This window comes from Pseudomonas sp. S3_A09 (genome assembly GCF_054668065.1).
In genome coordinates this window covers 4,846,236-4,903,669 of the sequence record NZ_CP162752.1, presented here as the reverse complement: position 1 = coordinate 4,903,669, position 57,434 = coordinate 4,846,236, and the positions used below count along the sequence as shown (strand labels likewise).

Annotated in this window: 47 protein-coding genes, 1 tRNA gene and 3 pseudogenes (2 of these 51 cut by a window edge); 29 read left to right on the top strand and 22 right to left on the bottom strand. The window is 61.6% G+C overall.

Features of this window, described 5'->3' with window-relative positions:
• The 3 genes in view from AB4N92_RS23070 to AB4N92_RS23060 are tightly spaced (at most 15 nt apart) and all read right to left on the bottom strand, a layout consistent with a single transcriptional unit that may run on beyond the window.
• Positions 1-876: the 5' portion of an aldehyde dehydrogenase (NADP(+)) gene (locus AB4N92_RS23070; RefSeq protein ID WP_236266786.1), read on the bottom strand. The gene continues 705 nt to the left of window position 1, outside the view; 876 of the gene's 1,581 nt are visible here — the first part of the coding sequence; its start codon is at positions 874-876; its stop codon lies beyond the left edge, outside the window.
• 10 nt (positions 877-886) lie between these two features.
• On the bottom strand, positions 887-1,876 hold the full coding sequence (gene araD1, locus AB4N92_RS23065; protein ID WP_047542728.1) for an AraD1 family protein: 990 nt from the start codon (positions 1,874-1,876) through the stop codon (positions 887-889).
• Between the two features lie 15 nt (positions 1,877-1,891).
• A complete protein-coding gene (locus AB4N92_RS23060) occupies positions 1,892-3,214 on the bottom strand; it encodes an MFS transporter (protein ID WP_021493343.1) in 1,323 nt (440 codons plus the stop codon).
• A 192-nt stretch (positions 3,215-3,406) separates the two neighbouring features.
• On the opposite strand from AB4N92_RS23060, the gene AB4N92_RS23055 reads away from it, so the two are divergent.
• Both AB4N92_RS23055 and AB4N92_RS23050 read left to right on the top strand, forming a co-directional pair.
• Positions 3,407-5,143, top strand: a complete 1,737-nt coding sequence (locus AB4N92_RS23055; RefSeq protein WP_010211220.1) for an IlvD/Edd family dehydratase — start codon at positions 3,407-3,409, stop codon at positions 5,141-5,143.
• A gap of 48 nt (positions 5,144-5,191) precedes the next feature.
• Positions 5,192-5,914: a FadR/GntR family transcriptional regulator gene (locus AB4N92_RS23050; RefSeq protein ID WP_010211221.1), complete on the top strand. Its 723-nt coding sequence runs from the start codon at positions 5,192-5,194 to the stop codon at positions 5,912-5,914.
• 155 nt (positions 5,915-6,069) lie between these two features.
• Here AB4N92_RS23050 and AB4N92_RS23045 read toward each other — a convergent pair whose 3' ends face one another.
• Positions 6,070-8,187 (bottom strand): TonB-dependent siderophore receptor, encoded by a 2,118-nt coding sequence (locus AB4N92_RS23045; RefSeq protein WP_042571518.1) that lies wholly within the window; start codon positions 8,185-8,187, stop codon positions 6,070-6,072.
• Between the two features lie 174 nt (positions 8,188-8,361).
• Positions 8,362-9,453 carry an NADH:flavin oxidoreductase/NADH oxidase gene (locus tag AB4N92_RS23040; RefSeq protein WP_010211224.1) on the bottom strand — a complete coding sequence of 364 codons (1,092 nt, stop codon included), beginning with the start codon at positions 9,451-9,453 and terminating at the stop codon, positions 8,362-8,364.
• 90 nt (positions 9,454-9,543) lie between these two features.
• Here AB4N92_RS23040 and AB4N92_RS23035 point away from each other — a divergent pair, with 90 nt between their 5' ends.
• Positions 9,544-9,843, top strand: a complete 300-nt coding sequence (locus tag AB4N92_RS23035) for an ArsR/SmtB family transcription factor (RefSeq protein WP_032882858.1) — start codon at positions 9,544-9,546, stop codon at positions 9,841-9,843.
• Here the strand turns inward: AB4N92_RS23035 and AB4N92_RS23030 are convergent.
• On the bottom strand, positions 9,814-9,966 hold the full coding sequence (locus AB4N92_RS23030) for a hypothetical protein (RefSeq protein ID WP_021493346.1): 153 nt from the start codon (positions 9,964-9,966) through the stop codon (positions 9,814-9,816). The two genes, AB4N92_RS23035 and AB4N92_RS23030, sit on opposite strands and share 30 nt — an antisense overlap.
• Before the next feature lie 300 nt (positions 9,967-10,266).
• Between AB4N92_RS23030 and AB4N92_RS23025 the strand changes: the two genes are divergently transcribed.
• From AB4N92_RS23025 to AB4N92_RS23005, 5 genes and pseudogenes are all read left to right on the top strand, one after another.
• On the top strand, positions 10,267-11,157 hold the full coding sequence (locus tag AB4N92_RS23025) for a bestrophin family protein (protein WP_010211227.1): 891 nt from the start codon (positions 10,267-10,269) through the stop codon (positions 11,155-11,157).
• 145 nt (positions 11,158-11,302) lie between these two features.
• Positions 11,303-12,334: pseudogene (locus tag AB4N92_RS23020) on the top strand (cache domain-containing protein); the annotation flags it as partial.
• 57 nt (positions 12,335-12,391) lie between these two features.
• The gene (locus AB4N92_RS23015; RefSeq protein ID WP_373422406.1) at positions 12,392-13,246 is read left to right on the top strand and encodes a methyl-accepting chemotaxis protein; all 855 of its coding nucleotides are present in this window, start codon (positions 12,392-12,394) and stop codon (positions 13,244-13,246) included.
• Between the two features lie 210 nt (positions 13,247-13,456).
• The gene (locus tag AB4N92_RS23010) at positions 13,457-15,865 is read left to right on the top strand and encodes a glucose/quinate/shikimate family membrane-bound PQQ-dependent dehydrogenase (RefSeq protein WP_021493349.1); all 2,409 of its coding nucleotides are present in this window, start codon (positions 13,457-13,459) and stop codon (positions 15,863-15,865) included.
• A gap of 57 nt (positions 15,866-15,922) precedes the next feature.
• Positions 15,923-17,188 carry a carbohydrate porin gene (locus AB4N92_RS23005; protein ID WP_236266787.1) on the top strand — a complete coding sequence of 422 codons (1,266 nt, stop codon included), beginning with the start codon at positions 15,923-15,925 and terminating at the stop codon, positions 17,186-17,188.
• Here the strand turns inward: AB4N92_RS23005 and AB4N92_RS23000 are convergent.
• The gene (locus AB4N92_RS23000; RefSeq protein WP_010211231.1) at positions 17,185-18,360 is read right to left on the bottom strand and encodes a XylR family transcriptional regulator; all 1,176 of its coding nucleotides are present in this window, start codon (positions 18,358-18,360) and stop codon (positions 17,185-17,187) included. The genes AB4N92_RS23005 and AB4N92_RS23000 overlap by 4 nt on opposite strands.
• Before the next feature lie 139 nt (positions 18,361-18,499).
• Here AB4N92_RS23000 and xylA point away from each other — a divergent pair, with 139 nt between their 5' ends.
• The 4 genes from xylA to AB4N92_RS22980 all read left to right on the top strand — a co-directional run bounded on the left by xylA (position 18,500) and on the right by AB4N92_RS22980 (position 23,609).
• Positions 18,500-19,816: a xylose isomerase gene (xylA, locus tag AB4N92_RS22995; RefSeq protein WP_010211232.1), complete on the top strand. Its 1,317-nt coding sequence runs from the start codon at positions 18,500-18,502 to the stop codon at positions 19,814-19,816.
• Positions 19,817-19,917: 101 nt separating this feature from the next.
• Positions 19,918-20,919 carry a D-xylose ABC transporter substrate-binding protein gene (xylF, locus tag AB4N92_RS22990; RefSeq protein WP_010211233.1) on the top strand — a complete coding sequence of 334 codons (1,002 nt, stop codon included), beginning with the start codon at positions 19,918-19,920 and terminating at the stop codon, positions 20,917-20,919.
• Positions 20,920-20,924: 5 nt separating this feature from the next.
• The gene (gene xylG / locus AB4N92_RS22985; protein WP_236266788.1) at positions 20,925-22,472 is read left to right on the top strand and encodes a D-xylose ABC transporter ATP-binding protein; all 1,548 of its coding nucleotides are present in this window, start codon (positions 20,925-20,927) and stop codon (positions 22,470-22,472) included.
• Positions 22,473-23,609, top strand: a complete 1,137-nt coding sequence (locus AB4N92_RS22980) for a sugar ABC transporter permease (protein ID WP_010211235.1) — start codon at positions 22,473-22,475, stop codon at positions 23,607-23,609.
• A 232-nt stretch (positions 23,610-23,841) separates the two neighbouring features.
• On the opposite strand, the gene AB4N92_RS22975 is transcribed toward AB4N92_RS22980, so the two are convergent.
• Positions 23,842-25,341: a CoA-acylating methylmalonate-semialdehyde dehydrogenase gene (locus AB4N92_RS22975; RefSeq protein WP_010211236.1), complete on the bottom strand. Its 1,500-nt coding sequence runs from the start codon at positions 25,339-25,341 to the stop codon at positions 23,842-23,844.
• 109 nt (positions 25,342-25,450) lie between these two features.
• Between AB4N92_RS22975 and AB4N92_RS22970 the strand changes: the two genes are divergently transcribed.
• From AB4N92_RS22970 to AB4N92_RS22955, 4 genes and pseudogenes are all read left to right on the top strand, one after another.
• Positions 25,451-26,392, top strand: coding sequence for a LysR family transcriptional regulator (locus AB4N92_RS22970; RefSeq protein WP_010211237.1), 942 nt, complete (start codon positions 25,451-25,453; stop codon positions 26,390-26,392).
• Positions 26,393-26,538: 146 nt separating this feature from the next.
• Complete coding sequence (locus AB4N92_RS22965; RefSeq protein ID WP_154847296.1) at positions 26,539-27,483, top strand: ornithine cyclodeaminase family protein; 945 nt, start codon at positions 26,539-26,541, stop codon at positions 27,481-27,483.
• Positions 27,480-28,614: pseudogene (locus tag AB4N92_RS22960) on the top strand (NAD(P)/FAD-dependent oxidoreductase). The gene AB4N92_RS22965 and the pseudogene AB4N92_RS22960 overlap by 4 nt, the downstream one beginning before the upstream one ends.
• Positions 28,614-29,240, top strand: coding sequence for a helix-turn-helix transcriptional regulator (locus AB4N92_RS22955; RefSeq protein ID WP_010211240.1), 627 nt, complete (start codon positions 28,614-28,616; stop codon positions 29,238-29,240). The pseudogene AB4N92_RS22960 and the gene AB4N92_RS22955 overlap by 1 nt, the downstream one beginning before the upstream one ends.
• Before the next feature lie 47 nt (positions 29,241-29,287).
• Here the strand turns inward: AB4N92_RS22955 and AB4N92_RS22950 are convergent, their stop codons facing one another.
• The gene (locus AB4N92_RS22950) at positions 29,288-30,064 is read right to left on the bottom strand and encodes an ABC transporter substrate-binding protein (protein ID WP_010211241.1); all 777 of its coding nucleotides are present in this window, start codon (positions 30,062-30,064) and stop codon (positions 29,288-29,290) included.
• 260 nt (positions 30,065-30,324) lie between these two features.
• Here AB4N92_RS22950 and AB4N92_RS22945 point away from each other — a divergent pair, with 260 nt between their 5' ends.
• From AB4N92_RS22945 to AB4N92_RS22930, 4 genes are all read left to right on the top strand, one after another.
• On the top strand, positions 30,325-32,025 hold the full coding sequence (locus tag AB4N92_RS22945) for an AMP-binding protein (protein WP_236266789.1): 1,701 nt from the start codon (positions 30,325-30,327) through the stop codon (positions 32,023-32,025).
• A 151-nt stretch (positions 32,026-32,176) separates the two neighbouring features.
• Positions 32,177-32,632, top strand: coding sequence for a (2Fe-2S)-binding protein (locus AB4N92_RS22940; protein ID WP_010211243.1), 456 nt, complete (start codon positions 32,177-32,179; stop codon positions 32,630-32,632).
• Positions 32,632-34,851, top strand: coding sequence for a xanthine dehydrogenase family protein molybdopterin-binding subunit (locus AB4N92_RS22935; RefSeq protein WP_236266790.1), 2,220 nt, complete (start codon positions 32,632-32,634; stop codon positions 34,849-34,851). Before AB4N92_RS22940 ends, AB4N92_RS22935 begins: the two co-directional genes overlap by 1 nt.
• A 16-nt stretch (positions 34,852-34,867) precedes the next feature.
• On the top strand, positions 34,868-36,211 hold the full coding sequence (locus tag AB4N92_RS22930) for a c-type cytochrome (protein WP_010211245.1): 1,344 nt from the start codon (positions 34,868-34,870) through the stop codon (positions 36,209-36,211).
• 2 nt (positions 36,212-36,213) lie between these two features.
• On the opposite strand, the gene gbdR is transcribed toward AB4N92_RS22930, so the two are convergent.
• Together gbdR and gabP are read right to left on the bottom strand one after the other, a co-directional pair.
• A complete protein-coding gene (gene gbdR, locus AB4N92_RS22925) occupies positions 36,214-37,290 on the bottom strand; it encodes a choline metabolism transcriptional regulator GbdR (protein WP_010211246.1) in 1,077 nt (358 codons plus the stop codon).
• Positions 37,287-38,696, bottom strand: coding sequence for a GABA permease (gene gabP / locus AB4N92_RS22920; RefSeq protein WP_010211247.1), 1,410 nt, complete (start codon positions 38,694-38,696; stop codon positions 37,287-37,289). Before gabP ends, gbdR begins: the two co-directional genes overlap by 4 nt.
• A 259-nt stretch (positions 38,697-38,955) precedes the next feature.
• Between gabP and AB4N92_RS22915 the strand changes: the two genes are divergently transcribed.
• The 5 genes from AB4N92_RS22915 to AB4N92_RS22895 all read left to right on the top strand — a co-directional run bounded on the left by AB4N92_RS22915 (position 38,956) and on the right by AB4N92_RS22895 (position 42,874).
• Entirely contained in the window at positions 38,956-39,411 is a 456-nt protein-coding gene (locus AB4N92_RS22915) for a GNAT family N-acetyltransferase (protein ID WP_010211248.1), read from the top strand.
• 277 nt (positions 39,412-39,688) lie between these two features.
• On the top strand, positions 39,689-40,474 hold the full coding sequence (flgG, locus tag AB4N92_RS22910) for a flagellar basal-body rod protein FlgG (protein WP_042571506.1): 786 nt from the start codon (positions 39,689-39,691) through the stop codon (positions 40,472-40,474).
• 64 nt (positions 40,475-40,538) lie between these two features.
• Entirely contained in the window at positions 40,539-41,288 is a 750-nt protein-coding gene (locus tag AB4N92_RS22905) for a response regulator (RefSeq protein ID WP_010211250.1), read from the top strand.
• Positions 41,285-42,346 carry an ATP-binding protein gene (locus AB4N92_RS22900; RefSeq protein ID WP_021493360.1) on the top strand — a complete coding sequence of 354 codons (1,062 nt, stop codon included), beginning with the start codon at positions 41,285-41,287 and terminating at the stop codon, positions 42,344-42,346. The genes AB4N92_RS22905 and AB4N92_RS22900 overlap by 4 nt, the downstream gene beginning before the upstream one ends.
• Before the next feature lie 219 nt (positions 42,347-42,565).
• Entirely contained in the window at positions 42,566-42,874 is a 309-nt protein-coding gene (locus tag AB4N92_RS22895) for a hypothetical protein (protein WP_010211252.1), read from the top strand.
• Here AB4N92_RS22895 and AB4N92_RS22890 read toward each other — a convergent pair.
• Together AB4N92_RS22890 and AB4N92_RS22885 are read right to left on the bottom strand one after the other, a co-directional pair.
• Positions 42,863-43,636, bottom strand: coding sequence for a creatininase family protein (locus tag AB4N92_RS22890; RefSeq protein WP_010211253.1), 774 nt, complete (start codon positions 43,634-43,636; stop codon positions 42,863-42,865). The genes AB4N92_RS22895 and AB4N92_RS22890 overlap by 12 nt on opposite strands.
• A gap of 19 nt (positions 43,637-43,655) precedes the next feature.
• Positions 43,656-44,972, bottom strand: coding sequence for an MFS transporter (locus tag AB4N92_RS22885; RefSeq protein ID WP_154847300.1), 1,317 nt, complete (start codon positions 44,970-44,972; stop codon positions 43,656-43,658).
• A 136-nt stretch (positions 44,973-45,108) separates the two neighbouring features.
• Between AB4N92_RS22885 and AB4N92_RS22880 the strand changes: the two genes are divergently transcribed.
• On the top strand, positions 45,109-46,026 hold the full coding sequence (locus AB4N92_RS22880) for a LysR family transcriptional regulator (RefSeq protein WP_010211255.1): 918 nt from the start codon (positions 45,109-45,111) through the stop codon (positions 46,024-46,026).
• Between the two features lie 6 nt (positions 46,027-46,032).
• Here AB4N92_RS22880 and AB4N92_RS22875 read toward each other — a convergent pair whose 3' ends face one another.
• The gene (locus AB4N92_RS22875) at positions 46,033-46,932 is read right to left on the bottom strand and encodes a glycine betaine ABC transporter substrate-binding protein (protein WP_042571503.1); all 900 of its coding nucleotides are present in this window, start codon (positions 46,930-46,932) and stop codon (positions 46,033-46,035) included.
• A gap of 156 nt (positions 46,933-47,088) precedes the next feature.
• On the opposite strand from AB4N92_RS22875, the gene AB4N92_RS22870 reads away from it, so the two are divergent.
• Positions 47,089-49,125, top strand: coding sequence for an NADH:flavin oxidoreductase (locus tag AB4N92_RS22870; protein ID WP_010211257.1), 2,037 nt, complete (start codon positions 47,089-47,091; stop codon positions 49,123-49,125).
• On the opposite strand, the gene AB4N92_RS22865 is transcribed toward AB4N92_RS22870, so the two are convergent.
• A complete protein-coding gene (locus AB4N92_RS22865; RefSeq protein ID WP_010211258.1) occupies positions 49,122-49,793 on the bottom strand; it encodes a TetR/AcrR family transcriptional regulator in 672 nt (223 codons plus the stop codon). The genes AB4N92_RS22870 and AB4N92_RS22865 overlap by 4 nt on opposite strands.
• 298 nt (positions 49,794-50,091) lie before the next feature.
• Between AB4N92_RS22865 and AB4N92_RS22860 the strand changes: the two genes are divergently transcribed.
• Together AB4N92_RS22860 and AB4N92_RS22855 are read left to right on the top strand one after the other, a co-directional pair.
• Positions 50,092-50,361: a hypothetical protein gene (locus tag AB4N92_RS22860; protein WP_010211259.1), complete on the top strand. Its 270-nt coding sequence runs from the start codon at positions 50,092-50,094 to the stop codon at positions 50,359-50,361.
• 157 nt (positions 50,362-50,518) lie between these two features.
• Positions 50,519-52,744, top strand: coding sequence for an ATP-binding protein (locus tag AB4N92_RS22855; protein ID WP_010211260.1), 2,226 nt, complete (start codon positions 50,519-50,521; stop codon positions 52,742-52,744).
• Positions 52,745-52,948: 204 nt separating this feature from the next.
• On the opposite strand, the gene AB4N92_RS22850 is transcribed toward AB4N92_RS22855, so the two are convergent.
• The 7 genes and pseudogenes from AB4N92_RS22850 to gacA form a co-directional block, all read right to left on the bottom strand.
• Complete coding sequence (locus AB4N92_RS22850) at positions 52,949-53,260, bottom strand: YdcA family protein (protein WP_021493365.1); 312 nt, start codon at positions 53,258-53,260, stop codon at positions 52,949-52,951.
• Positions 53,261-53,312: 52 nt separating this feature from the next.
• Positions 53,313-54,227: a tetratricopeptide repeat protein gene (locus tag AB4N92_RS22845; RefSeq protein ID WP_181195576.1), complete on the bottom strand. Its 915-nt coding sequence runs from the start codon at positions 54,225-54,227 to the stop codon at positions 53,313-53,315.
• A 208-nt stretch (positions 54,228-54,435) separates the two neighbouring features.
• Positions 54,436-54,561 (bottom strand): annotated as a pseudogene (locus AB4N92_RS22840) (hypothetical protein); the annotation flags it as partial.
• Positions 54,562-54,610: 49 nt separating this feature from the next.
• Positions 54,611-54,686: transfer RNA gene (locus tag AB4N92_RS22835), tRNA-Gly, on the bottom strand.
• Positions 54,687-54,749: 63 nt separating this feature from the next.
• Entirely contained in the window at positions 54,750-55,310 is a 561-nt protein-coding gene (pgsA, locus tag AB4N92_RS22830; RefSeq protein WP_010211263.1) for a CDP-diacylglycerol--glycerol-3-phosphate 3-phosphatidyltransferase, read from the bottom strand.
• 32 nt (positions 55,311-55,342) lie between these two features.
• The gene (gene uvrC / locus AB4N92_RS22825; RefSeq protein WP_010211276.1) at positions 55,343-57,166 is read right to left on the bottom strand and encodes an excinuclease ABC subunit UvrC; all 1,824 of its coding nucleotides are present in this window, start codon (positions 57,164-57,166) and stop codon (positions 55,343-55,345) included.
• Between the two features lies 1 nt (position 57,167).
• Positions 57,168-57,434 carry the 3' end of a response regulator transcription factor GacA gene (gene gacA, locus AB4N92_RS22820; RefSeq protein ID WP_010211277.1) on the bottom strand. The gene runs 375 nt beyond the window's last position, so the window shows 267 of its 642 coding nt (coding positions 376-642); the start codon falls outside the window, past its right edge; its stop codon occupies positions 57,168-57,170.

Here is a 57,434-nt window from a genome sequence, read left to right as displayed (position 1 = left end):
CGATGCCGTCAGGTCACGCGCGACGCTTTCGGCCCGTGCTTTTAACGCCTGGGGCAGCACAATCACCGGGTTGATACTCGACATCTCGGCAAACACCGGGATCGGTTGCGGGCGCGCTGCCGCCATGTCGCACAATGCACGGCCGCCCTTGAGCGAGCCGGTAAAGCCGACCGCCTGGATGGCCGGATGCTTGACCAGTGCTTCACCGACACCGCCGCCGAAGATCATATTGAACACACCCGCCGGCATCTCGGTGGCTTCGGCCGCGCGGATGATCGCATCGGCGACGCGTTCTGCCGTCGCCATATGCCCGCTGTGGGCTTTGAACACCACCGGACAGCCTGCCGCCAGCGCGGCGGCGGTGTCACCGCCCGCCGTAGAGAAGGCCAGGGGAAAGTTGCTGGCGCCAAACACGGCCACCGGTCCCAGGCCAATGCGATATTGACGCAAATCCGGGCGCGGCATGGGTTGGCGGTCAGGCAGCGCTTTGTCGATGCGCGCGCCGTAGAAATCACCACGACGCAACACGGTGGCGAACAGACGCATCTGGCCGCTGGTACGCCCACGCTCGCCCTTGATACGCGCGGCCGGCAACGCGGTTTCGCGACAGACCAGCTCGACAAACTCATCACCCAGCGCGTCCAACTCATCGGCCACTGCGTCCAGGAACTGCGCGCGGCGTGCCGCACTCAACGCGCGGTAGGCAGGATAAGCCTGCGCGGCAGCCTTGGCGGCGGCGTCGATTTCCTGGGGCGTAGCCTGGTAGAAATGCTGCGGCAAGGCTTCACCGCTGGTGGCGTCGACGCTTTGCAAGGTGACGCTGCCGTTGGCGCTACGCTGACCGCCGATGTAGTTGTGGCCGAGGAACGAGGTCATGTTTTTCTCCTTAAAGGGTAATGACGTTGCCGGGTTCGAAAGCCGCATCACTGCTGCCAACACGGTTGACCAGCGGCGCACCGAACTCGGCCTGGCTGATTTCGAACACATCGCCCGGCTGGGTACGGATACCGTCCGCGAACGACAGCGTGGCGGTGCCGAAAAAGTGGATGTGTACGTCGCCAGGCTTGAGGAACTGACGGTATTTGAAGTGGTGGTATTCGAGGTTCTCCAGGCTGTGGCACATATTGGCCTCGCCGCTGAGGAATTCGTTCCGCCAGATTTCCTCACCGTTACGCACGATACGGCTGGTGCCCGCCAGGTGCTGGGGCAACTCACCCACGCGCAACTCCGGGCCATAACTGCAACTGCGCAGCTTGGAATGGGCCAGATACAGGTAGTTCTTACGCTCCATGACGTGGTCGGAGAATTCATTGCCCACCGCGAACCCGACACGATAGGGCTTGCTGTCCGGGCCGATGACGTAGAGGCCACCGATCTCCGGCTCTTCACCGGCATCCTCGGCAAACGGCGGTACCGGGAAAGCTGCGCCGGGGCGCACGACGATGCTGCCATCGCCCTTGTAGAACCACTCGGGCTGCACCCCCGCCTGGCCGGCCGCGGGCTTGCCGCCCTCCACGCCCCACTTGAAGATGCGCATGGTGTCGGTCAGTGCGGTGTCGTCTCCGGCCTGGTGCATCTTGTCCCGCGCAGAGGCGCTGCCCAGGTGGGTCAGGCCGGTGCCGCTGATCAGCATATGCGCCGGGTCCGGGTGGTCCAGCGGCGGCAGGATCTTCAGGTCGGCCAGCAACGTGGCGTAGTCGTGACTGTCGCCCAGGCCGAGGTTATTGACCTGTTGTGCCAGGCCGACGCCGGCTTCGATGGCGGCCAGGGCCAATTCGCGCACGCTGCGTGCCGTCTGCACTTCACGCAGGCTATCGCCCTCTACCACGCCGACCCGGCGTTCGCCGTTGCTTAACTCGAACTGAACTAAACGCATGAAACTTCTCCCAGATTAAGTACGTGTAGCGCCACGGGCACTGGCGGCGAATTGGTCGGCAGGCAGCACGTGCTTGCGCTCCAGCAAGCGGTAGACCACGAAGGTCAAGACCAACCCGAACACCATCACCCCGGACAAAAAGTACAAGCCCGACGCCAGGTTGCCGGTGTATTCCTTGAGCGCACCGATCACGAACGGGCCGATATAGCCACCGAGGTTGCCCACCGAGTTGATCAGCGCAATGCCCGCCGCCGCACTGGCGCCGGCAAAAAAGCGCCCCGGCAAGGTCCAGAACACCGCCGTGCAGGAAAACATCGCGAACGCCGCCAGGCACAGCGCCGCCATTTGCAGCAGCGGCACGCTCAACCAGGCACTGAAGAACAGGCCGATGGCACCGAGCACATAAAGCACCGCAAGATGACCGTAGCGATCATTCAACCGATCGGAACTGCGCGGGATGATCAGCAAGCCGATGATGCCGAAGATATACGGCACGGCGGAGATGAAGCCGGTGGTGAGGTCGCTGCCGCCGAATTGCTTGATCAGCGTCGGCAACCACAGGCCCAGGCCATAGATGCTCAGGGTCACCGGCAGGTAGAACAGCGCCAGCAGCAACACCCGCTTGTCTTTCAGGGCATGCAGCGGGTTGCCGTGGCGGGTCTGGCCGTAGGCTTGCAGGTCTTTGGCGAGCTCTCCGGTGAGCCAGGCCTTTTCGTCCTCGCTCATCCAGGTGACCTGCTTGGGGCCGTCCGGCAAGTAGCGCAGCACCGGCCAGGTCAGCAGGATCGCCGGCGTGCCGATCACGATGAACAGCCACTGCCAGCCATGCAGACCAAGCATGCCGTCCATGCCCAGCAAACCACCGGACACCGGGCCGGTAATCATCATCGCAATAGGCTGGGACAGGATGAATAGCCCAAGGATCTTGCCGCGATGGCGCACCGGAAACCATTGGGTGATGTAGTAGAGAACACCCGGAAAGAACCCCGCCTCTGCCGCGCCGAGCAGAAAGCGCATCACGTAAAAGCTGTGCGGCCCCTGCACGAAGGCCATGCCGATGGTGATAGCGCCCCAGGTGATCATGATGCGCGCAAACCAGCGCCGTGCGCCAAAGCGGTCGAGCATCAGGTTGCTGGGGATCTCGAACAGGAAGTAGCCAATGAAGAACAACCCCGCGCCCAGGCCATAGGCGGCGTCGCCGATGCCGACGTCGGCGCCCATGTGCAGCTTGGCAAAGCCCACAGCGGAGCGGTCCACGTAGGCGATCAGGTACAGCAGGATCAGGAAGGGAATCAGTTTCAGCGTGATGCGCCGAATAAGCCGCAGTTCCTGGCTCATGGGGTCGATCTCCGATTGTTGTTTTTATAGAAGCTCGGGGGACGCCTCTCGCGGAAATCCGCCAGGGTCATACCTCTGTTGAAGCCGACTATATAGTATGACTATTTACAAAACAACTCTTCCAAAGCAGCGTTTTTGCGCTTATGTTTAAGCACGCATAGAACATATAGTCATACAATAAGAGAATCGATCATGCCTGATAAAAAGCCCGGCCTACGCTCTGCCCAGTGGTTTGGTACCGCCGACAAGAACGGCTTCATGTACCGCAGCTGGATGAAGAATCAGGGCATTGCCGACCATCAGTTTCATGGCAAGCCAATCATCGGCATCTGCAATACCTGGTCAGAGCTGACCCCCTGCAACGCGCATTTCCGCCAGATTGCCGAGCACGTCAAACGCGGCGTGATCGAGGCCGGCGGCTTCCCGGTGGAGTTCCCGGTGTTCTCCAATGGCGAGTCGAACCTGCGCCCTACCGCGATGCTTACCCGCAACCTGGCAAGCATGGACGTAGAGGAAGCAATCCGTGGCAACCCGATTGACGGCGTGGTGCTATTGACCGGCTGCGACAAAACCACCCCCGCCCTGCTGATGGGCGCGGCCAGTTGCGACGTGCCAGCCATCGTCGTCACCGGCGGGCCGATGCTCAACGGCAAGCACAAGGGCCAGGACATTGGCTCGGGCACAGTGGTCTGGCAGCTCAGTGAACAGGTCAAGGCTGGCACGATTACGCTGGATGATTTCCTCGCGGCCGAGGGCGGCATGTCACGCTCGGCAGGCACCTGCAACACCATGGGCACCGCGTCGACCATGGCCTGCATGGCCGAGGCGTTGGGCACTTCCCTGCCCCACAACGCGGCGATTCCGGCGGTGGATGCACGGCGCTATGTGCTGGCGCATATGTCGGGCATGCGTGCGGTCGAAATGGTGCGCGAAGACTTGAAGCTGTCGAAGATCCTCACCAAAGAGGCGTTCGAAAACGCGATCCGCGTGAATGCGGCCATCGGCGGTTCGACCAACGCGGTGATCCACCTCAAAGCCATTGCCGGGCGCATCGGCGTCGAACTTGACCTGGATGACTGGACCCGCATCGGCCGTGGCATGCCGACCATTGTCGACCTGCAACCCTCGGGCCGCTTCCTGATGGAAGAGTTCTACTACGCCGGCGGCCTGCCCGCCGTGCTGCGCCGCCTCGGTGAAGCCAACCTGATCCCGCACCCGAATGCCCTGACCGTGAACGGCAAGTCCCTGGGCGAGAACACCCAGGACTCGCCGATCTACGGCCAGGACGAAGTGATCCGCACCCTCGACAACCCGATTCGCGCCGATGGCGGCATCTGCGTGTTGCGCGGCAACCTGGCGCCGCTCGGTGCGGTGCTCAAGCCGTCCGCCGCCAGCCCGGCACTGATGCAGCACCGAGGTCGTGCGGTGGTGTTCGAGAACTTCGACATGTACAAGGCGCGCATCAATGACCCGGAACTGGACGTGGATGCCAACTCGATCCTGGTCATGAAAAACTGTGGCCCCAAGGGTTACCCAGGCATGGCCGAAGTCGGCAACATGGGCCTGCCCGCCAAGCTGCTGGCCCAGGGCGTGACGGACATGGTGCGGATTTCCGATGCGCGCATGAGCGGCACCGCATATGGCACGGTGGTGTTGCACGTGGCGCCAGAGGCTGCGGCCGGCGGGCCGCTGGCCACGGTCAAGGAGGGTGACTGGATCGAACTGGACTGCGCCAACGGCCGCTTGCACCTGGACATCCCCGACGCAGAGCTGGCGGCACGCATGGCCGACCTGGCGCCGCCGCAGAAACTCATCGTCGGCGGCTATCGCCAGCTGTACATCGACCATGTGCTGCAGGCCGACCAGGGCTGTGACTTTGACTTCCTGGTGGGTTGCCGCGGGGCGGAAGTCCCAAGGCATTCCCATTAATTGGGATGCTATGATGCGGCGAATTCAAGCCAGAGCCTCCCTGTAGTCATGGATCACCAGCCGTCCAAGCCGCGCAAGAGCCAGCATGCCCAGATCGTTCAGGACTTGGGCATGCACATCGTTTCCGGTCGCTTCAAGCCTGAAGAACGGCTGCCCATGGAGGCCACGCTCTGCGAGGAGTACAAGGTCAGCCGCTCGGTGTTGCGTGAGGCTACGCGGGTGCTCAGCGCCAAGGGCCTGGTGTATTCCAAGCCACGGGTGGGCGCGGTGGTGCGGCCTCGGTTGAAATGGCACCTGCTCGACCCGGACGTATTGTCCTGGTTGATGCAGTCCACGCCCCACAGTGAGTTCTTCAACACGTTGGCCGGCGTGCGACGCATCCTCGAACCGGAAATCGCCGCCATGGCTGCGACCACCGCCACCGATGAAGACATCGCCACCATCGAACAAGCCTACCTGGGCATGGAAACCGCGCAGACCCACGAACAGCTGCTTCAGGCCGACCTGGACTTCCACCGCGCGATTGCCGACGCCACCCGCAACGACCTGCTGGCCTACATGTGCAATATGCTGTCGCTGCCGTTGCGCGAGTCGATCAACATCACCAACCGCCGCCCGGACATCCAGGGCCTGAGCCTGCCCCGGCACAAGGCGATTCTCACCGCAATCCAGAACCGCGACGCGCTGGGCGCGCGGCATGCGTCGCTGGTGCAGTTGGATGACACGCGGGTGGCGTTGGATACGGTGATGAATGTGCTGACGCCGCTCTGAAGCGGGAGCCGGCAACCGGGCTTTATCGGGTGTAACTCGATCCAAATGTGGGAGCGGGCTTGCTCGCGAATGCGGTGTATCAGCCAATACATTCAGTGACTGACACTTTGCATTCGCGGGCAAGCCCGCTCCCACATTTTTACCTGTGTACGCCGTTAGAGGGTGTAGGCGATACCGACCTGCACCGTGCGCGGCTCGCCTGGGTAGGCGTAGAAGTTCCCGAACGCGCCTTCTTCAAAGTCGCGGTTGAACAGGTTCTTCACGTCCAGGTTCAGCCGGACTTTGTCGTTGACCTTGTAGTAGCTGAGCAGGTCGACCACGGTGTAGGCGTCCATCGAGAACGGCGTATTGGAGGTCTGGCCAACGCGCTCATCGACATATTTGGCGCCGGCGCCCAACCCAAGCCCTTTAAGGCTGCCATCCTGAAATTCGTACACGTTCAGCAAGCTGAAGCTATTGCGCGGGATGTTGGCCAACCGCGAGCCGACCCGAATGGTGTTGTCTTTGGTCACTTCGGCGTCCACATACGCATAGCCACCGATGACACGCCATTCCGGGGTGAGGTTGCCGGCAACGTTCAGGTCGAACCCACGGCTGCGCACCTGTCCAGCGGCGACTTTTGAGTTCGGGTCCAAAGGATCGGTGGTGAGCACATTTTTCTTGTCGATCTGATAGATCGCGGCATCAACGCTCAACTGGCGATCCAACCCTTCCCATTTGATGCCCATCTCATACGACTTGCCCTTTTCAGGTTCAAATCCAACTCCGCCACTGCTAGCACCGGTATTGGGCTTGAACGAGCGTGCTGCGTCGGCATAGATCGCCAGGGTGTCAGTCAGGTCGTAGATCGCACCCACGCGTGGAGTGACCGAGTTGTCGCTGGCCTTCCAGTTTTTACCACCCGCTACATAGGTCTCGTACTCGTGCTCGAAGCGTTCAAAGCGCGCACCCGCCAACACTTTCAGACGTTCGGTCAGCGCGACCTGATCCTGAATGAATGCCGAGTAGGTTTTAAGGTTTTCTTTATCGTGAGTCGGGGTGCTGGTCAGCGCCGGGCGCGGTTTGCCATAGACCGGGTTGAAAATATCGCTGGTGTAGGCGGCACTGGAGCGCTGGATGATCGACTTATAGTCGTAATCCTCAAACTCAACCCCCGTCAGCAAGGTGTGATCAAAAGCCCCCGTGGAGAAATGCCCGGTCAGGTTGAGCTGGGCATCTTTATCGGTCCATTCCAGCTTGCGGTAGTTGAAGTTTCGGTTGAGCGTGTGACCGTCCGCCGCCAGGCTATTGGCTTCAATCGCGTTGCCCTGCAAGGTACCGTCCAACCACTGAAACCCACCGCCCAGGGTCCAATTGTCGTTGAGCAGGTGCTCGAAACGCAGTTGGGCCATGTTGTTGTCGTTGTGCAATTTACCGACATCTTTATCCCCCCAGAAGGTATCGCGCGACGCGGTGCCTTTCTGATTGGTAAAGCGCGTCAGGCCACGATCCAGCGGGTGATTGTTGCGCATGAAGTCGCCTTCGAAGATCACCTTGGTGTCGTCGGTGGCTTGCCAAGTGATGACCGGCGTCACGCCGTAACGCTCGGTCTCGACATGGTCACGGAAGGTCTCGCCGCCCTCGCCCACCACATTCAGGCGATAGGCCAGGCGACCTTGCTCGTCCAGCGGGCCGGAGGCGTCGAGGGTGGCGCGCTGCATGCCCTGATCATCCAGCTGGCTGCCGAGGGTCACCGTAGGCTCGGCCAGCGGTTGCTTGGAGACCACGTTGAAGGTGCCACCCGGATCGCCACGACCATAGAGCATGGTCGCCGGGCCGCGCAGCACTTCCAGGCGTTCGATGGTGTTGGCGTCCGGCATGTTCGGGTAACCACGGTTGATCGGAAAGCCGTTGCGGTAGAACTCGCCGGTGGTAAAGCCGCGCACGGTAAAGGTGGTGAGCCCCTGCCCGCCGAAGTTGTTGGCACGCCCGACACCGCCGGCGTAATCCAGCGCGTCCTGCAGGCGGGTAGCACCAATGTCCTCGACCACGTCTTTGGAGACCACACTGATGGACTGCGGGGTTTCATGAATCGACGTGTCGGTACGCGTCGCGCTCGCCGAGCGTGTGGCGTGGTAGCCCTGCACCGGCCCCTGCGCTGTTTCATAGTCGGCAGTGCCGGTGATGCTGGTGGCCTGCAACTCGATGCCGGCTTTTTCAGCCGACTCGACCTCTGCCCAACTCAACGGGGAAAACGCCTGAAGCACACACAGGGAAACCAGGGTACGACGCATGGGAATGACCTAGTAAATGAGCCAAATGGAGCGGCATATTTGCCAATTATTTTGCCGCGCATGTTATAGCAACTCATTACCGATTGACATGCGTTCTCATTCGTTACTTTTCGACAGATGAAAAAAAGCCACTCCTGAGAGTGGCTTTCGATGATGAACGCAGGCTATTTCGCCTCAGCGATAGCGTTCCAACCAATGTGCATACGGCGCAGGCAAGGTCCAGGACGACTTATCGACGCCCAGTTCTTTAGCCGCAAAGTATGCCCAATGCGGGTCTGCCAGGTGAGCACGGCCCACCGAGACCAGGTCCAGGTGACCCGCCTGCAATGCACCTTCAGCCAGCTGCGGGGTGCCAAAACCCCAGGCCGAGGTGACCGGAATACCGGCTTCGCGACGCACGCGCTCAGCGATCGGGCCCATGAACGCCGGACCCCACGGAATATTGGTGTCAGGGATGGTGAAACCGACGCTCACGCTCAGCAGGTCCAGGCCACCGGCCTTGAAACGACGGGCCAGTTCGATGGACTCGGTGAGGGTCTGCTCGTCGCGGCCGTCGTATTCGATCACGCCGAAACGTGCAGTGAGTGGCAGGTTTTCCGGCCAGACTTCACGAACGGCGGCCAGGGTTTCCAGGAGGAAACGGCTGCGGTTATCGAAGCTGCCGCCATAGGCGTCGGTGCGTTGGTTGGAGTGCTCGGAGAAGAAGCTCTGGCCCAGGTAACCGTGGGCAAAATGCAGTTCGATCCACTCAAAGCCGGCGTCACGCGCACGGCGGGCAGCGTCGACGAAGTCCTGGCGCACACGCGCAATGTCGTCCAGGGTCATGGCCCGCGGCACTTGCGGCAGGTTGGCACCAAAGGCGATGGCCGACGGGGCGATGGTTTCCCAGCTGCGGGCATCGGAGGCGGCGATATGGTCGTCACCTTCCCACGGGCGGTTGGCGCTGGCCTTACGGCCGGCGTGGCCGATCTGGATGCCCGGCACCGAGCCAGCAGCCTTGATGGCTTTGACCATTGGCACGAAGGCCTCGGCGTGGGCGTCGCTCCAAATACCAGCGCAGCCGGGGGTGATGCGGCCTTCCGGCGCGACAGCGGTGGCTTCGACCACTACCAGACCGGCACCGCCACGGGCCATGCTGGCCAGGTGCACGTGGTGCCAATCGTTGACGATGCCGTCTTCGGCCATGTACTGGCACATCGGCGGAATAGCGATGCGGTTACGCAGGGTGACGTCTTTGAGTGTGAACGGTTCGAACAAAGCGGACATGAAGAACTCCAAGAGCGAGTGAGTGATTCGATAGTTCGATGGTAATCGAACTATGGTATTCAACGATACCCCCCTGCTATGATTCATTTCATGCGAGCCTTTAAACACCCTCCCCTTGAAGACCTGACCCTCGAACGCCTGCTGTACGCGCTGAGTGACCCGGTTCGCCTCGAAATCGTGCGCTGCCTGGCCGGCGTGCCCGAGGCCACCTGTGGCGAACTGGATGGCGGGCGACCCAAGTCGAGCATGTCCCACCACTTTCGCGTGTTGCGTGACGCCGGGCTGGTGCACACCCGCAGCGCGGGCACCACGCATCTGAATTCGTTGCGTGCCGAGGTGCTTGAGGCGCGCTTTCCGGGTTTACTCGGGTGCATCCTCGCCCAGCACTGAGCCAGGATCAGCCTCCCCCTGCACAGCATCACGGCTCGGCGCACCGCCGAATTTGAGTGCGCCAATGCGCCCTTGCAGTTGGTCGACAAATCGCTGCGCCTCCAACCGTGCGTTGAACATCATGCTCAGGTCCCCCAGGCGCAGCAGGCAGTCCTTGGGTGAAACTTGGCATTGAGGTGGTCAGTGCCATCGATAAAAACAACGTACTCGCCCGAATGAGAAACCATCATGAATAGACGACCATGAAGTAATGGCGGGCAACGTCATTGGACAAGCGCATGTCGTGCTGGCAGCGCTTGAGGTGCTGCGCCAGCAAGAGATCGACATTCGCGGCACTTAAACGATTCAGGCATCAGGCGAACCTTTGCTGTGAACCCGCGTCCGAGCTTAAGCACTGTTGCTTACCGCTCGCGAGGTCCTCGTTTGAAAGCCGCCATCATCAAAAAGTACCGCCTGATCATCAAAACCATGGGCTACGTGGGCTGGGCGCTGTTCTGGCTGTTGTTGTGGGACGTCGCCGTCACTGTGGACTTCATGTTGTTCCTCACCTACAAGATCAATCTGCCGCTGATGCCCCTGACCCTGCTGGGTTCGGCGCTGGTGGTGCTGATCAGTTTTCGTAACAGCAGCGCCTACAACCGCTGGTGGGAAGCCCGTACCCTGTGGGGCGCGATGGTCAACAACTCGCGCAGTTTTGCACGCCAGGTACTGACCCTGCTGGACGATCCCGACGACGAAGTGAACCCGGTCAAGGCCACCCTGCTGCGTCGCCATGTAGCCTATGTGAATTGCCTGGCCGCGCACCTCAAGGGCCAACCGTGCCCTGAAGAAGTCCGCGCGTTTATCCCCGGCGATGAGTTTGCGCGTAACGGCGCCACCAACAACTTTGCCAACGATATCCTCACCGGTTCAGCGGCGTTGCTGGCACGGGAGTACAAGGTCGGTCACCTCGACAGCATTCGCCTGGCACGGCTGGAGTCGACCCTAGTGGATTTGTCCAACGCCCAGGGCGGCATGGAACGGATCGCCAACACACCGCTACCCTACCCTTACGTGTATTTCCCGCGCCTGTTTATCTCGCTGTTCTGCCTGATCGTACCGGTGGGCCTGGTGGAGTCCCTGGGTTGGTTCACCCCGCTGGCCTCGACGGTGGTGGGCTTCATGCTGCTGGCCATCGAGCGCATCGGCACCGACCTGCAAAGCCCGTTCAACTCCAGCGAACACCAGATCCAGATGGACACCATCTGCGAAACCATCGAGAAAAACCTGCAGTCGATGCAGCGTGATGCGCTGGGTGGCGAGCGCATCGGTTAAACCCTCCCTTCGGCCTCAAGTGCGTGCTCCCTCAGTCGATATACAGGGAGTACGCATGGGCCACACCCCCCTCATAACAACACATGCGACGCTCGACGCTACTGTTTTCTCCTTGCCAAAATTATAAATACCCGCGGGTGAAGTCATGAATATCAAGCAAAAGCTGACCTGGGCATTTGCCGCCATCGCGTGCGTGCCGGTTATCCTGGTGGCCGTGCTGGTCGTGTTGAATCTGCGCGAGGGGGCCCTAGCCAATTTCCTCGACAGCAGTGGCCGTGAGATCCGCCAGATCGACAACGGCATGAAGCAGTTCTTCGATGGCATCAGCCAGAACGTCGACTATGTGGCCAAGGACCCGCGCGTTGTCGCGGCCAAGGACCTCAAGAGCTACGCCGGCGCCGACGCCGCACAAATCCCGCTCACCCCCACGAATAAAGAGCTGCTGGAGATCTTCGACCAGTTCGCCAAGAGCCATCCCAGCACTGCCTACCTGTCCCTGGGTTTGAAAGACGGCGGCTACGCCAGTTGGCCCGACGACACCAAACTCAACAACTACGATCCGCGCGTGCGCCCCTGGTATCAAGCGGCCATCGCCGCGCCGGGTAAAACCGTGCGCACCGGTGCCTACTATTGGGCGCCGGATGATGTGACGCTGATCGGCACCGTACACACCGTCGCTGATGCCACCGGGAATATCCTCGGCGTGGTCGGCCTGGACGTGTCGCTCAAGCAGCTCACCGAACTGGTACGCAACATCAAGCTGGGCGACAGCGGCTACCTGATGCTGGTGGAAGGCAACGGCAACGTGCTGGTGGACCCCAGCAATGCCAAACACAACTTCAAGCCCCTGGCCGACCTGGGCCCGAACTATGCCGAACTGGCTAAACGCGGCGACGGCGTGACCCAGATCGAGATTGATGGCGTGGCGTACATGGCCAATATGGTCAGCTCCAAAGACTTGGGCTGGCGCTTTATCGGCCTGATCAAGCGCGACGAAGTGATGGCCGGCGCCACGCGCCTGACTTGGTTGATTGCAGCCATTGCAGCGGTATTGGCATTGGTGTTCGCAATAGTCGGTGCCAGCTTTGCCAGCGTTATCGTGCGCCCGATCCGTGGCGTAGCCGACGGCCTGCAAGAGATCGCCGAAGGTGAAGGCGACCTGACGCGCCAGCTCAAGGTGCAAGGCAAGGACGAAACCGCCAGCCTGGCCGGCTGGTTCAACCAGTTCCTGAGCATGATCGCCCAGTTGGTGCAACGCATCGGCAACGCCTCGTCCGACCTGCAGAGCGCCGCCGCCGACACCCGCGAAGTGGCCCACAACATGAACCAGGCGGCCGGTCGCCAACGCGAAGCCGTGGAACTGGTGAGCACCGCGTTCAACGAAATGGTGGCCACCGCCAACGAAGTCGCGCGTTCCTGCAGCGCCGCCGCCACCAGCGCCGACGAAGGCTACCGCGACGTGCACGACGGCCAGCAGCACATCGGCGAAGCCACCGGCAGCGTGCTCAAACTCAGTGAAGACCTGCAACGCTCAACCCAGACCATGCAGCAGTTGGAGCAGGACAGCAAAAACATCAACACCATCCTCGACACCATCCGCTCGATTGCCGAGCAGACCAACCTGCTGGCGCTCAACGCGGCGATCGAGGCGGCGCGCGCCGGCGACCAAGGCCGAGGTTTTGCGGTGGTCGCCGACGAAGTCCGCGCCCTCGCCCGTCGCACCGCCGACTCCACCGGCGAAATCGACAGCCTGCTCGGCAACCTCGCCCGCCGCACCCAGGAGGTGACGCAGCAGATGCAAGGCAGCCTGCTGGTGTCTCACACCAGCGTGGAACGTATCCAGCAGGCACGCGACAGCTTCGACAAGATCCGCGGCTCGGTGGACTCGATCCGCGACCAGAACACCCAGATCGCCACGGCCGCCGAAGAGCAACACCAAGTGGCCGAAGAGATCAACCGGCACATCGCGCAGATCCATGCCGACGCGCAACTGGTCGAAGGTTTTGCCCACTCGGCGCAGACCGGGTCAGGTCGGTTGACGGACATTTCGGGCCAGCTCAAAGGATTGGTAGGTCGCTTTAAGTTCTGATCGGGCGCGAAACCTGCTCCCATTCAGCGCATCACAGTGGTGAGCGGGCTTGCTCCGCTCACCACACTTGCATTGCGCCCTGGGCGACATTTAGCCACACGTCATCATCGCAGTACCTGTAATAGTCTATTGCAGGACTATAATGTACTAACCAGTTACTTATCTTGCTAAAATCGCGTCTTTGCCCTCTCACATTCGAGTCCTTTCGACATGAAACGAGCATCGCGCGCCGCTGGCGTCTCTAGATTATTATTGCTGGGCTTGGGCGTTATCATCGCCCTGCTCGGCCTCGCGCTGGCCATTGGCGGCGTCAAACTGGTCAGCCTGGGAGGTTCCTGGTACTTCCTGATCGGCGGCGCAATCATGGCAATCGCCGGGCTGTTGATCGCCTGCCGCAAGCCTGCCGGCGCATGGGTGTTCGCAGCCTTTCTGATCGGCACGGCCATCTGGGCGGTGGCGGATGTGGGCCTGGTGTTCTGGCCGCTGTTCTCGCGACTCTTCATGTTTGCGGCCATCGGTATGGTGGTGGCGCTGGTCTACCCGCTGCTCGTCAATAAGCCTGCGCGCGGCGCCTATGCCGTGGCGGCCGTACTGGCGGCGGGCGTTGCAGTGGCGGCAGGCAATATGTTCGTCGCCCACCCAAGCGTGGCGCCGACCGGTGCCGGCCCAGGCATCACCCCGGTGGCTGCGGCCGACGCACAGAAAGACTGGGCGCACTACGGCAATACCGAAGGGGGCAGCCGCTTCGCCGCGCTGGACCAGATCAACCGCGACACGGTCAACAAGCTCAAGGTGGCGTGGACCTATCACACCGGCGACGTGGCCATCAGCGACGGCAACGGCGCCGAAGACCAACTGACGCCCCTGCAGATCGGCAACAAAGTGTTCATCTGCACGCCGCACAACAACCTGATCGCCCTCGACGCCGACACCGGCAAAGAGCTGTGGAAGAACGAAGTCAACGCCAAATCGGCGGTGTGGCAGCGTTGCCGTGGCATGGCCTACTTCGACGCCACCGCGCCGATTGCCCAGCCGACCCAGCCCAACAGTTCGCCGATCATGCCTGCCAGCGTTCCCGCCGGTGCGCAGTGCCAGCGTCGCCTGCTGACCAACACCATCGATGCACGCCTGATCGCCGTGGATGCCGACACCGGCAAGTTCTGCGAAGACTTCGGCACCCACGGCCAGGTGGATCTGAAAGCCGGCCTGGGGAACGTACCGGACAGCTACTATCAGCTGTCCTCCGCGCCACTGATCGCCGGCACCACCGTGGTGGTGGGCGGTCGCGTGGCCGACAACGTCCAGACCGACATGCCCGGCGGTGTGATCCGTGGCTTCGACGTGATCAGCGGCCAGATGCGCTGGGCCTTCGACCCAGGCAACCCGGAAGACAAGCAGGCGCCCGCCGACGGCAGCACCTACGTGCGCAGCACCCCAAACAGCTGGGCGCCGATGTCCTATGACCCGCTGATGAACACCGTGTTCTTGCCGATGGGCAGTTCGTCCACCGACATCTACGGCGTGGAACGCACCCAGCTCAACCACAAATACGGCGCTTCGGTACTGGCGCTGGACGCCTCCACCGGTGCGGAAAAATGGGTGTACCAGACCGTCCACAATGACCTGTGGGACTTCGACCTGCCGATGCAGCCGAGCCTGATCGACTTCACCCCGCCGGGCAGCGACAAAGCGGTGCCAGCGGTAGTGATCGGCACCAAGGCCGGGCAGATCTACGTGCTCGACCGGGCCACTGGCAAGCCGTTGACCGACGTGCAGGAAGTCCCGGTCAAGGCCGCCAACATCCCTAACGAACCCTACTCGCCCACCCAGCCAAAATCGGTCGGCATGCCGCAGATCGGCGCACAGACCCTGACCGAATCGGACATGTGGGGTGCCACGCCGTTTGACCAGCTGCTGTGCCGCATCGACTTCAAAGGCATGCGCTACGAAGGCCTGTACACTGCGCCAGGCACTGATAAATCCCTGAGCTTCCCGGGTTCGCTGGGCGGCATGAACTGGGGCAGCATTTCCACCGACCCGGTGCATGGGTTTATCTTCGTCAACGACATGCGCCTGGGCCTGTGGATCCAGATGGTGCCGTCGCAAAACAAGGCCCAGGCCTCGTCCGGTGGCGAAGCGCTGAACACCGGTATGGGCGCCGTGCCACTCAAGGGTACGCCCTATGCGGTGAACAAGAACCGCTTCTTGTCGGTGGCCGGCATTCCGTGCCAGGCGCCACCGTTCGGCACCCTGACCGCGATCGACATGAAGACGCAAAAGGTCGCCTGGCAAGTACCGGTCGGTACCGTTGAAGACACCGGCCCCCTGGGCATCCGCATGCACCTGCCGATCAAGATCGGCCTGCCAACCCTCGGCGGCACCCTGTCGACCCAGGGCGGCTTGATCTTTATCGCCGGCACCCAGGACTTCTACCTGCGCGCCTTCAACAGCGGCAACGGTGATGAAGTCTGGAAAGCCCGCCTGCCCGTGGGCAGCCAGGGTGGCCCGATGACTTACGTGTCGCCGAAAACCGGCAAGCAATACATCGTGATCACTGCCGGTGGCGCACGCCAGTCCACCGACCGTGGCGACTACGTGATCGCCTACGCCCTGCCATAACCCCCTCTTCGCGCGGTGCCTCCCCCGGCACCGCGCCTTCTGTTTGGAAGAACCCGCATGACCCCCACTTCTCACATTCCCCTTGGGCGCCTGTTGCTGGGCCTTGCCCTGGGTGCCGCCCTGCCCGTGCAAGCCGATGACACCACCCTGACCGGCGACTGGGGTGGCCTGCGCCATGAGCTCGACGCGCAAGGCATCCGCTTTACCGGCGACTACAGTGGCGAAACCGCCTACAACGCCCACGGCGGCCAACACCGCTCGGCGCGCTACTCGCAGAACCTCAAGCTCGGCGTGCAGTTCGACCTGGGCAAGCTCTACGGTTTCAACAATGGCGACCGCATCCAGGTCACCCTCAACGACCGTCGTGGCAATAGCGCTTCCGAGGACCTGGTGGGCAACCGCCTGCCGATCCAGGAAAACTACGGCGGCCTGTACACTCGCCTGACCGAGCTGAGTTACGAGCGCACGCTCTTTACTCCGGCGCTGAACGTCAAGCTCGGCTACATGGCCATGGGCAACGACCTCGGCGGCCTGGACAGCGGGATTCTGTGCAACTTCATGAACGCCGGTTTCTGCGGGCATCCGCTGAACATGTCCGGCGGCAGCGGCTGGACCAACTACCCGAATGCGCACCTGGGTGCGCGGGTGAAATACGACTTTGCCCCCAACTGGCAACTGCGCGTCGCCGCGTTCAACGTCGACCCGCAAAGCAATGGCAACTCCAGCCGCGCCTGGCACCTGGGGCCCAAGCACACCACCGGCACCGTGGTGCCGATCGAGTTGGTGTACAAACACGCGGGCAGCCTGCCGGGCGAATACAAGCTGGGCTATTACTACGACAGTTCCGACGTGAAACGCATCGGCAGCAACAAGGAGGTCAGCGGTCGCGGTGGTCACTACCTGTTGATTGATCAGGCCGTATGGGCCTCGGAGTCCTCCGCCGGCCGCGTGCTGCACGCCTTCGGCCAATACTCCGCCGCCAGCGAAGCGGCCTCGCCGTTCAGCAGGTGGTATGGCGCCGGCGTGGTGTTGTACAAACCGTTCGAAGGCCGGCCGCGTGACACCCTGGCCCTGGGTTATGGTCGCGCCGTGCCCAACCCGCGCAGCCGCGAGGTTCAGGAACTGGCCGCGCTCAACGCCGGGAACGACTACCCCAACCTGAATAATGCCGAACAGCTGATCGAACTCAGCTACGGCTACCAGGCCACGCCTTGGCTGACCTTGCGCCCGGATGTGCAGTACATCATCGAGCCGGGGGCATTCTCGGGCGAAAACATCGACAACGCGCTGGTGCTGGGCTTGCAAGTCAAGGCCGTGTTCTAGGCCTCACTCTGCTGATACTCGCGTGGCGTACACCCAAACTCGCGGCGGAACACCGTGTGCAGATACTGCGCCGATTTGAAGCCGCAGGCCTGGGCAATATCGGCAATCGCCAGGGCCTGGTTCTGCAGGCCCTTGGCGGCAGCGGCGAGTTTGAAGCGCAGGATCTCGTCATGCACACTGCAGCCACGCGCCTTGCGAAAATGTGTCTCCAGCGATGAACGCGATACCCCCACATATCCCGCCACCTGAGCCGTCTTAATCCCCTGGCAGGCGTACTGCCGGATAAACAACAGCGCCTGCATCACGTACGGATTACCCAAGGGTTGATGCAAGCTTGAAGCCTGCACATTAATCGCATCCGGCGGCACCAGGATCTGCTCACCTCTGCACGGCTTGCCGTGCAACATCTGGTGTAACAGCGCGGCGGCCGTGCGGCCCATGGTTTCGGTGCCCTGGATAACCGAACTCAACGGCACCCGCGTGAGCGTCCGAGTCAGCGGATCATTGTCGATACCGATCAGCGCCACTTCCTCCGGCACGGCAATGCCGGCCGTGAGACATGCTTGCAGCAACTGCCGGGCGCGGGCGTCAGTGACCGCGATAATGCCAATAGGCTTGGGGAGGCTGTGCAACCAGGCGATTTGCTGTTCGACGGCGCTGTCCCACAGCGGTGCGCTGGTGCCCAACCCGCGATAGACCTCGACCTGCAATCCGTCCCGTTGCAGCAGGCGGCGAAAGGCTTTTTCGCGCTCCTGGGCCCAGCGATTGGCCTGGGCTTCGGGCAGGCTGAAACAGGCAAACCGCGTCAGGCCGGCCTCGATCAAATGTTCATAGGCCAGCTTGATCAAGGCGTAGTTGTCCGTGGCCACGTAGGGCATGCCTTTGGGATAGGCACGCACATCCTCGTAGGAACCCCCCACCGCCACCACGGGCAGCTTGCTCCCGGCCAGCGCCTCGCCAATCAGCGGGTCATCAAAGTCAGCAATGATGCCGTCGCCCTGCCAGCGCTCGATGCCTTTGAGGCGGCACAGGAAGTCCTCTTCGAGGAACAAGTCCCAGGACGCGCGGGTACTGCTCAGGTAATTGCCGATGCCGGCGATAATGCCACGGTCGTAGATTTTGCTGCCGTTGAACAGCAGGGCAATGCGGTGCACGGGCGGTAGGGTTTTCATTGTTTTTATCCTGAAGCCGGTCAAAACAGACTAGCCCCTGTCACGCAAAATCGCACCATCTCTTGATGATTTTCGTAATCGGCAGGCGCAGCGCCGTTGTTAGTATCGAGTCACCGCCAAGAACAATAAGGAAAACGCCATGCCGTACTTCCCCGGTGTCGAGAAGGTTCGCTTCGAAGGCCCCAGCAGCGATGCCCCCCTCGCCTTTCGCCATTACGATGCCAACAAGCTCATCCTCGGCAAGCCCATGCGCGAACATCTGCGCATGGCGGCCTGTTACTGGCACACCTTCGTCTGGCCTGGGGCGGATATGTTTGGTGTGGGCACGTTCAAGCGGCCGTGGCAGCGCAGTGGCGACCCGATGGAACTGGCCATCGGCAAGGCAGACGCCGCTTTCGAATTTTTCTCCAAGCTGGGCATCGACTACTACAGCTTTCACGACACGGACGTCGCCCCCGAAGGCAGCTCGCTCAAGGAGTATCGCCACCACTTCGCACAGATGGTCGACCACCTGGAACGCCATCAGGAACACACCGGCATCAAGCTGCTGTGGGGCACCGCCAATTGCTTCAGCAACCCGCGCTTTGCCGCCGGCGCCGCCAGCAACCCGGACCCGGAAGTGTTTGCCTACGCCGCCGCCCAGGTGTTCAGCGCAATGAACGCCACCCTGCGCCTCAAGGGTTCCAACTATGTGTTGTGGGGCGGCCGCGAGGGTTATGAAACGCTGCTCAACACCGACCTCAAGCGCGAACGCGAACAGCTCGGGCGCTTCATGCGCATGGTGGTGGAGCACAAGCACAAGATCGGCTTCAAGGGCGACCTGCTGATCGAGCCCAAGCCCCAGGAACCCACCAAGCACCAATACGATTACGACAGCGCCACGGTGTTCGGCTTCCTGCATGAGTACGGCCTGGAACATGAGATCAAGGTGAACATCGAGGCCAACCACGCAACCCTGGCCGGGCACAGCTTTCATCATGAGATTGCCACCGCCGTGTCCCTGGGGATCTTCGGCAGCATCGACGCCAACCGAGGCGACCCGCAGAACGGCTGGGACACCGACCAGTTCCCCAACAGCGTCGAGGAAATGACCCTGGCCACCTATGAAATCCTCAAGGCCGGGGGCTTCAAAAATGGCGGCTACAACTTCGACTCCAAGGTACGCCGCCAGAGCCTGGATGATGTGGACCTGTTCCACGGGCATGTGGCGGCCATGGATGTACTGGCTTTGGCACTGGAACGCGCGGCAGCGATGGTCGAGAACGATCGGTTGCAGCAATTCAAGGACCAACGGTACGCCGGTTGGCAGCAACCGCTGGGCCAGGCCGTGCTGGCCGGTGAGTTCAGCCTGGAATCACTGGCCGAACATGCATTTGCCCACGAACTGGACCCGCAGGCGGTGAGTGGTCGCCAGGAGATGCTTGAAGGCGTGGTGAATCGCTTTATCTACCGGTGACATTTGCGCGACAAATCTCTGCACAGAGCGTCGAGGGACGCTCTACAGTCTTACCCGCATCACGCTGTGTCTTTCCAACAACAATAAAAGGACGCACTACCATGAAGTCATTCAAACGCACACTTATCGCCACGGCCCTGGCCCTGCTCGCCCTGCCGGCGATGGCCGATTCCGCCCACCCGAAGATCGGTTTCTCCATCGATGACCTGCGTCTGGAGCGCTGGTCCCGCGACCGTGACTACTTCGTCGCCGCCGCGGAAAAACTCGACGCCAAGGTCTTCGTGCAATCGGCCGATGCCAACGAACAGAAACAGATCTCGCAGATTGAAAACCTGATCTCACGTGGCGTCGACGTGATTGTCATCGTGCCGTTCAACGCCACCGTGCTCACCAACGCCGTCGCCGAAGCCAAGAAGGCCGGGATCAAGGTGGTGTCCTATGATCGCCTGATTCTCAACGCGGACATCGACGCCTACATCTCCTTCGATAACGAAAAAGTCGGCGAAATGCAGGCCAGCGGCGTGTTGCAAGCGGCGCCCAAGGGTAACTACTTCCTGCTCGGCGGCGCGCCCACCGACAACAACGCCAAGGTCCTGCGCGAAGGCCAGATGAAGGTGTTGCAACCGGCCATCGACAAGGGCGACATCAAGGTTGTCGGCCAGCAGTGGGTCAAGGAATGGAACCCCACCGAAGCCCTGAGCATCGTCGAAAACGCCCTGACTCGGAACAACAACAAGATCGACGCCATCGTCGCCTCCAACGACGCCACCGCCGGCGGCGCGATCCAGGCCCTGGCCGCACAGAAACTGGCGGGCAAGGTGCCGATCTCCGGGCAAGACGCCGACCTGGCCGCGATCAAGCGCGTCATCGACGGCACCCAGACCATGACCGTGTACAAGCCGCTCAAGCTGATCGCCTCGGAAGCCGCCAAGCTTTCGGTGCAGCTGGCGCGCAATGAGAAACCCACCTACAGCTCGCAATACGACAACGGCAGCAAAAAGGTCGACACCATCCTGCTCACCCCTACCCCGCTGACCAAGGCCAATATCGACCTGTTGGAGAAAGACGGGTTCTACACCAAAGAGCAGATTGCCGGGCAGTGACCGCCATGTCCGACTACCTGCTGCAAATGAACGGCATCGTCAAAAGCTTTGGCGGTGTCAACGCGCTGAACGGCATCGATATCAGGGTGCGGCCAGGGGAATGCGTTGGCCTGTGCGGCGAGAACGGTGCCGGCAAGTCCACCTTGATGAAGGTGCTGTCGGCGGTCTACCCGTACGGCACCTGGGAAGGTGAAATCCTTTGGGACGGGCAGCCGCTCAAGGCCCAGTCCATCAGCGAAACCGAGGCCGCCGGCATCGTGATCATCCACCAGGAACTGACCCTGGTGCCCGACCTGTCGGTGGCTGAAAACATCTTCATGGGCCACGAACTGACCTTGCCGGGTGGGCGCATGAACTACCCGGCGATGTTCCACCGCGCCGAAGCGCTGATGCGCGAGCTCAAGGTGCCGGACATGAACGTGGCGCTGCCCGTGTCGCAGTACGGCGGCGGCTACCAGCAACTGGTGGAAATCGCCAAGGCCCTGAACAAGCAGGCGCGACTGTTGATTCTCGACGAGCCGTCCTCGGCCCTGACCCGTTCGGAAATCGAGGTGCTGCTCGATATCATCCGTGGCCTCAAGGCCAAGGGCGTGGCCTGCGTGTACATCTCCCACAAGCTCGATGAAGTGGCGGCAGTGTGCGACACCATTGCGGTGATCCGCGACGGCAAGCACATCGCGACCACCGCCATGGCCGATATGGACATCGCGAAGATCATCACCCAGATGGTCGGCCGCGAGATGAGCAACCTCTACCCCACCGAGCCCCATGCGGTGGGCGAGGTGATTTTCGAGGCGCGCAACGTCACCTGCCATGATGTCGACAACCCCAAGCGCAAGCGTGTGGACGATGTGTCCTTTGTGCTCAAGCGTGGTGAAATCCTCGGCATCGCCGGGTTGGTGGGCGCCGGGCGCACGGAACTGGTGTCGGCGCTGTTCGGCGCCTATCCCGGCCGCTACAGCGCCGAGGTGTGGCTGTACGGCCAGGTGATCGACACACGCACGCCGCTCAAATCGATCCGCGCCGGGTTATGCATGGTGCCCGAGGATCGCAAGCGCCAAGGCATCATTCCCGACCTGGGCGTGGGCCAGAACATCACCCTGACGGTGCTCGACAGCTATGCGCACCGAACCCGCATTGATGCCGAAGCCGAACTGGGCAGCATCGACCAGCAGATCGCGCGCATGCACCTCAAGACCGCCAGCACGTTCCTGCCGATCACCAGCCTGTCCGGTGGCAACCAGCAAAAGGCCGTGCTGGCGAAAATGCTGATGGCCAAGCCCAAGGTGCTGATCCTCGACGAGCCCACACGGGGCGTGGACGTGGGTGCCAAATATGAGATCTACAAGTTGATGGGCGCGCTGGCGGCCGAAGGCGTGGCGATCATCATGGTGTCCTCGGAGCTGGCCGAAGTGCTCGGCGTTTCCGACCGCGTGCTGGTAATCGGCGACGGCCAATTGCGCGGTGACTTCATCAACGAGGGGCTCACCCAGGAACAAGTGCTCGCCGCTGCGCTCAGCCAACACAACAATAATGATCGGAAGACCGTGTAGATGAATCAGGTCAAACACCTTTTTACCCGCTACAAAATGCTCGCCCTGGTCATCGCCGTGGCGGTGATCTGGGTGTTTTTCAGCTGGCAGACCGAGGGCGGTTTCCTCACCCCGCGCAACCTGTCCAACTTGCTGAGGCAAATGTCGATCACCGGGATATTGGCGTGCGGCATGGTGCTGGTGATCATCAGCGGCGAGATCGATTTGTCGGTGGGCTCGTTGCTCGGGTTGCTGGGTGGGCTGGCGGCGATCCTGGATGTGGTTTATCACATTCCATTGCTGGCCAACTTGAGCCTGGTGGCGTTGTGCGGGTTGATGATCGGGCTGGCCAATGGGTACATGACCGCCTATTTGCGCATCCCTTCGTTCATTGTCGGCTTGGGCGGGATGCTGGCGTTTCGCGGTATTCTGCTGGGGATCACCGGCGGCACCACCATCGCGCCGGTGTCGCCTTCGCTGGTGTACGTGGGCCAGGGTTACCTGCCGCATTCGGTGGGGATCGGGCTGGGCGTGCTGTTGTTTTCACTGACCGTTTTCCTGACCTGGAAGCAGCGGCGCAATCGCGCGCTGCATGGGTTGGCGGCGCACTCGCTGGTACGTGACCTGGTGCGGGTGGCGGTGATCGGCGCCGTACTGGCGGGGTTTGTCACGACGCTCAACAGCTACGACGGGATTCCCGTCCCGGTCTTGCTTCTGCTGGTTTTATTGGGCGTATTCAGCTACGTCACCAGCCAGACCGTATTCGGCCGTCGCGTGTACGCGGTGGGCAGCAATATGGAAGCCACGCGCCTGTCGGGCATCAACGTACAGGCGGTGAAACTGTGGATCTTCGGCATCATGGGCGTGATGTGTGCCCTGGCCGGGTTGGTCAACACGGCTCGCCTGGCTGCCGGCTCACCGTCGGCGGGGAATATGGGTGAGCTGGATGCGATTGCAGCATGTTTTATTGGCGGTACGTCAATGCGCGGTGGTTCGGGTACGGTGTATGGCGCATTGCTCGGGGCCTTGGTGATCACCAGCCTGGACAATGGCATGTCGATGCTGGACGTGGACAGCTATTGGCAGATGATTGTGAAGGGCAGCATTCTGGTACTGGCGGTTTGGGTGGATGTGAGCACGCGGGCGGGTCGGCGATGAACCGCAGCGACGGCGTTGGATTGCGGGGGTGTGGCATTGGCTGGAGATTGCCAACACCACGGTGGAACGCTCTATCGAGCGCTTGAACCCCACACAAGCCACGGCCTGAACGCGAAAAAATGTGCGAGCGGGCTTGCCTGCGATAGCGCTGTATCCCTGCCAGACCTGCTGATCTGACACTGTGCTATCGCGGACAATCCCGCTCCCCCATTGGACCTAAGGTGTACTTAAATTACTTGGACACCGGCATCGCAAACTCGGCGCCCTGCTCGATGCTCTCCGACCAGCGCTGCATGATCGACTTCTGCTTGGTATAGAACCGCACACCTTCAGTGCCATACGCGTGCATGTCGCCAAACAGGCTCTTCTTCCAGCCGCCAAACCCGTGCCACGCCATCGGCACCGGAATCGGTACGTTGATGCCGACCATGCCCACTTCAATCCGCCGTGCAAATTCACGCGCGATGTTGCCGTCGCGGGTGAAGCAACTCACACCGTTACCGAATTCGTGAGCGTTGACCAGTTTGATCGCTTCGGCGAAGTCATTCACGCGCACGCACGCCAGAACCGGGCCGAAAATTTCTTCGCGGTAAATGCTCATCTCTTCAGTCACATGGTCGAACAACGTCGCCCCTAGCCAGAAGCCATTTTCCAGGCCCGGTTCGGTGGGTACATAGTCACGCCCGTCGAGCAGCAATTGCGCGCCGGCTTGTACGCCTTGTTCGATGTAGCCGCTGATGCGCTCCAGCGCCGCGCGGGACACGATCGGGCCCATCTCGGCCTTCAAATCACGGCCGTCGGTGATGCGCAGGTGCTTGGCACGCTCGGTCAGGGCGGCGATGACTTTGTCGCCCACATCGCCCACCAGCACCGCTACGGAGATGGCCATGCAACGCTCGCCAGCACTGCCGTAGGCGGCACCCATCAGGGCGTCGACGGTTTTTTCGATATCGGCGTCCGGCATCACCACCATGTGGTTTTTCGCGCCACCCAAGCCTTGCACGCGCTTGCCGTTGCGGGCGCCGGTTTCGTAGATGTACTGGGCAATCGGCGTGGAGCCGACAAAGCTCACCGCCTTGACGTCCGGGTGTTCGATCAGCGCGTCCACTGACTCCTTGTCGCCCTGCACCACGTTGAACACGCCTTTGGGCAAACCGGCTTCACGCAGCAACTCGGCCATGAACAGCGAGGCGCTCGGGTCGGTCGGGCTTGGCTTGAGGATGAACGTGTTGCCCGCCGCAATAGCGATCGGGTACATCCACATTGGCACCATCACCGGGAAGTTGAACGGCGTGACGCCGGCGACCACGCCCAGGGGCTGGCGCATTGTCCAATTGTCCATGCCGCGGGAAACCTGGTCGGAATGCTCACCCTTGAGCAGGTTGGGGATACCGCAGGCGAATTCGAGAATGTCGATGCCACGGTCGACTTCGCCCTGGGCGTCGGTGAAGACCTTGCCATGCTCGGCGACGATGATGCGCGCCAGGTCGTCCTTGCGCTCACGCAGCAGATGAAGGTATTCGAACAGCACACGGGCGCGACGGATCGGCGGCGTGTCGGCCCAACCGGCGAACGCGGCCTGGGCGGCGGCAACGGCTTCGGACACGGTCTGGCGACTGGCCAGGGCGACGCGACCGGTCTTTTCGCCGGTGGCCGGATTGAAGACGTCCTGATAGCGATCATCGCGGGACACGCGCTGGTCGTTGATGTAGTGCTCGATGGTGGTGGTCATGGCAGTAGATCCCAGGTGAGTAACAGTGAGGACCACGATAGGCTTTCGCTTTGTTCCAAACCAGAGCAGAATCCAGAACTTATTGTCCATCAATGCGAACAATACAATCATGGAAAAGGCCGAGATCGAAGGGCTGTGGACCCATATCCATTGGCTGTCGGTGCTGGAGGAACAAGGCACCTATACCGCTGCGGCGGCACGACTGGGCGTGAGCAAGTCCGCCGTGAGCCAGCGTATTTCCGACTTGGAAAAGGCCACCGGCACGCGCCTGGTGACGCGCACTACACGCAGTGTAAGGCTGACCGATGCGGGGCTTTCGTTGACCCGCGAAGTGCGCAGCGCCTATGAACAGATCGCCCGCAGTTTCTCGTCGGTGCGCGACTCGGTGGGAGAGATTCGCGGTCTGCTACGACTGACAGCGCCCGTGGCATTTGCCCGTCAGCAACTGGTGCCGCATCTGTCGGAGTTTTTGCAGCAATACCCGCAGGTACGCCTACAGCTCGACGTGTCGGATGCCCTGAGTTCACTGGCCGCCGAGGGCTACGACCTGGCCGTCCGCCACGGTTTCCAGGTGCCGGAAACCCATGTGGCGTGGAAGCTGTGCGACACCGGCTCGGTGCTGGTCGCCAGCCAGGACTACCTGCAACGTCACGGAGAACCCCGCGAACCTGGCGATCTGTCCGCGCATAACTGCCTGTTCTACCCTCGCGGCACCGATCAGCCCGCCTGGACCTTCGAGCGCGGCACTAAAAACGTCGAACGCCTCACCGTGCCCATCGCCGGCAGCTTCGCCACCAACAACAGCGAAGCCCTGCGCGACTCGGCGCTCAACCACCTGGGCATCGCCCTGCTGCCGGATTTCAGCGCCCACGCTGCCCTGTCCAGCGGCAAATTGGTGCAGGTGCTCAAGGGCTGGACGCTCAAGGGGGCGTTTGCCGATGAGATCTACCTGATCCGGCCGTACTCGCCACATGTGCCGAAAGCGGTGAGTGCGCTGGTCAGCTATTTGAAGGGGAAATTGTCCGGCGGGTTTCAATACAACGCCCACTGATTGCGCCAGCCCGCCGGGGCGCGGTGCCGGGCAGTCTGATGAATCGGAACCGGGGCAAGTGAGGCGCGTGCTTTTTTCTCGCGGGATATTGCTCGACAGAACTAAAAGTCCATAATGGACAAATAAGTTCACCCGCGGAGACACCCATGTCCAGCACACCCCACGTGATCCATCAGGCCCAGGCCCGCGAGCTGCTCGGCCAAATCGATGTGCCGTCTATCCTGCGCAAGTTGTTCCGTGACCTGGCGACCGGGCAAGCGGTGCAGCCGGCGCAGCAGCTCGTGGAGTTCCCGCAAGCGGCGGGCGACTTCATCAACTACCTGGGCGTGCTGGCCGAGGATGGGGTGTACGGGGTCAAGACTTCGCCCTATATCGTGCGTGAACAAGGCCCGCTGGTGACGGCTTGGACATTATTGATGTCGATGCAGACCGGCCAACCGTTGCTGCTATGCGATGCAGCCGAACTGACCACCGCCCGCACGGCCGCCACCACAGCCCTGGCAGTGGATGCATTGGCGCCTTTATCGGCGCGACGCTTGGCGATCATCGGCAGTGGCAAGGTGGCCCAGGCGCACCTGCATTATGTGAAAGGCTTCAGGGATTGGCAGCGCATCAGCGTGTTTTCACCCAGCCTGGCCAACGCATCCACCGATACCATCGCGCAACTCAAAGGCCTGGACCCACGCGTGGTCATCGCCAGCAGTTGCGAGGCGGCGGTGGAAGACGCCGATGTGATCCTGTTGTGTACGTCGTCGGCCGGACCGGTGCTCGACCCGGCGCGGTTGAGCAAGCCGGCACTGATCACGTCGATCAGCACCAACGCCCCACGCGCCCATGAAGTGCCGCCGCAACGCCTCAACACAATGCAGGTATTTTGCGACTATCGCCGGACCACCCCTGGCTCGGCCGGTGAAATGTTAATCGCAGCCGAACAATACGGTTGGGATCCGCGCGCAGTGGCCGGTGACCTGCCCGAATTGCTCAGCGAACAGGTACAGCGCCCGACCTACGAGCGCCCTGTGTTTTTCCGCTCCATCGGCCTGGGCCTGGAAGACATCGCACTGGCCAACGCCCTCTGGAGACAGCTATGAGCCACGCAGACTTCATCATCATCGGCGGCGGCATTGCCGGCGCGTCCACGGGGTTCTGGTTATCGCAGCACGGCAAAGTGCTGGTGCTGGAGCGCGAAAGCCACCCGGCCTATCACTCCACCGGGCGTTCGGCGGCGCTGTACACCGCCGCCTATGGCACCCCGCAGGTGCGGGCGCTGACCCTGGCCAGCCGTGAGTTTTTCGATAACCCGCCACCTGGTTTTTGCGAACATCCGTTACTCACGCCAAGGGGCGAAATGACGGTGGATTTCATTGGCGATGCGGTTGAGTTGAACGACCAGTACCTGAGCGCCAAGGCCACCGTGCCGCAGGTCGAACTGCTCAGCGCCGACGAAGCCTGTGCGAGACTGCCGATCCTGCGCCGCGAAAAAGTCCACGGCGCGTTGTATGACCCCACCGCCAGCGACATCGACACCGACGCTCTGCACCAGGGCTACCTGCGTGGCATCCGCCGCAACGGCGGCGAGGTACGCACCGACAGTCATGTGCTCGGTTTGAGCCGCGACGCCGACGGCATCTGGCAGGTACAGACCCAGGACGCGACCTGCACCGCGCCAGTCATCATCAACGCCGCCGGCGCCTGGGCCGACCACATCGGCGGGCTCGCCGGGGCCGCGTCCATCGGCTTGCAGCCCAAGCGGCGCTCGGCGCTGATCTTCGCCGGCCCCGAAGGGGTCGACAGCCACCACTGGCCAATGCTGGTGGCGCTGGACGAATCCTTCTACATGAAACCCGACGCCGGCATGTTCCTTGGCTCACCGGCCAATGCCGACCCGGTCGAACCCCAGGACATCCAGCCCGAAGAACTGGACATCGCCATGGGCATCTACCAGATCGAGGAAGCCACCACCCTGACCATCCGCCGTCCGACGCGAACCTGGGCCGGCCTGCGCAGCTTTGTGCACGACGGTGATCTGCTCTCAGGTTTTGACCCAAAGGTAGCGGGCCTGTTTTGGGTGGCGGCGCAAGGGGGGTTATGGCATTCAGACCTCGCCGGCCATGGGCCAGGCCAGTGCGGCACTGGTGCGCGGCGCCCCGCTGCCGGAGGCACTGACGCGGTTCGGCCTCGACGCTGGTATGCTCTCCCCTGCCCGCCTGGAGCCCCATTGATGAACACCGCTGAACAAGACAAGGTCATGCAGAACTTCCGTGCGATGGCCGACGCCATCGCTACCCTGTTTTTCCCCCACGCCGAAGCGGTGTTGCATGACCTGCGCTCGCAAAAAGTCGATTACATCGCCAACAACTTGTCCAAGCGCAGCATAGGCGATGATTCGGCGCTGGAGGACATGCTCAGCGACGATGTCAGCGATGTAAACATCGGCCCGTACGAAAAGCTCAACTGGGACGGTCAGAAAATCCGCAGCCTGAGTACCGTGCTGCATGACCACAAAGGCCGTCGACTGGCGGTACTGTGCATCAACCTGAATATTTCATTGTTTGAAAACGCCAAGGCGGCGCTGGACCTGTTTCTGTCACCGAGCAAACTGATCCCGCAACCAGACTCGCTGTTTCGCGATGACTGGCAGGAGCGCATCAATACCTTCCTGCATGCGTGGATGCGTGAGCGCCAGTTGAGCCTGAACCTGCTGACCCGTGACCACAAGCGCGAGCTGGTTCTGGCCCTGCATGCCGAAGGGGCGTTCAAGGGCAAGAGCGCGTCGAACTATGTGGCCAATGTGCTGGGCATGGGACGGGCGACGGTCTACAAACACCTGAAAGAGTTGAAGGGCTGATGGATTTACCCCTGTAGGAGCGAGCTTGCTCGCTCCTACAAAGGTCATCAATCGCCGTAGATGTCGGATTTGAAGTACTGCTGCGAAATCTTCTGGTACTCGCCACTGGCGCGAATGCCATCGATGGCCGCATTCAACTGGCCGACCAACTCCGTATTGCCCTTGCGCACCGCGATCCCTGCACCCTCGCCCACGTATTTCGGGTCCTTGAGTTCCGGGCCGACAAACGCATAGCCCTTGCCGCGTGGCATCTGCAGGAAGTCGTTCAGGGGAATGGTGTCGGCAAAGATCGCATCGAGGCGACCGGCTGCCAGGTCCATGTAGATCTCTTCATTATTGCTGTAGCGCTTGACGTTGATGCCCTTGGGCTCGAACACCTCGGTGGCATAACGGTCGGTGGTGGTGGCGCGCTGCACGCCGATCGTCTTGCCCTTGAGGCTGGCATATTGGTCATCCACCACGGCGCCCTCCTTCATCACCAGGCGCGATGACGTGAAGTAGTACTTGTGGGTGAAGTCCACCGACTTCTTGCGGTCTTCGTTGATGGTCATGGACGACAAGGCCATGTCGATTTTCTTCACCTTGAGGGAAGGAATCAGACCGTCGAACTCACCTTCTACCCACACGCACTTGACCTTCATCTGCGCGCACAGCGCATTGCCGATATCGTAGTCAAAGCCAACGATCTTGCCTTCCTCGGTCTTGGACGCGAATGGCGGGTAAGCCGCCTCGATGCCGATGCGCAGGGTTTTCTCGGCGGCCATCGCGTGGCTGGACGCAAGCAGGCCCAGGGCCAGGACGGTGATAAGGGAGCGCTTCTTCATGGTGGTGTTCTCGCAAGTTGTTGTTGGTTTGGCAGACCTGAAGAAAGAAACGAAGCCGTTAACTTTGTACTTATAATTCCATATTGGACTTTTACGTCTTTATCGTCAATCACGCCGCTTTGCGGTTCGACACCCATGACTTTTTTGCACAACGTACCGGTGTTTTTGAGCGTTCTGCTCTGATTTATGCGTGCCTATACTCGGTCCAGCCTCTCGGTTCAGCTGGGGGAGTCCCACAACAATAATTAAGGACAGCCACCATGACCCAGCCCTTCCTGGCCGCTCGGGATTTTCTGCTCGCTCACCGCACCGATTACGCCACCGCCGTACGGGATTTCCGTTGGCCGCAACTGGGCAAATTCAACTGGGCCCTGGACTATTTCGATGCGATGGCCGAAGGCAATCCGGCCGATGCGCTGTGGATCGTCGAGGAGGACGGCAGCGAGCAGCGTTACAGTTTCCAGCAACTGGCTGCGCGCTCCAATCAGGTGGCCAACCACCTACGCGCCCTCGGTGTAAACCGGGGTGATCGTGTGCTGCTGATGCTCGGCAACGATGTCGCGCTGTGGGACACCATGCTGGCTGCATTCAAGCTCGGCGCCGTGGTCATTCCCGCCACGGCGTTGCTGAACCCCGATGACCTGCGCGACCGTATCGAACGCGGCCAGGTTCGTCACGTGGTGGTCGGCGAAGCGCATGTGCACAAGTTCGCCGGCCTGGCTCAGGGTTGCAGCCGTATCTGCGTGGGTTCGGCGCCTGCCGGCTGGGTCGCGCACAACGCGGCTTTTGAATACCCCGAACAGTTTGAGGCGCAAGGCCGCACCCTGGCCACCGACCCAATGCTGCTGTACTTCACTTCCGGCACCACCTCCAAGCCGAAAATGGTGCTGCACAGCCACCAGAGCTATCCGGTCGGGCACTTGTCGACCATGTACTGGATCGGCCTGCAACCGGGCGACCTGCACCTGAATATCTCATCGCCAGGCTGGGCCAAGCATGCCTGGAGTTGCCTGTTCGCACCGTGGAATGCCGGTGCGTGCATCTTTATCCATAACGTCGCGCGATTCAGCGCGCCGGCCTTGCTCAGTGCCTTGGAACGCTACGGCGTAACCAGCCTGTGCGCGCCGCCGACGGTGTGGCGCATGCTGATCCAGGAAGACCTGGCCAGCTACAGACCGCGCCTGAGCCTGCGCGAGCTGGTGGGCGCGGGTGAGCCGCTGAACCCGGAAATCATCGAGCAGATCCAACAGGCCTGGGGCTTGCCGTTACGTGATGGTTTCGGCCAATCGGAAACCACTGCCCTGGTAGGCAACACGCCCGGCCAGTTGCTCAAGCCCGGTTCCATGGGGCGCCCGTTGCCGGGCTACCAGGTGGCCCTGCTCGACCCGGATGGCATTCCCGGCAACGAAGGCGAAGTCGCCCTGCCCCTGGACGTGCGCCCGCTCGGCCTGATGCTCTGCTACGAGGACAGCCCGGAGAAAACCGCCGAGGTCATGCGTGACGGCTACTACCGCACCGGCGACACCGCGCAGATCGACGCCGACGGCTACATCACCTTCGTCGGTCGCGCCGACGATGTGTTCAAGGCCTCCGACTACCGCATCAGCCCATTCGAACTGGAAAGCGCCTTGATCGAACACCCGGCCGTCATGGAAGTCGCCGTGGTGCCGAGCCCCGACCCGTTGCGCCTGGCGGTGCCCAAGGCATTCCTGATCCTGGCCCATGACGAACCCGGCAGCGCGGCGTTGGCCCAACATATTCTGGCCTTCGCCCGTGAGCATTTGGCGCCGTACAAGCGGGTGCGACGCATCGAGTTCGTCACCGAGCTGCCCAAGACCATATCCGGGAAGATTCGGCGGGTGGAACTGCGGCAAATGGAGGTGCTGCGGCGCCAGGGTGATACGCGGGGTGAGCATGAGCACTTCGAGGAAGACTTCGTGCGCCCAACCGCTGAATCGTAGTCGCACAATCCTGTTGAATACTTGCCTGATCCTCCGACTTATCGACTAATGGATAGATAGCCCTTGCGCGCTGGTCTAGAGTTCGACAATAAGCGGCCACTGCGTTCATGACTAAAACAGGCCGCACCTACCGTCGATCAGCAGGTGAGCCATGGAATTACGAATCAACCAAAAGGCCTATCAGGTCGATGCCGACGCGGACACGCCATTGCTGTGGGTGATCCGCGATGACCTGGGCCTGACTGGCACCAAGTATGGCTGTGGCCTGGCCCAGTGCGGCGCGTGTTCGGTACTGGTGGATGGCAACGTGGTGCGCTCCTGCGTCACCCCGGTGGCCGGGGTGGTCGGACGAGAAATCACCACCATCGAAGCGATTGAAACCGATGAAGTGGGCAAGCGTGTGGTCGCGACCTGGGTCGAGCATCAGGTGGCGCAATGCGGCTACTGCCAGTCCGGGCAAGTGATGGCGGCCACTGCGCTGCTCAAGCACACGCCGGCGCCCAGCAAGGCGCAGATCGACGCGGCGATGATCAACTTGTGCCGTTGCGGCACGTATAACGCCATCCATGCGGCTGTCGACGACCTGGCCAAGCAGGGGGGCGTCTGATGAACCTCATCAACGAACTGCTCGACGCGCCGGTAAACCTTTCGCGCCGCCGCTTTCTGGCGAGTACGGCCGTGGGTGCGCTGGTGATTGGTTTTGGCCTGCCACTGGGCGCGGGCCGGGTGCAAGCCGCCACCGCGGCTGAACGCGGCACCCAGGTGCCGGCGTTCCTGGAGATTCGTCCGGACGGCACCGTGCGCCTGCTCAGCCCCTTCATGGAAGGCGGGCAAGGCACGCACACCGCCATGGCGCAGATTGTCGGTGAAGAACTGGATGCCGACCCCGCGACGTTCATCGTCGAAGCCGCCCCGCCCGGCGAAGCCTATGTGGTGATGGAAAACGGCCTGCGCATCACCGGCGGCAGCATGTCGGTGCGCATGAGCTACCCGACCATGCGCCGCCTCGGCGCCCTGGCCCGTGCGATGCTGCTGCAGGCGGGCGCCAAACAATGGGGCGTACCGGTTGGCGAACTGACTACCCAGCCTGGCCGCGTGGTGCACGCGGCTTCCGGTCGTTCGCTGGGTTATGGCGAACTGGCCAGTAGCGCCCTCGACATGCCAGTGCCCGATCCCGCCAGCATCACCCTGCGCGACCCGAGCCAATTCCGCTGGATCGGCAAACCGGTCAAGCGCCTGGACGCCTACGACAAATCCACTGGCAAGGCGCTCTACAGCATCGACCTGAAAGTCGACAACATGCTTCACGCAGCCGTCCAGCATGCGCCACGCCTGGGCATGACCGTGGGCAGCCTGCGCAACCAGTCGCAGGTCGAAGACATGAAAGGCGTGCATTCGGTGCACGTGCTGCCCGGCGCAGTGGCCGTGGTGGCTGAACGCTGGTGGCATGCCAAGCGTGCGGTAGAAGCGATCCAGGTCGACTGGCAGGAGGCGGCTGCCGACTCGGCACTGCGCGTCATGCCGGCGGATTTTTCCAGCGACAAGCACCGTGAGTTCCTAGCGGCCCAACAGGGCCCGACCCGCGACGACGAGAACGAAGGTGACGTGGCCGGTGCGTTGAAAGGCGCCAAGACCCAGGTCGAGGCGACCTACCACAACCAATACCTCAACCACGCCCAGCTGGAGCCGCCGTCGGCCCTGGCGCGCTTCAACCCCGATGGCACGCTGGAAATCTGGCTGCCCAACCAGGCGCCGGACATGTTCCGCGCCGACATTGCCAAACGCACCGGCCTAGACCCTGCGCAAATCACCCTGCACTCGCCGCTACTCGGTGGTTTTTTCGGCCGGCACTTCCTGTATGACTCGGCTAACCCTTATCCGCAGGCCATTGCACTGGCCAAGGCGGTGGGCCGTCCGATCAAGCTGATCTGGAGCCGTGAGGAAGAGTTCCTGCGCGATGTACTGCGCCCACTGGCGGTGGTCAAGTTCCGTGCCGCGCTGGATGACAAAGGTCTACCGGTGGCCATCGAAGCGGTCAGTGCAACCGAAGGCCCGACCGAGGCACTCGCCGGCAAACAGGGCGATAAGATCGACCCCACGGCCGTTGAAGGGTTGTCGGGCAAGTCCTACGCGATCCCCAACAAACGCATCGCGCAGATCTACGTCAAAGGCGCACCGATGCTCGGTTACTGGCGCTCGGTGGGCAATTCGCTCAACGACTTTTTCTACGAGTCGTTCCTCGACGAACTGGCGGACAAGGGGGGGCATGATCCCTATGAGCTGCGCCTGCACCTGCTGCGCGACAACCCACGGCTGACCACGTTGCTGCAAGCGGCGGGTGAACTCTCCGGTGGCTGGAAGCGCGGCCCCTTTACCGCCGAGGACGGCACCCGGCGCGCACGCGGCGTGGCAATGGCTTCGCCGTTCGGTTCCCACACTGCGGCGATCGCGGAAGTGTCGATCGAGAATGGCAAGGTCAAGGTGCACGATATCTGGCAGGCCATCGACCCCGGCAGCATCGTCAACCCGGCGATTGTCGAGGCACAGGTCAACGGCGCCGTGGCGTTGGGCTTGTCCCAGACCTTATTGGAAGAAGCGGTCTACGTGGACGGCAAGCCCCGGGCGCGCAACTACGACCTTTACCCGATCCTGGCGCCTGCGCAGATGGCGCGGGTGCATGTGCGGGTGGTCGAGAGTGGCGAAAAAATGGGCGGTATCGGCGAGCCTCCATTGCCAGCCGTGGCACCGGCCGTGGCCAATGCGGTGGCACAGTTGACAGGCCAGCGCGTGCGCAGCCTGCCCTTGAGCCGACACACTTTCAGCTGACCTTCAGGAAACGCCCATGAACAACCGTCGATTCGCAAGAACCGCAGGCTGGCTGGCGCTGCCCTGCCTGGTCGCCGCAGGCCTGCTGGCCTGGTACGTCACCCGTGAACCGGCTACGCCGTTCGAACAGGAACAGGCGGGCGCCACCTTCGAACCCGCCCTGGTCAGCCGTGGCGAGTATGTTGCCCGTCTCAGCGACTGCGTGGCCTGCCACAGTCTGGCGGGCAAGGCACCGTTCGCCGGGGGCCTGGAAATGGCCACGCCGTTGGGGGCGATCCACGCCACCAACATCACGCCGGACAAATCCACGGGTATCGGCACCTACAGCCTGGCCGACTTCGACCGTGCGGTGCGCCATGGCGTAGCACCGGGCGGCCGCCGGCTGTATCCGGCCATGCCCTACCCGTCCTACGTGAAACTCAGCGATGACGACATAAAAGCGCTGTACGCGTTTTTCATGCAGGGCATAAAACCGGCCAACCAGCCGAATATCCCCAGTGATATTCCCTGGCCGCTGAATATGCGCTGGCCCATCGCGCTGTGGAATGGCGTGTTCGCCCCCACTGCGACTTACGCCGCCAAGCCCGACCAGGACGCCCTGTGGAACCGCGGCGCCTACATCGTCCAGGGCCCCGGCCACTGCGGCAGTTGCCACACGCCACGCGGCCTGGCCTTCAACGAAAAAGCCCTGGACGAAGCCGGCGCGCCGTTCCTCGCCGGCGCCCTGCTCGATGGCTGGTACGCACCCAGCCTGCGCCAGGACCCCAACACAGGGCTGGGCCGTTGGAGCGAACCGCAGATCGTGCAGTTCCTCAAGACCGGGCGCAACGCCCATGCAGTGGTCTACGGCTCGATGACCGAAGCCTTCAACAACTCCACGCAGTTCATGCAGGACGACGACCTGGCGGCCATCGCCCGCTATCTCAAGTCATTGCCCGGCGACCCGCAGCGCGACGGCGCCCCCTGGCAGTATCAGGCGGTGGCAGCGGTGCAAGACGCCCCCGGCGCCCACACTTACGCAACCCGCTGCGCCTCCTGCCATGGCCTCGACGGCAAGGGCCAGCCCGAGTGGATGCCCCCCCTCGCCGGGGCCACCTCGGCGCTGGCGAAGGAAAGCGCCTCGGCGATCAACATCACCCTCAACGGCTCGCAACGCGTGGTGGCGTCTGGCGTGCCGGATGCCTACCGCATGCCGGCGTTCCGTGAGCAACTGTCCGACACGGAAATCGCCGAGGTGTTGAGCTACGTGCGTAGCACCTGGGGCAACAACGGGGGCGCGGTTGACGCCAACGCGGTGGGCAAGCTGCGCGGGCACACCGACCCGGCGAGCAGCAGCCCGATCATCCTGCACATGCGCTGAGTTCAGGACTTCAGGTTTTTCACACTGGCAAACGTTGCCTCGCCCCGCGCCTGCTCCATTACATTCATGGGCACGGGGGTAGGCAACGCGTGCATCACCGGCTTGATCACGATGGCTCGCTCGCTGTCGGTGATCGAGCGTTCGTCACTGGGCGGCACGCCGAAGTACTCGCGGTAGCACTTGGAGAAATGCGGCGTGGACACAAAGCCGCAAAGCACCGCCAACTCCACGATGGAAATGGGCGTCTGCTTGAGCAACTGCCGCGCACGGATCAGCCGCAGCCGCAGGTAATAGCGCGAAGGCGAACAGTGCAGGTATTTCTGGAACATGCGCTCAAGCTGGCGACGGGACAACGCGACATACGCGGCCAGCTCATCCAGGTTGATCGGCTCCTCCAGGTTGGCCTCCATCAACGCCACGATTTCCTGCAACTTGGGCTGCTGGGTGCCGAGCATGTGCTTGAGGGGCACGCGCTGATGGTCCTGCTCGTTACGAATCCGTTCGTACACAAACATGTCGGAGATGGCCGCTGACAGCTCGTGCCCGTGATCACGACCAATCAGGTGCAGCATCATGTCCAAGGGCGCCGTGCCGCCCGAGCTGGTGAGACGGTCACGGTCAAGGCTGAACAGACTGGAGCTGACGGTGACCCGTGGAAAGGCCTCCTGCATGGCCGCCAACCATTCCCAATGCACACTGCATTCATAGCCATCCAGCAAGCCGGCCCGTGCCAACACAAAGCTACCGGTGCAGATACCGCCCAGTCGCTTGGCGTAACGCGCCTGGCCGCGCAACCACTTGACCAGTTCGCCGGTCACAGTGCCCTGGATGCCAATGCCACCACAGACAATCACAATGTCGGCCGGCGGCACGCTGAATATCGAACCCTCTGGGGTGATGGGCACACCGTCACTGGCCCACACGGGGTTACCGTCCGAACTCGCGGTGTGCCACTTGTAGAGCTCCTGGCCCGACAGCTGGTTGGCCATGCGCAAGGGTTCGACCGCCGAAGCCAGTGACATCAGGGTGAACTGGTCCAGCAGCAGGAACACGATGCTGCTTACAGGGCGGCCACTCATAGCTGTGAGGCTGCGCCCACTGTTTTTTGCGTGCGTTCCGGCTGTCGTGCAGTCAGCAAACCGACCAGGGAAATCACCAGGGCCAGGCCGATGGTCGATGACACTTCAAATCGGTGTTCAGGCGTTACCAGCATCACCGTCAATGCGGCACAGATGAACGCGATGACCAGCCAGGTCAGCCAGGGAAACAGCCACATCTGGAAGGTCAACGTGACGTTGCGCTGGCGCAGGATCTTGCGCATGCGCAACTGGGACACGGCGATCACCAGGTACACCAGCAAGGCGATGGCACCCGAACTGGCCAGCAGGAACTGGAACAACCCGGCCGGCGCGAAGTAACTGAACAGGGTTACGCCCGCGCCCAGGATGGTGCTGGCAATCACCGCAGCCCGCGGCACACTGGCCGCCGAGGTTTTCTTCATCAGTGCGGGTGCATCCCCACGCTTGCCCAGGGAAAACAGCATGCGCGAGGCAATGTAGATGGAGGAATTCATGCAACTGGCCACGGCGATCAACACCACCACGTCAACCAGCAACTTGGCGTGGGGAATGTTCATCAGTTCCAGTGCACGCTGGTAAGACCCGACCGACGCCAGCAACGGGTCATTCCATGGCACTACGGAAATCACCACGAAGATCGACAGCAGGTAGAAGACACCGATGCGCCACATCACCGAGCGCGTGGCCCGGGCGATGTTCTGCGCGGGGTTGCTGGACTCGGCCGCCGCGATGGTGACCGCCTCCGTGCCGATAAAACTGAACATGATGGTGATGAAGGCCCCGACCACCGCCGACAGCCCGTTGGGCGCGAACCCACCGTGTTCCTCCATCAACCGACTCAACCCGCTGACCTCCCGCTCGGGAATCCAGCCCATCAGCACCGCAAAGCCTAGGCCGATGAAAGCGATGATCGCAATGACCTTGGCCATGGCGAACCAGAACTCGAACTCGCCGTATTTGGACACGCTGAACAAATTGGTGACCACCAACAAAAAGATCGACAACAAGGCAAACAGCCAAGCGTCGATCTGCGGGAACCACTGGTTGAGGATATGCCCGGCGGCCAGGGCCTCGATAGGGATCACCAGCACCCAGAACCACCAGTACAACCAACCGATGGTGAACCCGGCCCAGCGACCGATGGCCTGGTCGGCATAGGTCGAGAAAGACCCGGTGTCAGGATTGGCCACCGCCATCTCCCCCAGCATGCGCATCACCAGCACCACCAGTGTGCCGGAGAACAGATAAGCCAGGAGTACCGCCGGCCCCGCCGCCGCAATCGCATGCCCGGAACCGACAAACAACCCCGCACCGATAATGCCTGCGATGGAAAGCATGGTCACATGACGCGGCTTGAAGCCTTGCGCCAACTGGCCGTTGGAATCGTTGGAATTCAGGCTATTCATTGTTTTTGTTGTTCTCGGTGATCGACGTTAGGGCGTACTGACTGAAGAGTCAGGCGATCATCATTTCTTAATGATGGGTCACCTTACGCGGCCTGACTTCATCGAAAATAGCCTGGGAGCGGCATAGATTGGTCTGATATCGACATGAGGCTGCGCAAAAGCCAGAAGGCAACGTTGGAAAGGAAGGGTGTTTCCAGGTCAGCAACCCATGGAGTAGGCTCTGTCAAAGCAGCACTCCAACACTGGCAGGACGCTTCCAATGCCTAACGACAGCAACCACGCGAAAGATCCCATTCGCCAAGCCACACCCGACGACGTGCGTGCCCTGATCGAACTGGACACCTACGCAACCGCTCACACCCATCGTCGCGTGTTCATCCACGATGCTGTGATTCGCCAACAATGCCTGGTTGCCGTCGACACCGCTGGCCGATGCGCCGGTTACCTGGTGCTGACCCATGACTTTTTCGATCACGGCTTTGTGGCGCTGGTCGTCGTGTCGCCGGCGCACCAGCGTCGAGGTGTGGCGCTGCGATTGCTGGCCGCGGCACAGGCGGCATGCAAGACGCCCAAGCTGTTTGCGTCGACCAATGCGTCAAACACCGCAGCCCAGGCGCTGCTTGCCAAGGCTGGATTCGTGCCGAGCGGGCAGATCGACAACCTGGACGACCACGACCCTGAGCAGGTGTATGTGAAATTTATCCAACCCCTGTGATTGCGTTTCCCATCGGCTCCACGCCCCCTCCATCGAACCTCCCGTAAAACTCCACCCCCCTTGTGCACACCGGCGCCTCCCAAAACAGCGACAACGTTGCCACCGCAGACCGCGCGCTCTACTGCGAGTTTGATCGAGCCTGGCTTAAATGCGCATGGCCGGAAAAAAACTGCCCTCTCCATCATTCCTCCACAAAACCTCCCATGAATGCGCACGTTGGTTGCGCACAATCAGGTTCATCACAGTGCCCCCTTGAACGGGTCACACGGAGAACCCCATGATTCCAGCCCTGTACGTCGCAAAAACCGGCTTGTCGGCCCAGGACACCCAGCTGACGACCATTTCCAACAACCTGGCGAACGTCTCGACCACCGGTTTCAAACGCGACCGTGCCGAGTTCCAGGACTTGCTGTATCAGATCAAGCGCCAGCCGGGCGCGCAGTCGACGCAGGACAGTGCATTGCCGTCAGGACTGCAACTGGGCACCGGCGTACAGATCGTCGGCACCCAGAAGAACTTCAGCGCCGGCAGCCTGCAGACCACCGGGCAACCGCTGGACCTGGCCGTTAATGGCCGAGGGTTCTTCCAAGTGCTGCAGCCGGACGGCACCACCGGCTACACTCGTGACGGCACCTTCCACCTGAATGCCAATGGCCAGGTGGTCACCGCCAGCGGGTTCGCCCTGGAGCCCGCCGTTGTGGTGCCGGACAACGCCAAGACCTTCACCGTCGGCCAGGACGGCACGGTGTCCATCACTCTGGCCGGCAACTCCGCGGCGCAAGTGATCGGCAACCTGCAGACCGCCGACTTCATCAACCCGGCTGGTTTGCAGGCAATCGGCAACAACCTGTTCCTGGAAACCGCGTCCAGTGGCGCGCCCCAAGTCGGTACGCCGGGGCTCAACGGCTTTGGCACCACGTTGCAGCGCGCCCTGGAGACTTCGAACGTGAGCACGGTTGAAGAGATGGTCAATATGATCACCACGCAGCGGGCCTACGAGATGAATTCCAAAGTGATTTCCACCGCCAACCAGATGTTGGGCGCCCTTACCCAGAAGCTATGATCAACACCTGACAGCGTGGGCCATGGAGCGGCAATCACGACAAGGCCTCTTCACCGAGCAGACTATGAACGATTACCCCGTTGCATCGACACCCCGTCCCAACAGCATCCGAGAGAACCAGGCCTTGGTGCTGATCGCCGAAGACGAGCCCGAGATCGCGGATATCCTCATCGCCTATCTCAAGCGCAGCGGCTTCCGTACCGCCCACGCCCTTGATGGCCGGCGCGCGCTGGAACTGCACCTGAGCCTCAAGCCAGACCTGATGCTGCTGGATGTGCTGATGCCCCATGTCGATGGCTGGCAAGTCCTGGCCGAAGTGCGCCATCGCGGCAACACGCCGGTGATCATGCTGACCGCACAGGACCAGGACATGGACAAGTTGATGGGTTTGCGTATCGGCGCCGATGACTACATCGTCAAGCCGTTCAACCCGGCCGAGGTGGTGGCCCGCACCCAGGCGGTGCTGCGGCGCTCCGTCAACTACACATCCGGTGTCAGCGCCAGCGTGTTGCGGGTGGATGGGTTTGAGATCGATATCGAGAGCCATCAGGTCACGGTGAACATCTCGGGCAACGCCCTGCCGCTGCTGCTGACCGTCACCGAGTTCAAACTGCTGGCCCAGTTGGCCCGAGCGCCGAAACGCGTGTTCAGCCGCGCGGAATTGTTGGCGCTGTGCTCGCCGGAAAGCGACAGCCTGGAACGTACAGTCGACAGCCATATCAGCAAGTTGCGCCGCAAGATCGAAGACCTTGGGCTGCAAGGCGTGCCGGCGAGCATTCGCGGGGTGGGTTATCGGTTCGGGAGTGGCGCGTGAAACTATTCAATGGTTTGAGCCGCCAGATCATCTTGTCCATGTCGGTCGTGGTGCTGTGCGTGGTCGCCCTGGCAGTGATCGGCTCCTATGTGTTCTACGCCCTGCTTTGGACCTACTGGCCACTTCCGGACGAGCAGGTCGACGAGTGGATGCCGGCCAATGCCGAATGGGCGTGGATGGGCTTGACCACCTGCGTCAGCCTGGCCGTCGGCGCATTTGTCGCCACCAAGTTGTCGCGGCGCATCCTGATGCCATTGAACTCGGTGGCCGAGAACCTGCGCAAGCTGGCGGACGGCGATCTCGATGTGCAAGCCGTGGCCGGCGACGAGTCCATCGGTGAGGCGGCTATTTTGGTGAATGACTTCAACAGCATGGCCCAACGCTTGAAACGTATGGCACAGGAACAAGCATTCTGGAATGCAGCCATTGCCCATGAACTGCGCACGCCACTGACCATCCTGCGCGGTCGCCTGCAAGGCTTGGCCGAGGGGGTGTTCGAGCCGGACACGGCGCAATTCTACAGCCTGCTTGGGCAGGTCGAAGGGCTGGCACGGATGATCGAGGATTTGCGCGTGGTCGGTCTGGGGGACAGCGGCTACCTGGAAGTCAACGTGCAAGACGCCGACCTCGCCGCAGGGGTTGAGGACGATGTGCGGCTGTTCGAACCCAGCCTGGCCGCTGCTGGTTTTACCCTGCAACTGGACCTACAACGCCGCACCCTGCGCTGCGACCCTGCACGGATTCGCCAGGCCTTGCTGGCCCTGCTGGACAACGTGCGTCGGCACGCGACACCTGGCAACGTCAATGTGCACCTGAGCACGCGCGACGGCGTTCACTACCTGAGGGTACGCGACGACGGCCCTGGCATTGATGAGGATTTTGCGACGCACCTGTTCGAAGCCTTCCAGCGCGGCGAAAACTCTCGCTCACGCGCCCAGGGCGGCAGTGGCCTGGGCCTGGCGGTGGTGCGCGCGATTGCCATTGCCCATGGTGGCGCGGTGACGTGTCGAAAAATGGAAAACGGCGGAACGCTGTTCGAACTCAGTTGGAACCTTTGAGTAAACCCGGCCCGTCATGCACATCTTTTCCAGGCTGTTCAGACCCATTCAACGCTATCGATGCTTTGTCCTGTTGGACGCCGAATGTATGTGCATTGCGTTCAAAAGCTGCATCGCAGCACCTCAAAGCGGGCATTGGATAGAAGTTGACCGCATCAACTTGTCGTGGCTGGGGAAGTCCCTCCCCAGTCGTGCCCGGATAACTTAACGAGTGTGAACATGAGCCCTTCCCTGTCACTCCTTGAAGAGTCACTGCGCCTGCACACGGCCCGCCTGAAAAGGCTGCAACGGTTCTGGGTGCCGCTGCAACAGCACGCGCCAAAGTGGGTGCTGGCGCTGTGGATCATCGGCGTTTCCGTGTCGCTGGCGACCCAGTGCTGGTGCCACTGGTTCGTAACCGCGCCGCTGATCTGCGTGTTGATCGTCGCGGAAATCGTGATCGACGAGACGCAAATGACACTGCAGTTGCGCACCGATGCCGTTCGCGACGCGTTGAGAGCGGCCCGTGACAGGTTTTCATACGCCTGAGCCTCTCGCGTAAGGCGTTGGCATCGGCTCACTACTGAACGCTTCGACTTCCTGTATCAAACCTCGCGCAGCCATCATCACCAGATCACGTCCCTTGTCCGGGCTGGCCTGCGCCGGGTCTGAACCCATGCGCCCGTCCACATGGCGCGCACGGAAATCAAAGGCTTCACGGATCGGGCCCCAGGGCGCGATTTGAGGCGAGTAGTCAGCGGTTTTGATCGCCTCCGGGTAGGCCCATTGGGTCACCGCTATCTCCGACGGTGTGGCATGAATGCCGTGCCCGGTGGGGAACTGTTCCTTGGCCAGTTCACCGACACCTTCAAGGTCCCACCAATTGCATAACTTCAGCGCGAATCCCGCAGGGCGCCGGGCGAAACTTGCCTCGGCGTACAACTCGGAGAATGCGGCTTCAATGGAGGCGACATTGCCGCCATGACCATTGAGGAGCAGGATCTTTTCAAAGCCGTGGGCGACCAGCGAGTGCACCCAGTCGCCGATGGCGGCAATAAACGTCGAGGGTCGCAGCGAGATCGTGCCGGGAAAGCCGATGTGGTGCTGGGCCATGCCTATGTTGAACGTTGGCGCGATCAGGATATCGGCGCTTTTTTGCGCCTGGCACGCAATGATCTCCGGGCACATCCAATCGGTGCCCAACAAACCGGTGGGGCCGTGCTGCTCGTTGGAGCCGATCGGAATCACGATGGTGCGGCTGCGCTCAAGGAACTGGCCGATCTCGGCCCAGGTCGACAGGTATAAAAGCATGATGGTTTCCTCGTTGGTTTCAATGACTGCGGATGTAATCGCCCGTCTGCCCGGTGCGTGTTCGCGGTTTGGTTGCGATGATCACGAAGGCCGCGCACAGGAACACACAGCCCACGGCGATGAGCCCCGTGTCGAGGCTGCCGGTAGCGGTTTTGGCCCAGCCGATCATGGCCGGGCCCCAGAAACCACCGGACAGTCCGATGGTATTGATCAAGGCAATGCCGCCCGCGGCCGCTTCGCCCTTGATGTGCTCGGAGGGCATCGCCCATAACACGGTGTAGGCCATGAACATCATGCTGATCGACAGGGTCAGCAGTGCCATCGACACCAGCAGGTTGCCGCCTGCCAGGGGATAGAGGATCAGCAGGACGGCGCCGGTGGCAGCAGGGATGGCGCAGTGCAGGCGTCGCTCGCCGAGGCGGTCCGAACGCCGTCCGATCCAATACATACCGAGTGCCGCGCCGACATAAGGCAACGCGGCGTACCAACCCAACTGCTGGGTGTCGTTGACGCCCAGGGCTTTGATGACGGCCGGCAGCCAGAAGCTCATGGCGTAGATCGAAAAGATGATGCAGAAGTACGCCGATGCCAGGACATATAGCTTGGGGTCGCGCAACACGGCACGAAATGAATGGCTGCGCGCGCTCGCAGTGCCCAGTTCGGTTTCCAGCAACTGCTTTTCGGCGGCATTCAGCCACGGCGCGTCTGCGGGCCGATCACACAGCACGACGTACATGAGCACGCCGAGAAACACACAGGGCAGGCCTTCGATCAGGAACATCCATTGCCACCCGGCCAGGCCGCCGACGCCGGCAAACGTGGTGATCAGCCACGCTGAAATCGGGCCACCCAGGATGCCGCCCATGGGCCCGGCGATAAACACGATGGCAATCGCCCGCGCCATGCGGCTCGGGCCGTACCAACGGGACAGGTAATAGATCATGCCCGGTGCAAAACCGGCTTCGAACACACCCAGCAAAAAGCGCATGGCATAAAACGTCGGCACGTCGCGCACAAACAGCATGCAGGCGGAGGTGATGCCCCACAGCACCAGAATGCGGCTGAAGGTTTTGCGCGCGCCGATGCGCGGCAGCATCAGGGTGCTGGGCAATTCGAACAGCACGTAGCCGACGAAGAAAATCCCGGCACCGGCGCCGTACGCCGCATCGGACAAGCCCAGGTCGCTTTGCATCTGCAGCTTGGCGAAGCCGACATTGATGCGGTCCAGATAAGCGAAGACGTAGCCGATGAACAACAGCGGCAACAGCCGCCAATTGAGTTTGTGGTAGAGGGCAGCAATGGCCTCGTTGGTTGCGGGTGCCGGAGCGGTTGGCATACGTGTCTCCCATTATTCTTGTGGGTGCTGCGGGCTTGCCAATCCATGGTGCGCCGCGCCATTATCGCCAGCAAGAGCAACTAAGTTCGCGTAGTGTTGCTTTATAGGCAACGCAACCTTTACGACGGTGACCCTCATGCGAGAGATCAATCAACAACGCCTGCGCTACTTTCATGAAGTGCTGATGCACGGTTCTATCCGGGGTGCGGCGGACAGCATCAACACCTCGCCGTCGGTGATCACCCGCCAGATCAAACTGCTGGAAGAAGAACTCGGCGCGAAGCTATTCGAGCGCCAGGCCCGTGGCGTACAACCGACCGAGGCGGCCGCGCATTTGCTTGAATTCTGGCGCGGTTATCGTTCACAGCAGGAGAAACTCGAAGACCAGTTGCAGGCGATCAAGGGCTTGCAGCAAGGCCATGTGCGCGTGGTGATCAGTGAAGGGTATGTCGATGTGCTGGTGGACAACGTGCTCGCGCCTTTCTGCAAGCAGTACCCCAAACTGGAAGTCACGCTGGATATCCTGCCGGTGGTGGATGTGCTCAACGAAGTCGCTGAAAACCGTGCGCACATTGGCCTGGCGTACAACCCGCCGACGCACCCGCACATTGAGTTTCGCGCTGCCTCCTTGCAGCCGGTGATGTTGCTGGTGCGCCCCGACCACCCATTGGCTGTGCGCGGCAGCATGGCCAGTGTGCAGGACGTGCTCGAATGCCCGCTGGTCCTCACCCCCACCACCTTCGGCATCGGGCACGCCATCACCCTGCTTGAGTATGCCGAGAAGATCCAGGTGCGCCCGACCCTGGTCAGCAATTCGCTGGCGGCGCTCAAGCGTCTGGTTGCCAGTGGCGACTTTGCCTCGCTGGCCGGGGAGTTCGCGGCCTCTCGGGAGATCGAAAATGGCGAGCTGGCATCGGTGCTGATCGATCACCCCCTACTGCTGGGGGTGGAAGCCAAATTGCTGGTGAAGGCCGCACGCCCGTTGGCAGCCCCCGCCCAGGAGCTGTTGGACTGGATGCTGGCGCGTTTGCCGATGTTCAAGTCGCAGGCATAAGCAGGCTTACCGGGTGCGGGAAACCAGTTCTGGATTGAACATCCCCTCAAAACGCGCTTTGTTCGCCGCGTAATACGCCGCCACCGCCTTGTCTGCCGTGCTCTCCCGCGCCTGCATCATCAACGCTTCGAGGTCGGCCTGGGGGAGGGAGAAATGCGCAAAGAAGTACGCCACCTCGGGGTGTTCCTGGCTGAAGCCTTTGCGGGCCATGGCGTGGATCTGTTCGGCGCCGCCGAAGATCTGCTTGGGATCCTCCAGGTAGCGCAGCGACCATTTGGAGAACATCCAGTGCGGGCTCCAGGCGTTGACCAATGACCACTTGTCACGCTTGAGATTGCGGTCCATCTCGTTGAGCATGCCGCTTTCCGAAGACCCCACCAACTTGTAGCCCGTCAACTTGTAGTCCTCGATCGCCTTGACGGTGAGTGTGTACTGGCCGTTGCCGACTTCGGAGGTCAAGATCTTGCCGTCGAACTTCTCGCGGATCCCAGGCTTGTTCAGGTCCTCCACGCTGGCGACTTCTGCAACCGGCACCGAGGTGGGCACGGCCATGCCGATTCGCCCTTCATACAGCACGCCAAGGTCTTCGAGCCGGTCCTTGTACTTGTCGTAGAACGCCTTGTGGGTACTGGGTAGCCAGACCATCGGAATCAGGTCGATGTTGCCGTTGGCCAGCGCCTGGAACTGGATGCCGATGTCGGCCATCACCAACTTGACCGGTTGCTTGAGATGCTCTTGCAAGGCCGTACTGGCGAGCTTGACGGTGATTTCCGTGTCGGACCAGTTCACCCAACCGATGCGGACCGGTGGTTTTTCCTCTGCTTGGGTCACCGCCGCACTGGCTCCCAGCGCAAGGCCGAGCAGGTAGGCACAGGCTTTTTTCCGATAGTGCACATGAGCATTCATCAGGCGTCCTCCTAAGGGGTGAGGCCGATCTTAGCGATGAGTTCAGGGCCCCGCAATAAAAATGTACATGCATGTCAACCATGATTGACACCTATGTACATTTATCCTAATTTCAGATCGCCGAGCCTGATGATGCCCACTACGGAGCACAGAATAATGTCCAGCGATCCCCTGCTGCAGCCTTACAAAATCAAGCACCTGACCCTGCGCAATCGGATCATGACCACGGCCCACGAACCGGCCTACCCGGTGGACGGCATGCCGCAGGCGTTATACCGCGCCTACCACGTCGAGCGCGCCAAGGCGGGCGTGGCCTTGACCATGACCGCAGGTTCCGCCGCCGTATCACGGGACAGTCCGCCGGTGTTCAACAACGTGCTGGCGTACAAAGATGAGGTGGTCGGCTGGTTGAAGGACCTGACCGATGAGTGCCACGAACACGGCGCGGCGGTGATGATTCAGCTAACGCACCTGGGCCGTCGTACACGCTGGGACAAGGCCGACTGGCTGCCGGTGGTCTCGCCCTCGCACCGCCGCGAGGCGTCACACCGCTCCTTCCCGAAGAAGCTGGAAGACTGGGACATCGAGCGGATCATCAAGGACTACGTCGACGCCGCCGAGCGTATGAAAGCGGCCGGATTGGATGGCCTGGAACTGCAAGCCTACGGTCATTTGATGGACCAGTTCTGGTCGCCACTGACCAACGAGCTAGAGGGCCCTTACGGTGGTTCCCTGGAAAACCGCATGCGCTTTACCTTCGACGTCCTGCGCGGCATTCGCCAGCGCGTCGGTGAAGACTTTCTGCTGGGCGTGCGCTACACCGGTGACGAAGCGCTGCCGGGCGGGTTCACCGCCAACGAAGGCCTGCAGGTGTCGCACATGCTCAAGGACAGCGGGCTGGTGGACTTCCTCAACGTGGTACGCGGGCACATCGATACGGACGCGGGCCTGACCGACGTGATTCCGATCCAGGGCATGCGCAACTCGCCGCACCTGGAGTTTGCCGGCGAGATCCGCGCGTCCACCGGATTCCCCACCTTCCACGCGGCGAAAATCCCGGACGTCGCCACCGCACGCTACGCCATCGCATCGGGCAAGGTGGACATGGTCGGCATGACCCGCGCCCATATGACCGACCCACATATCGTGCGCAAGATCATCGAGCGGCGCGAAGAGGATATCCGGCCCTGTGTCGGCGCCAACTACTGCCTGGACCGCATCTACCAGGGTGGCGCTGCCTACTGTATCCACAACGCGGCGACCGGCCGGGAAACCAGCATGCCCCACGACATTCCCAAGGCGGCCGTAAAGCGCAAAGTGCTGGTTATCGGCACGGGCCCGGCCGGGCTGGAAGCCGCAAGGGTTGCCGGCGAGCGCGGTCATGAGGTGACAGTACTGGAAGCGGCAGACCGGCCCGGCGGGCAAATCCGCCTGACTGCCCTGAGCGAGCGGCGTCGCGAAATGATCGGCATCATCGACTGGCGCATGGCCCAGTGCGAACGCCTTGGCGTGACATTCCACTTCAATACCTGGGCCGAGGCCGAGACGGTGCTGGCCCATGAGCCGGACGTGGTAATCGTCGCCACCGGCGGCATGCCCCATACCGAGGTGCTCGCCGAGGGCAATGAACTGGTGGTGTCGACCTGGGACATCATTTCCGGCGACGTCAAACCGGGGCGTCATGTGTTGATCTTCGACGATGCCGGCGACCATGCCGCGCTGCAAGCCGCCGAGGTGATTGCGCAAAGCGGCGCGAGCGTCGAAATCGTCACCCCGGACCGCGCGTTCGCCCCGGAAGTCATGGCCATGAACCTGGTGCCCTACATGCGCAGCCTGCAGGACCTGGACGTGATCTTTACCGTGACCTATCGGGTCGAGTCGGTGGAGAAACGCGACGGTCGGCTGGTCGCCCGTTTTGGCAGTGACTACGGCACGGTGCACAAACAGCGGGTGGTCGACCAGGTGGTGATCAACCATGGCACGGTTCCGCTGGACGACCTGTACTTCGACCTGCGCGCGCACTCCAGCAACGGCGGCGCGGTCGAGCAGCACGATTTGATTGCCGGCAACGTGCAGAATATCGTGACCCACGCCGAGGGCCGCTTCCAGTTGTTCCGGATCGGCGATGCGGTGGCCGCACGCAATACCCATGCGGCGATCTACGATGCGTTGCGCTTGGTCAAGGACCTCTAAAAAAGCTCAAATACGCCCGGTGCGGTTTCGGCGTAGCCAAATGCCCCATAGAAGCGGTCCAGTTCACGCCGCTTCAACGCCTTGCCGGTGAACACGCTGACATACTGGGGAATACGCCGGAACCGCACCACCACATCCTCGGTGGTGTTCATCGAGATATAGCCGATCTGCGTCAGGTAGATGGTCCGGGCACGCACATCGGCCGCCTCTTCATCGTAGCCAAAACGCCGGAACATACCGGTCAGCGCGTTGATACGGGTGTCATCGGCCAACGCGATTTCTGCCGAGACGTCCGCCGATTGCATCGCCCAACTGCGTACGGCAAATTCGAATTGCGAGTCGAACAATTCCGGGTTCAACCAGCACTCGAAGACGTTGAGGATGGCTTCGGAAATACTCTCGGCATAACGTTCGCACTGGTGCACCAGGTTGCCGGTGTTCTTGTCGCGCCAGCGGGTCAGCAAGGCGGCGAGCAATTGCTCGCGGTCCTCATAGAACCAATAGAAACTGGTACGCGACAAGCCCAATTGCTTGGCCAGTGGCATGACGCGTACGGCGTCGATGCCGGACTCTTTCAAGGCGGCGTAAGCGGCGTCCAGCCACACGTCGACCGAGCCTCGCCAGCCGGTGTCCTGGGCCTTGCCTCGCGGTTTTGCGGTGTGCGACATCCGGGGGTTACCTTTGCCAGGGAATTGCACGCCACTCTACACCGCAAGACGTGCAGCGCACAGGGAATGTACATCGACGTACATTTCCTGTACGCCCTGCCCGACCCATCGCTTGGGCAGTTTGAAGGCTCAACGCCCCCAACCTTGCACTAACTTGAACGATTCTGCGCTTTTACCTCTCCATTAAGCAGGACCCCAGACACAAGAACGGCTTGTGTCAGTTCTTGTGCGAGCTACGAACCCGGCACCCTAGGCGCCCTTCACCGCGCTCGCCTACGACGACCTTGAGGTAAAGGCCATGGCCGCGAACACGCGTGAAGCATCGACACCCTTCGTCCCGGACGAACTCGCAAGGAATGCCGAACTGTTCTACGAAGCAGATCGATTGGAGAAAGCCGCCTACGACATCATTGACACTAGCCTGGCGGATGCCGATGCCTGGCTGCGTTTTTCTGAAGCCAAGCGGGTGGCCGAGACGAAACGCGCTGAAGCGTACCAAGACCTGCTGCGCATCCGGCGCACTACAGTGGGGTCGAGGCCCCGGCAAGGACAGTGCTGCGACAGGTGATGTGCGCCTGCGCGATGCAGACCTGAAAGAGTAGCCAGCTACGGAAAACCCGACGTTACTTGCCGGGATGCCGCGCGCCGCAACAATTGAACCCTGTGACAGGGGCGCCGGTCATACAGCGGCTGGGAGCCCCTCTAACTCGTCTATGGAAACAGCAGTGAAAAACCTGACTCGTGCAGAACTGGAGGCGCAAGTCCTGCATTTGCGTGCCCTGCTGGAAGGCGCAGGCCTTGATCCGTTGTCAGGTTCACCTGGCAATGGCGCGGCGCAGCGCTCTGTGGATGAAACGCAAGCATGCTACCGCCAGGCGGTGCTCGACCTGTCCAGCATGCGCGTTGAGCACACCGCACTGCGTCAGAGCGAAGAACGCTTTCGCACAATCCTGGAGACGGTCGAGTCGGCGTTCGCCATCGTCAAGGTCAAGTTTGACGCCGATGACCGACCGATCGACTACCGCTTCGTCGAAGCCAACCCGGCCTTCGAGCATCAAGCCGGGGTCGACCTGCGCGGCAAGTGGGTCACCGAATTCGCGCCGGACCTGGAACAGTTCTGGTTCGAGACCTACGGGCACGTGGCCAAGACCGGTGAGCCGGCAACCTTCGAAAGCTATGCCGAAGCATTCAAGCGCTGGTTCGATGTACGCGCGGTGCGCGTTGGTGATCCGGCTGACCGGCAAATCGCAATTATCTTCAGCGACGTCACTGAACGCCGCAACGCCGAGGAGCGTCTGCGCATCAGCGAGGCAGTGGCGCGGCAAAACGTGGAGCGTGTGCAACTGGCGCTGGCTGCAGGCGCAATCATCGGCACCTGGCACTGGGACATTCCCAGCGACCGCTTCAGCATCGATGAAGCCTTCGCCCGCGCCTTTGGCGTGGACCCAGCCTTGGGCCATGAGGGCCTTAGCCTCGCGCAGGTGATGACCTCGGTACACCCGGAAGACCGGGAGGGACTGACCACGGCCATCCATGCTGCGATTGCCCGGGGTGGCGCCTATGCCCACCAGTACCGCGTGCGTCGCGATGACGGTCGATATTATTGGATCGAAGCCAATGGGCGCGTTGACCTTGCCGAAGATGGCACACCGTTGACGCTGCCGGGCGTGGTCATCGATGTGGAGAGTCGCCGCTCTGTCGAGGCTGAGCGCGACCGTGCGACTGCCGCACTGCGCGCCCTGAATGAAACCCTGGAACAACGCGTGGCCGAGCGCACCGTCGAATTGATCCAGGCCGAAGAAAAACTGCGCCAGTCACAGAAAATGGAAGCCGTGGGCCAATTGACCGGCGGCCTCGCCCATGACTTCAACAACCTGCTCGCAGGTATCTCCGGGGCGTTGGAACTTACCGGGCTGCGCATCGCACAAGGGCGCTGGCAAGAAGTGGACAAGTACATCAGCACCGCACAGGGTGCGGCCAAGCGCGCGGCGGCGTTGACCCATCGTCTGCTGGCGTTCTCGCGCCGGCAGACCCTGGACCCACGTCCAACCGATGTGAACGTGCTGATGGAAGGCATGGGCGAACTTATCCAGCGTACGGTAGGCCCCAGCATCACGGTCGACACCCTCGGTGCCAGCGGCGTATGGCCGACACTGGTGGATGCCAGCCAGTTGGAAAACGCCCTGCTGAACCTGTGCATCAACGCTCGGGACGCCATGCCCCACGGCGGGCGTATCCGCATTGAAACCGCCAATGTATGCGTGGATGCTGCCACCGCCAGCGCCCACGACTTGACCGAAGGGGAATACCTGACGCTGACAGTCAGCGACACCGGCACGGGCATGACGCCCGAAATCATGGCCAAGGCGTTCGATCCGTTCTTTACCACCAAGCCCATCGGCCAGGGTACCGGCCTGGGGCTGTCGATGATTTACGGGTTCGCCAAGCAATCCGGCGGGCAGGCACGGATTGCATCGCAGGTCGGGCGCGGCACGGCGATCAGCCTTTACCTGCCGCGCTACCAGGGGCAGGCCATCGAGGCCGATCCTGAACTGGACAGTACCAGCGCCACCCCGGCCGAGCGCGGCGAGACCATCCTGATCGTGGACGATGAACCCAGTGTGCGCACCCTGCTGATGGATGTACTGGGCGGACTCGATTACAGCCTGATCGAAGCGAGCGACAGCATTACCGGCCTCAAGATCCTGCGCTCCGACGTGCATATCGACCTGCTGATCACCGATGTCGGCCTGCCCGGCGGCATGAACGGTCGACAGATGGCCGATGCTGGCCGAGAAGTACGGCCGGCGCTGAAAACCCTGTTCATCACCGGCTATGCCGAAAGCACCATCATCGGCGACAACAGCCTCGGGCCGGGGATGCAGGTGCTGACCAAGCCGTTTGCGATAGACACCTTGACGGCGCGAGTGCGGGAGTTGATCGAGTCGTAGCTATCAAGTGAAGGCGGTGAAGGGCAACCCTCAATTCATCGCGCAAAGACAGCCGTTGATTGATGATTGCGCCTCACACCAGCATTGCCGGCCGGCGTATTTATCCGCCCCTCGACACCCATTCAGCCGCCTTGAATCGGTCACGTGTGTAAGCCATTCGAGCCTCTGGACACAAAGAATGCCCGGACACTTGTGGGATAGATATCAACGCCGCCGGTAACTTTTCTGTCCGGCGGGCGTGAGGCAGTACACCCCACCCCGCGGGCCGGTGCAGTAAGTACCACTGCCGCAGCCGCAGCTGCCCGTACGACCTTGCAGCGGTTGCAACGCGGGCCGTGACTGCTGATTACCGGTGTAGGCCAGACAACTTCTTTTCGAGGCACTGATGGAGCCGTCGTTGCACAGGAATACGTCCCCATCACAACCGGCAATCCCACCCTTGCGACCTGAGCAAGGCGTATTGGCAGCCAGGCTGATCGTGCTCGACAGCATCAGGACAACGCCCAGCATGATCATCCGGTGATGAGAACGAGACATTACGTACCCTCAAACGATAGCGAAGACGCAATCAAGCACAGGGTTTCCTGCCGCAGATCCAATTCAGGTGTGACGTGCGTGGCGTGTCTTGAGGAGGAAAAACCAAGGGTGATTTGATCTCCATCTCACCCGAGCTGTCAGTCAATGGCGCCGAGTCGCCCATGGTGATTCGCGCCGCGGCCTTCATGATCCACTGATCCACATTGGCATCGCCCGAGCCCTTGACCATCGTCACCTGGGGCAGGCCACTGTCCGACTTGAAGCGATACGCCAACGTCACGGTCTTGGCTGCACCCGAGGCATTGACGGCCTCGAATACTTCCCCTACCGCCAGACGTCGCGTCTGCAAACTGACGAAACCTTTCATCCACAGTTGCTGATAACGCTGGGCCTGGCTTTCATTGAGCGGCTGCCCTGCTCTACGCAGACGGTTCATCGCCTCCCAGGCGTCATCGCGGCAGCGTTCGACCGCATCCAGATACAGCGCCAGCGCACCCGGCAAATCCTGCGGGCCACCCTTGCCCTCCTCCATGAGTCGCCCCAGTTGCAACACGGCGTTCTTGCCCGAGAGGCGGTAAAACTCACGTGCCTTGACATAGTCCACCGGCTCACCCTCACCGCGCTCGGCCATCTGCCCCAAGAGCACATTCACAGCCGGGTCAAGCTGGGCGGCCTCGACAAATAGCGCATGGGCCTGGCCGAAGTCTTGATCGACGCCGTAGCCGCCTTCCTGATACAACTTGCCCAGCATGGCCTTGCACGTGGCATTTCCATAACCCGCGTAGCGTTCGATATACCGCAGATTATCTCGCTCAAACGGCTTCTGGCCGGCGATCCACATACAGCGAAGGCCAACGAGTGGAGCGTTGTAGTCGGCGGGTCGGGTCAGGCTCTGGCAGCCCGTGATAGAGATCAACAGCAGTAGAAAAGTAAGCGTCTTGAACATGGCATCCATGCGTCCACTGAGAAACACGTGAAATCATTATGCCACTAATCAAGTCGACGGGGTCGGCTTGACGTTTACCGAAAGCACTACGGCCCGTGTATCGCTGCTGCTCAAGGCGGACGCGTGTTCGCGGAGCAACTCGGTATAAATGATACTTGTCGCAGGCCGGCACGAACGGCGGTGGGGTTTTCGCTTCGCCGAGCCCATAAACCGTGTGCCGCCCCTCCCGGAGACGCGACGCCAGTCGAGTGAAATCACTGTCGCTGGATACCAGGAGGTTTAAGCACGGAGCCCAACACCAGGCGCGAGCTGAAGGTCCCTGTAGAAAAGCCAAATTACAGGCAAAAAAAAGCCACTCTATTGAGTGGCTTTTTCTTTGTGTTTGGAGCGGGAAACGAGACTCGAACTCGCGACCCCGACCTTGGCAAGGTCGTGCTCTACCAACTGAGCTATTCCCGCGACTTGGTGATGCGCATTCTATAGAATTATCAGAAGCGGTCAACCCTTTGATTCAAAAAAGTTTTATTTCTTTTCAACAGTGGTGCGCAGATGTGGCCAGGCAGCACGCAAATACTGGAGCATGGACCACAGGGTCAGGCCGGCCGCGACGAGCAGCAAGGCGTAGCCCAGCAGGACCCAGAAGGTGAAGTGCGACGGGTTGGCTAGCAGGATGACCAGCGCAAGCATCTGCGCAGCAGTTTTCCATTTGCCCATGTTGGAAACGGCCACGTGGGCGCGAGCGCCGATTTCAGCCATCCATTCGCGCAAGGCGGAAACGACGATCTCACGGCCGATGATCACGGCGGCGGGCAGGGTCAGCCACAGGTTGCCGTGTTCTTGCACAAGCAACACCAGGGCGACGGCCACCATGAGCTTGTCAGCCACCGGGTCCAGGAACGCGCCAAACGGCGTGCTCTGCTCCAGGCGCCGGGCCAGATAACCGTCGAGCCAGTCGGTGGCGGCCGCGAAGGCGAACACGGAACTGGAGGCCGCATAGCTCCATTCGTACGGCAAATAGAACAACAGAATGAAAATCGGAATAAGCAGGACGCGTAGAACGGTGATCAGATTAGGGATATTCATCGGCACAACTGGCTACGAGGTGGAAAGGCATTCTATTCGCTATGCAGATTCGCATAAATCAACTCAGCGAGCTTTTTACTGATACCGGGTGCTTTGGCTATTTCGTCAATGCTGGCACGGGATAGCTCTTGCAAGCCACCAAAATGTTTAAGCAAGTCGCGTCGCCGTGTCGGCCCGACGCCCGCCACCCCTTCCAGGGTTGAGGTTCGCCGGGTTTTGCCACGCCGGGCGCGGTGACCGGTAATGGCGAAACGGTGGGCTTCGTCACGGATCTGTTGAATCAGGTGCAGCGCAGGTGAGTCGCCCTTCAAGGTGAACTCATGGGCGGCATCATTCAAGTACAACGTCTCGAAACCGGCTTTGCGCGTGGCGCCCTTGGCCACGCCGAGCAGGATCAGGTCGGGCACTGCCAGTTCGTTGAGCACGTCACGCGCCATCGACAACTGGCCCTTGCCACCGTCCACCAGCAGGATATCCGGGAGTTTGCCCTCGCCGTCCTTAAGCTTGCTGAAACGCCGGGTCAGGGCCTGGTGCATGGCCGCGTAGTCATCGCCGGCAGTGACGCCTTCGATGTTGTAGCGCCGGTAATCGGATTTGATCGGCCCTTCCGGACCAAACACCACGCACGACGCCACGGTGGCCTCGCCGCTGGAGTGACTGATGTCGTAGCACTCCAGGCGCTGCGGCGGTTCGTCCAGGTTGAGGACTTCGGCCAGGGCATCGAAGCGTGCGGCGACGTGCTGTCGATTGGCCAGACGCGCACTCAGGGCCTGTTCGGCGTTGGTCACCGCCAGTTGCTGCCAGCGCGCGCGGGTGCCACGCACGCGGTGGCTGATGTCCAGCTCACGGCCGCGCAGTTCGTGGATCGCCTCGATCAGCGTGGGGAAGTCTTCATGCACCACGTTGACGATCAGCTCCGACGGCAAATCGCGCTCGGGGCTGCTGACGTAGTACTGCCCAAGGAAGGCCGCCATGACTTCGGCCACGTCCTCGTCGATACCGGTCTGTGGGAAAAAGTTCTTGCTGCCCAGTACCCGACCACCCCGCACGCTGATGAGGTGCACGCAGGCGCCGCCTGGGTTGACGAAGGCCGCGATCACATCGACGTCGCCGGTGCCGCCCTCCATGCTCTGCTGGTCCTGGACGCGGCGTAGCAGTGAGATCTGGTCACGTAGCTCGGCGGCGCGCTCGAAGTCCAGGGTGCTGGCGGCCTGCTCCATGGCACCGGACAGTTCATCGGTGAGGGCATTGCTCCGCCCTTCCAGAAACATCACCGAGTGGCGCACATCCTCGGCGTACTCGGCCGGCTCGACCAAGCCCACGCAAGGCGCCTTGCAGCGCTTGATCTGATACTGCAGGCACGGCCGGGTGCGGTTCTTGTAGAAACTGTCTTCGCACTGGCGCACAAAAAAGGTCTTTTGCAGCAGGCTCAGGCTCTCACGGATCGCGCCGGCACTCGGGTACGGGCCGAAATACTTGCCCTTCTGCTTCTTCGCGCCACGGTGAATGCTCAGCCGTGGGAAGTTGCCGTCGGATAAAAACACGTAGGGGTAGGATTTATCGTCGCGCAGCAGGATGTTGTAGGGCGGGCGCCACTCCTTGATCAACGTCTGCTCAAGCAGCAGCGCCTCGGTTTCATTCGCGGTGATGGTGGTTTCGACCTGGGCGATGCGCGCCACCAGCGCGGCGGTTTTCGGCGCGAGACCGCTCTTGCGAAAGTAGCTCGCCAGGCGGTTCTTCAGGTTCTTGGCTTTGCCGACATACAGCAGGCGCGCCTCGCTGTCGAACATGCGGTACACGCCGGGGCGGCCACTGCAGGTTGAGAGAAAGGCACTTGGATCAAACGGTGTGCTCATGTCAGGCGCTGGCGTCCACCATGCCGTGGCGCACCGCGAGCAGGGTCAATTCAACATCACTGCTGATGGCGAGCTTCTCGAAAATGCGATAGCGGTAGGTGTTGACGGTTTTGGGCGATAGGCACAATTTGTCGGAGATGGTCTGCACCTTCTGGCAACCGACGATCATCAAGGCGATCTGGATTTCCCGCTCCGACAGCACATCGAACGGTGAGTCGCTGACGGGTTGGAAGGATTTGATCGCCAATTGCTGGGCAATCTGCGGGCT

What these genes read in the sequence shown, in the direction of transcription:
- AB4N92_RS22930 (WP_010211245.1), top strand. Translation starts at nt 34,868, where the DNA reads ATGAACAACCGTCGATTCGCAAGAACCGCAGGCTGGCTGGCGCTGCCC.
- AB4N92_RS22940 (WP_010211243.1), top strand. Translation starts at nt 32,177, where the DNA reads ATGGAATTACGAATCAACCAAAAGGCCTATCAGGTCGATGCCGACGCG.
- AB4N92_RS22915 (WP_010211248.1), top strand. Translation starts at nt 38,956, where the DNA reads ATGCCTAACGACAGCAACCACGCGAAAGATCCCATTCGCCAAGCCACA.
- AB4N92_RS23010 (WP_021493349.1), top strand. Translation starts at nt 13,457, where the DNA reads ATGAAACGAGCATCGCGCGCCGCTGGCGTCTCTAGATTATTATTGCTG.
- AB4N92_RS23060 (WP_021493343.1), bottom strand. Translation starts at nt 3,214, where the DNA reads ATGAGCCAGGAACTGCGGCTTATTCGGCGCATCACGCTGAAACTGATT.
- xylA (WP_010211232.1), top strand. Translation starts at nt 18,500, where the DNA reads ATGCCGTACTTCCCCGGTGTCGAGAAGGTTCGCTTCGAAGGCCCCAGC.
- AB4N92_RS23005 (WP_236266787.1), top strand. Translation starts at nt 15,923, where the DNA reads ATGACCCCCACTTCTCACATTCCCCTTGGGCGCCTGTTGCTGGGCCTT.
- AB4N92_RS22955 (WP_010211240.1), top strand. Translation starts at nt 28,614, where the DNA reads ATGAACACCGCTGAACAAGACAAGGTCATGCAGAACTTCCGTGCGATG.
- AB4N92_RS23035 (WP_032882858.1), top strand. Translation starts at nt 9,544, where the DNA reads ATGCGAGCCTTTAAACACCCTCCCCTTGAAGACCTGACCCTCGAACGC.
- AB4N92_RS22880 (WP_010211255.1), top strand. Translation starts at nt 45,109, where the DNA reads ATGCGAGAGATCAATCAACAACGCCTGCGCTACTTTCATGAAGTGCTG.
- AB4N92_RS23030 (WP_021493346.1), bottom strand. Translation starts at nt 9,966, where the DNA reads ATGATGTTCAACGCACGGTTGGAGGCGCAGCGATTTGTCGACCAACTG.
- AB4N92_RS23045 (WP_042571518.1), bottom strand. Translation starts at nt 8,187, where the DNA reads ATGCGTCGTACCCTGGTTTCCCTGTGTGTGCTTCAGGCGTTTTCCCCG.
- uvrC (WP_010211276.1), bottom strand. Translation starts at nt 57,166, where the DNA reads ATGAGCACACCGTTTGATCCAAGTGCCTTTCTCTCAACCTGCAGTGGC.
- AB4N92_RS22885 (WP_154847300.1), bottom strand. Translation starts at nt 44,972, where the DNA reads ATGCCAACCGCTCCGGCACCCGCAACCAACGAGGCCATTGCTGCCCTC.
- AB4N92_RS23015 (WP_373422406.1), top strand. Translation starts at nt 12,392, where the DNA reads ATGATCGCCCAGTTGGTGCAACGCATCGGCAACGCCTCGTCCGACCTG.
- flgG (WP_042571506.1), top strand. Translation starts at nt 39,689, where the DNA reads ATGATTCCAGCCCTGTACGTCGCAAAAACCGGCTTGTCGGCCCAGGAC.
- AB4N92_RS22860 (WP_010211259.1), top strand. Translation starts at nt 50,092, where the DNA reads ATGGCCGCGAACACGCGTGAAGCATCGACACCCTTCGTCCCGGACGAA.
- AB4N92_RS22970 (WP_010211237.1), top strand. Translation starts at nt 25,451, where the DNA reads ATGGAAAAGGCCGAGATCGAAGGGCTGTGGACCCATATCCATTGGCTG.
- AB4N92_RS22865 (WP_010211258.1), bottom strand. Translation starts at nt 49,793, where the DNA reads ATGTCGCACACCGCAAAACCGCGAGGCAAGGCCCAGGACACCGGCTGG.
- AB4N92_RS22965 (WP_154847296.1), top strand. Translation starts at nt 26,539, where the DNA reads ATGTCCAGCACACCCCACGTGATCCATCAGGCCCAGGCCCGCGAGCTG.
- AB4N92_RS22870 (WP_010211257.1), top strand. Translation starts at nt 47,089, where the DNA reads ATGTCCAGCGATCCCCTGCTGCAGCCTTACAAAATCAAGCACCTGACC.
- AB4N92_RS22975 (WP_010211236.1), bottom strand. Translation starts at nt 25,341, where the DNA reads ATGACCACCACCATCGAGCACTACATCAACGACCAGCGCGTGTCCCGC.
- AB4N92_RS23040 (WP_010211224.1), bottom strand. Translation starts at nt 9,453, where the DNA reads ATGTCCGCTTTGTTCGAACCGTTCACACTCAAAGACGTCACCCTGCGT.
- xylG (WP_236266788.1), top strand. Translation starts at nt 20,925, where the DNA reads ATGTCCGACTACCTGCTGCAAATGAACGGCATCGTCAAAAGCTTTGGC.
- AB4N92_RS22950 (WP_010211241.1), bottom strand. Translation starts at nt 30,064, where the DNA reads ATGAAGAAGCGCTCCCTTATCACCGTCCTGGCCCTGGGCCTGCTTGCG.
- AB4N92_RS22895 (WP_010211252.1), top strand. Translation starts at nt 42,566, where the DNA reads ATGAGCCCTTCCCTGTCACTCCTTGAAGAGTCACTGCGCCTGCACACG.
- AB4N92_RS22850 (WP_021493365.1), bottom strand. Translation starts at nt 53,260, where the DNA reads ATGATCATGCTGGGCGTTGTCCTGATGCTGTCGAGCACGATCAGCCTG.
- AB4N92_RS22945 (WP_236266789.1), top strand. Translation starts at nt 30,325, where the DNA reads ATGACCCAGCCCTTCCTGGCCGCTCGGGATTTTCTGCTCGCTCACCGC.
- AB4N92_RS22980 (WP_010211235.1), top strand. Translation starts at nt 22,473, where the DNA reads ATGAATCAGGTCAAACACCTTTTTACCCGCTACAAAATGCTCGCCCTG.
- araD1 (WP_047542728.1), bottom strand. Translation starts at nt 1,876, where the DNA reads ATGCGTTTAGTTCAGTTCGAGTTAAGCAACGGCGAACGCCGGGTCGGC.
- AB4N92_RS22845 (WP_181195576.1), bottom strand. Translation starts at nt 54,227, where the DNA reads ATGTTCAAGACGCTTACTTTTCTACTGCTGTTGATCTCTATCACGGGC.
- AB4N92_RS22875 (WP_042571503.1), bottom strand. Translation starts at nt 46,932, where the DNA reads ATGAATGCTCATGTGCACTATCGGAAAAAAGCCTGTGCCTACCTGCTC.
- AB4N92_RS22935 (WP_236266790.1), top strand. Translation starts at nt 32,632, where the DNA reads ATGAACCTCATCAACGAACTGCTCGACGCGCCGGTAAACCTTTCGCGC.
- gabP (WP_010211247.1), bottom strand. Translation starts at nt 38,696, where the DNA reads ATGAATAGCCTGAATTCCAACGATTCCAACGGCCAGTTGGCGCAAGGC.
- AB4N92_RS22890 (WP_010211253.1), bottom strand. Translation starts at nt 43,636, where the DNA reads ATGCTTTTATACCTGTCGACCTGGGCCGAGATCGGCCAGTTCCTTGAG.
- pgsA (WP_010211263.1), bottom strand. Translation starts at nt 55,310, where the DNA reads ATGAATATCCCTAATCTGATCACCGTTCTACGCGTCCTGCTTATTCCG.
- AB4N92_RS22905 (WP_010211250.1), top strand. Translation starts at nt 40,539, where the DNA reads ATGAACGATTACCCCGTTGCATCGACACCCCGTCCCAACAGCATCCGA.
- gbdR (WP_010211246.1), bottom strand. Translation starts at nt 37,290, where the DNA reads ATGAGTGGCCGCCCTGTAAGCAGCATCGTGTTCCTGCTGCTGGACCAG.
- xylF (WP_010211233.1), top strand. Translation starts at nt 19,918, where the DNA reads ATGAAGTCATTCAAACGCACACTTATCGCCACGGCCCTGGCCCTGCTC.
- AB4N92_RS23055 (WP_010211220.1), top strand. Translation starts at nt 3,407, where the DNA reads ATGCCTGATAAAAAGCCCGGCCTACGCTCTGCCCAGTGGTTTGGTACC.
- AB4N92_RS23050 (WP_010211221.1), top strand. Translation starts at nt 5,192, where the DNA reads ATGGATCACCAGCCGTCCAAGCCGCGCAAGAGCCAGCATGCCCAGATC.
- AB4N92_RS23000 (WP_010211231.1), bottom strand. Translation starts at nt 18,360, where the DNA reads ATGAAAACCCTACCGCCCGTGCACCGCATTGCCCTGCTGTTCAACGGC.